Source organism: Allobaculum sp. Allo2, assembly GCF_022701175.1.
Lineage (GTDB): Bacteria > Bacillota_I > Bacilli_A > Erysipelotrichales > Erysipelotrichaceae > Allobaculum > Allobaculum fili.
The window spans coordinates 113,174-166,431 of record NZ_CP078088.1 but is presented as its reverse complement, the minus strand read 5'-3'; the positions used below and the strand labels follow the sequence as shown (position 1 = coordinate 166,431).

Below are 53,258 nucleotides of genomic sequence, written 5' to 3'. Positions count from 1 at the left end.
GCTCGATTCGCTCGTTACCCATCAGCAGGCGGAAAACGATGACGATTTCGAAGAAATGACCCGCCGCCTCGACGAACTGCAGGATTCCATCAAGTACTACGAACTGCACTGATCAGAAAATCCAGATTCGAAAGAGAGGACAGAGTCATACGATTTACCCCTTGAATTGCCAGGCCGGAGCATACGCTCCGGCTTTTTGCGGCAAAAAGTGTGAAAAGGGAAGATACGAATGGAAGAAAGAACGACAGAGGCCAAAAGGCAAGAACGTATCTTCCGAAAAACATGATAAAAACATACAAAGCGAGCAAGAATAACGTTCAGATGGCGGAGACAGGCGTCTTTGTATGGCGATCAGAGGATCACGTATTATTATTTTTGTTGGTGAATTTGAACATCGAACACGGATCGGCTGTTCTGGTTCGATGTTTTTCATTTTCCGACAAGGGAAAAGGAGATAGTTTTTATGCAATCCATTAAAAATGGGTGTCTGAAGCTCGTTCGAAGCTACAACCGTACCAGCCTGATTCTTCGCATTCTGATTGGTCTGGTGATTGGCGTCATACTGGCTTTGCTGGTGCCAGGCTGGACCTGGATTGGCGAATTTGGAAATCTGTTTGTCGGCGCGCTGAAAGGCGTGGCGCCGATTCTGGTTTTTGTTCTTGTCGCAAGTGCGCTTGCGCAAAATTCTTCCCGCCTTGACCGCCGGTTTGGTACTGTCATCTGGCTGTACATGCTGACGACATTTTTAGCCGCTGTACTGGCGGTGCTGGCGTCCCGCCTGTTTCCGCAGACCATCGTTCTGCCCGAAGCGGCGAGCGCGTCCACGATTCCGCAGGGCCTCGATGAAGTCATGCATACCCTGCTGGCCAATATCGTTTCCAACCCGATCCAGTCGATCGCGGACGGCAACTATATCGGCATTCTGTTTTATGCGGTTCTCTTTGGTCTGGCGATGAAAGCCTGCGCTTCGGACAATACGAAGAAGTTCATGAACGACGTGGCGGAAGCCGTCAGCAAGATCGTTCGCTGGGTAATCAACCTGGCGCCCTTTGGCATCATGGGTCTGATTTACACGACTGTATCGACAAGCGGTCTGTCCATCTTTACCGATTACGGAAAGCTGCTGCTTCTGCTCGTCGGCACGATGCTGTTCATGGCGCTCGTCGTTTCCCCGTTTGTGGTGTTCTGCTATCTGCACGTCAATCCATATCCGCTCGTGTTCAAGTGCCTGAAAGAATCCGGCATTCCGGCATTCTTTACCCGCAGTTCGGCTGCGAATATTCCAGTCAACATGGAACTGTGCAAGAAGATGGGTCTCGATAAGGATTTCTATTCCGTATCGATTCCGCTGGGCAGCACGATCAACATGGACGGCGCTGCGATCACGATTACGATCATGACACTCGCTGCCGCCAATACGCTGGGCATTCAGGTTTCCTTCCCGGCTGCGGTTCTGCTTTCGATGATGGCTGCGCTCGGTGCATGCGGCGCTTCGGGTATTGCCGGCGGATCTCTTCTGCTGATCCCGATGGCCTGCTCCCTGTTTGGCATTTCTCAGGATGTGGCCATGCAGGTCGTAGCGGTCGGCTTCATTATCGGTGTCGTTCAGGATTCGGTAGAAACCTGCCTGAACTCCGCCGGCGATGCCGTCTTTACCGCGACAGCGGAATTCATTCAGTGGAAAAAGAAGGAAAACCGCTTCCGGAATTCCTTCGCAAGAAAAAAGCTTCCAGGTAATTCGAAGCTTTATGCAGAAAATTTCAGATAAAAACTGGCTGAGTCGGACGGATCCGCTCAGCCAGTTTTCATTAAATGGCGGAATTTGAAGCGCAGCGTATTTTCGGGAGATTCGTATTTTGGAACGCGTATAGAGCGTTTACTGGGTGTTTACAAATCGCTTAGGCACAAAGCCGCGTTTCATCACCCGTCTGCCAGGCTCCGTTCCAGAAGCCCATTTCAAAACGGGAACAGGTCTGGAAAATATTCTCGAGGGCATCGAGCCGCTCTTTGGAAAGCTCTCTGGTCAGATCGTCGAGCAGCGCGCAGAGGTCATCGTTTTCTTTGGCGTAATCGGCCGAGTCGTATTGCGCAAACCAGCTGCCGTACAGCGGATCGTTTAAGGCTTCGGGCTTTTCCTTGACGATTTCGTGCGCGATGTATTCGTAGCTGAGGGCGCAGGCGAGAATCGAAATTAAAATTTCTTCCTGTTTGCCTTCGAGACAGACTTTGAGCATGTAGGAGGTATAGCCAAGATTTTCCAGCGAAGGAACGGCACGCTCCAGATCCTGTTTCGAAATGCCGAGCGCTTCAAACGCGCCGCGGTGAACGTCGAGCTCGAAATTGTTGATCCGCTTCAGATAATGTTCGCAAACGGCGCGAAAGGCGGGGTCGGTGCCCTTAACCATACCCAGAAGGAAGCAGCGTCCATACTCTTTCAAATACAGATAGTCCTGCATCATGTAGCCGGTATAGCGATCGTGCGAGAGCGTCCCATTGGCCAGCTTTTGCAGAAACGGATGGCGGAGGTAATGGTTCCAGTACGGAATGGAATCGTTTAAAAGACGCGCGCTGAAGGAATCTTTCTTATGACGAAGCGCTTCAATCACTGGGCGGCTCCTTTCTTTACCATTTTGGATTTGCCAAGGCGCTCCAGCGTTTTGAGCGGCAGGGCGAGCATGACCAGCGTGCAAAGAAGGAACAGCGGGACCTTGCTGGTGAGGTGGTACGTCATGCTGTAAGCCCAGGGACCCCAGCCCGACCAGGCGTTCTGGGAAAAGAAGACAACACCGCTGGCCGCATGGCCCATGAACTTGATCGCAAACGCGAGCAGAAGGCCGGGAAGAATGCCCAGCTTCGTTTTCGCCGAAAACAGTCCTGCATAGCCCAGGCAGGAAAAGCACACCAGGTGTTCCACAAAAATCTGTGCCCAATGGACCGGCTGCCAGGTAGGAAGCAGTGCGATGGAAAGCAGACCGGTAATCCATCCGGAAAGAATGGCCAGCTTTGGATCAAAGCAGATGGCCAGAACCAGCAGCGGCACGGGCGAACACAGCGTGATCACCGCGCCGGTCGGCAGCGGAATGAAAATGGATTCCAGAATCAGGGTCAGCGCGATGCAGATCGCGCAGATCGAAATCGAAGACGTGGTCAGCTTTACGTCCTTAACCAGCCAGAGGCTGATTCCAAAATAGGCGATGAGACTGACGACAATAAGAATCTGCGTAAGCATCGTACCTAGACCTCCGGATCGTTTTCAGGAAGATCAAAAAATCTTCGTGACCTTTAAAGGCATGGTTCATCGGTCCGGGACCGCTGCCCAGATTCAGGCCGTCGTCCAGTGCCCGGGTAATGTACGCTTTGGCTCTTCGTACGGACTGAGGCAGATTAAACCCTTTGGCCAGATTGGCTGCGATGGCGCTCGAAAGGGTACAGCCGGTGCCGTGCGTGTTTTCCGTCTGGACGCGTTCGCCTTCAAACCAGATCAGATTGCTTCCGTCGTAAAGCACGTCGTTGGCGTCTTCGACGCGATGACCGCCTTTGACAAGAACGGCGGTATGGAAGGTGCTGCCCAGATTGCGGGCGGCTTTTTCCATGTCGTCCCGGTTCTGAATGGAGAAGCCGCAGAGAACTTCGGCTTCGGGGATGTTTGGCGTGATCAGGGTGGCGTCCTGGATCAGATGCGTTTTAAGCGCCTCGATGGCGTCTGGATCAATGAGCAGACTGCCGCTGGTGGAAACCATGACGGGATCGACGACGGTTTTTACATCCGGAATTTCCTGAAGGGATAAAGCGACCGCTTCAATGGCAGGTGCACTGCCGACCATGCCGATTTTGACGGCGTCGGGTCGAATATCGTGAACGACCATTTCAATCTGTCTCGCGGATAAATTCGGGAGTGACGGGGAAGATATTGCTGACGCCGGTTGTGTTCTGGGCCGTCAGAGACGTCATGGCCGCCATGGCGAAAACGCCATTGCACGTCATAGTCTTCAGATCGGCCTGAATGCCGGCGCCTCCGCTCGGATCGGATCCGGCGATGGATAATGCAGTATACATATTCGTATTCCTCTTTCTTTTGAGTTCTTTCATGCATTTTCTTTTGTTACGCGGCGCAAGGTGGTGCCCCCAATTCGTCGCGGCTGGATTTGGATTCGATCGAGAATTCGATCGTTACCAGCATTTTTCTTTGCTGCTTCGTCAATGTCATTAAGTTAAGATTTCTCAGACCACATCAGCGTTAAGCAGTGATGTGGTCTTTTTCTACTCTTCAAGTCAAATCTCGAATGATTCGAGTTTTTCACTTTTTCTAAAAATCTATTGACAAATTTCTGCCGCCGCGCGGCTGCTTCGCAGCCGATGGGGAGAACTTAAAGGAGTTTTCCCTATGACTGCTATCGCCAAAGAATGTTCTTTCTTCAGAAACACCTTCCTCAATATCATCAGCTCAGAAACGGCGAACCCTGCCAATTTTACTTCTCAGTCCGCCTTCACCCGTAAGCGGCAGATTGACCTGCATGAGCTTGTCCTTCTTCCGTTTCAGCTGACAGAGGAATCCCTCGCTGCTTCCTTTCCCTGGATCCTGTTTAAGGGCGGATCATCTGTTTCAGCCTCTGCTGTGTCTCAGGCCCGTTCCAAAATCAACTCTTCACTTTATAAAAACGTCTTCAATCGGTTTAACAAGGCAACTTCCAGCTCTGATGTTAAAACCTTCAAGGGTTATCGCCTCCTCGCTGTAGATGGAAGCGAGATTCAAGTTCTTCCTGAACAGGACAATGACATCACCTATGGCGCTTCTAAAAAGGCAAGAAGAGGCACTTTGTTCATTTGAATGCCGAATTCGACGCCCTCAACTCCGTCTTTACTGACGCGCTGCTTCAACCCGGCTCTGAGAAGAATGAAGATTCAGCTCTTCTTGAACTCGCTCAGCGTTCTTCATTTCAGAAAGCCATCTTCATCGCTGATCGGGGATACGAAGCTCTTATGTCTTTCTATCGCCTGCAGAAGGAACATGTCCCTTTTGTCATACGTATCAAAGACGAGACATCATCTACAAGCATTCTCAAGTACTATAAGACTCCCGAGTCAGAAGAGTATGACATTCCTTTCAATGTGATTCTGACCAGTAAAAACAACAGGCATGTCAAAGACCATTGGGATGTCTATAAGTACATCTCTTCGTACAGGAAGCAGCCTGAATTTGACGGTCAAACGACTGAACTCCCTTTAAATATCAGGGTTGTGAGGTTCAAAGCTGCCTGCGAAGGGAATGAATCATTCATTACCGTCTGCACCAATCTGTCGGAAGCTGAGTTTGGGACCGAGGACATCAAGCAGATCTACCGTCTGCGCTGGCAGGTTGAAGTCGGCTTCAGGGGACTGAAACGAAACACCGATCTTGAATGGACTCATTCAAGGAAGCTTGATCTGGTCCAGGCAGAGATCTATGCCAAAATGACTCTCTACAATCTTTGTTCCCGTTTGCGCAACAAGGTAGAAAGATCTCGTCAGCACCAGAAGCGCATCGCTCAGGCCAAAAAGCACAAGCAGAAGGCAGATTTCGGATTCATCATCAAAACGATTCAACAGTGGCTGTTCAAAAAGCCAGAATCAGCTTGAGTACACTGGAAGATCTTCTTCTGGCCAGGATATCTCCGATCAGAGAAGGAAGAGCTGATACCAGAAAGAAGAAGTGACAGATTTGAAAACCGAAAAGTCATCAGGATGATTTTTTCAACAGGTAGAAAATCATCCTTTTCGTCATGCCTGAGACGCAAAATATAAGAAATGACAACGCTCATGAACAGGGTATACGATTTTTATCCCTCCTTAACTTAATGACATTGGCTGCTTCGTACAGCTTTTCCTGCGAATCTTTGTTTTTTACTGTGAATCTTTGTTTTGTCTGGCCGGACTTTGCCTGGCCTTATTTGGCTTTGCTCGCTTTGTTCAGACGCTTGCTTAGGCGTTCACGCAGATCTCCTGGGCTTTCTTTAAAAACGAGGGGACCGATGTGTGATCGTCCAGATGCGCGAAGACGCCAGAAGAAGACGCAAAGCCGGCAATGCCGGTATCCTTCAGGACGTCCACGTTGTTTTTGGCAAGCCCCCAATGGCTACTGCAGGAATCGAAATGGCTTTGGTAATTTCACGCAGCGCCTGCGGTGTTAAAGGCTTCGTATCCGTTTTGGTCTGGGTCGGATAAATCGCCCCGGCTCCGATGTAATCGGCTCCATCGCGTTCTGCCTGTCGGGCCAGTACAACCGAAGGCGCGGTCACACCGATGATGAAATCCTCTCCAGCAATGGAGCGGGCCGCTTTGCAGGACCCGTCTTTCTGGCCGAGATGCACGCCGTCGGCATGAATTTTTAAAGCCAGCTCCAGATCATCGTTGATGATCAGCGGAATGCCGGATTCCTGGCATACGGCCAGGACCTGACGCGCTTCTTCTTCAAGCGCTGCACCGTTCAGCCGTTTTTCGCGCAGCTGAATCATCGTTGCGCCCTGAGCAATGGCTTCGCGTACGAGATCTGCCATCGTTTTGGACGGATTGTCCTGTACAAAGCGAAGATCGGTCAGGGCATACAGCTTCAGCTGCTTCCATAGGTCTTTTCCAATACTTTTCCTCTCTTTCTATGTTCTTTTCCGGGAATGTGACTTCCCATCTTTCAGGCAAGTTTCGCAGATTGAGATGGCTTCCAAAGCGAATCCGATGAGCGGATCGGACTTGGATCGGATGGGATGGGGATCGGTCTGCGGTCATCGTTTTACGAGAGACTCATCGCATCCAGAAAACGGATCAGAAAATGCCCGCTGCCTTCCGCAGTCTGCAGGTTTTGTTCGGCAATCTGGGCCCAGGCTTTAAACCAGCCTAAAGCACACGCCGCAGCCTGTTCGGGCTGGTCGGACCATACGCCAAGAGCGGCTGCTAAAAGGCGGTTAACATGCACCCGGTTCCGGATCGAGCGGCCATCCACGCTGAACCGCCCCGGGCGGCATACATACGGCGATCGGGTGTGAAGAGCCGGTCTTCCTTACCGGTACAGATCAGCAGACACGAATGGGCACTGGCGCAGTCGAGCAGCGCTTCGAGAAAGCGTCTGGAATCCCCGATGGCCTGCACCTCTTTGCTCTGTACATCGATGCTTCCGCTGCCGCCCATATGGCAGAGGCTGGCCAGTTCGGAAAGATTGCCTTTGATCAGCCAGGGATGGATTTCTGTAAGAAGCTCGAGTGCTTTTGCCTGACGGAAGGGCGATACGCCGATGCCGGTCAGATCGAGAACGATTGGAATGTTTGCATCCTTTGCGGCTTTTCCGCTTTTTCGAAGGACGTTCCATTTGTTTTCGGAAGGCATTCCAATCGATAAGGAGAGCGCCTGGCTGCTTCTGGTAATCTCCGCACATTCCTGCAGATCTTCGCTTAAAATCGGCGAAGCGCCGACAGCACTCAGTCCATCGGCTACTTTGGCTGCGCTCACAGCAGGGGTGATGCAGTGAACCCGGGGATGCCGTTTTCGCAAAGCTTCCAGCAGACGGGGATCCGCTGTGCAGAAACGCGTTTCGTTTTGGAAATCCATAAAGTTTTCCCCTTTCTCTCTGCGGCCTTGTACCCGTTCACAAAAAACAGGAAAATCCAAAGCGGATTTTCCTGCAAAAGTCGATAGATCAGCTTCCTACGGCGGCATAATCCGCATCAGGTTCCAGGGTCGAAGCCAAACTTCCTCTCAGCTTTTTCAAAGCTCCCCTGCTGTTTGATGGAACGGGTATTAATTCCTTTCTAAAACCTGTTTTCTAAGCCGTCAAGAAACGGTGACCGGTCGTTTTAATTTCCGTTCGAAAGCACGGAAGTACGCCGATTTTCGTCAGGCGTTTTCCTGCTTCAAAAGGGAAGGCATGACGGTTCTGGACATGGCTTCCAGAACAAACGCGGAAATGAGCGAGCCCGCGACCGTAGAAATGAGGAAGGGAATAATGTAGGCGTAAAAGCCACTTCCCCGGCGGATACGCCCAGAAAGGCAATAGCCAGCGGATAGGCGCACAGACCGCCCAGAATGCCGGTACCAAAGACTTCCGCCAGAACGGTCAGCCACAGATTATGGCTGTACTTCCAGGCCAGTCCGCAAAACAGAGCGCCGATCATGCTTCCGGGAAACGCCATAATGCTTCCCAGACCGAGCATGTTGCGCAGAAGGCTGGCCACAAACGCGACGCCGGTTCCGTACCACGGTCCAAGAAGAACCGCGCAGATGATGTTGACCATATGCTGGACAGGCGCACAGCGGCTTCCGAAAATCGGGAAGGAAAACAGGCTTCCCACAACCGCAACTGCACATAGGAGCGCCGCAAAAGTAAGTTTTCGAATCGAATTGTTTTTCATTTCAAATCCTCTCTTTCTGAATACAAAACAGACGGTCGGAATCTTCGGATTCCCTCTCAGACCAGAATGATGGCCTCCCTCGCAGCAGTTCATGTCAGGCGCTCCCCTGTCCATGCCGGTTTCCCGGAGCAGATCACAACCTTTCTCATTTCCACCCATTTCAACAAAAACAGGAAAACCCAGAACGGATTTTCCTGCAAAAGTCAACGGTCGACTGGTCAGCTTCCTACGGCGGCATAATCCGCATCAGGTTCCAGGGTCGAAGCCGGACTTCCTCTCAGCTCTTTTGAGCTCCCCTGCTGTTTTGTTGAAATGGTACAAGCTTTTTCTAAAACACACAGCCGAGTCTGTCAATTCCTGAGGCAGACCAGAAGGCAATTCCTTCCGGCTTCGTCAGGAAAGCGTACAAAGAAGCCAGAAGAAAAACGATCCCCGAAGGAATCGCGAAAATCGAAATGGAGAACAAGAAATCCATTTCTGAAAGCAGAAACTGGAAAGCAATCAGCGATCGTCTCTGCGTCTGGCCATGCCGATATAGCGCATAACCTGAGCGAGAGAAACGAAAACGCTGGCGACATATGTGCTGGCTGCCGCAACCAGAACTTTTTGGCTCCTCATAATCGCTCTTTGTGAAAGCCGGATCGGTCTTGAGCGTGTTCAGCGCTCTCGAACTGGCGTTAAATTCGACCGGCAGGGTGACCAGACCAAAAAGCAGGGAAAGGGAGAACAGGATAATGCCCGCCCACATCAGACCGGTCACATCAAGAAGCAGACCGAGAATGAACAGAGGAATCGCCGCAGAAGAGCCGATGTTGACGATCGGAACGAGTGCGGAACGAATCCGGTTGGGCAGATAATGTCGGGCATCCTGAATGGCGTGTCCCGCTTCATGGCAGGCGACGCCGACCGCTGCAGCCGAATAATTGTCATACGTCGAATCCGAAAGGGAAAGGACTTTGGTGACCGGATTGTAGTTGTCGGTCAGATTGCCCGCAATGCGGACAATGCGGACATTGCTTAAACCGTTATGGTCGAGAACATAACGGGCCGCCTGAGCGCCGGACATGGTGGAGGGAACCCGGGAATATTTTCTGAATGTGGACTGCACCCATAATGAAGCCAGCAGCGCCAGCAGCATGGCGGCCAGAACCCACAGATAGCCCGGATCAATGCCGTACCATCCGCGGTAGCCGTAAGAATAAGGATAGAACATAGATGACTTCCTTTCCGGCTCCGGGCAAAGCCAGAGCCTTTATGACAACTCTACAACATCTAGGAATAAACAAGAACGGACGGACCTGAAAGAATGTCCGCCCGTTTAAGGCATTCAAAAGAAAACGGAAGCAAATGCCGGAAAAGCCAAAACCTCAGAGCCGGCAGAAACGATCTGCCGCTTTCCGCCGTATGGCCTAGTGAATGAACAGAGAGCCGATCTGATAGACCAGTGTGGTAACGACCCAGGCGACCGCGAACTGGAAGCCGGCGCTTTTGAGCATGAAAAGCGTGGACCTGGATTCCTTGCGGATCGTCGAAAGGGCAGCGACGCACGGAATATAGAGCAGGCAGAACAGCATCATGCAATAGGCGTTGAGCGGGCCAAAGCCGATGGAGAGCAGTTCCTGATGAAGCACCTGCATGCCGCCAAAACTGGTGACGTTGGCAATGCCAAACAGAACCGCAATGGAGCTGACGACAACTTCCTTGGCGGAAAGACCGGCGATCAGAGCGACCGCGATCTGCCAGAAGCCAAGGCCGCACGGAATCAGAATCCAGGACAGGCCGTGGCCGAGGATGGCCGCAAAAGAAGTCGCGATGTCATCGGTATAGCCGCTCATGGAGAAATGCATCAGCAGCCACAAAGCGATCGAAGCGATGAAGATCGTCGTGCCGGCTTTCGTCAGGAAGTCTTTGACTTTTCCCAGACATAAATGAATACTGTATGGAAACTCGGCATTTTATATGCAGGCAGTTCGATCAGCAGCGGATACTCGTTTTGTTCGCCGTCCATCTTGTGAAGAATCCAGGCCAGAAGCAGGGCCATGCCGATGCCGATCAGATACAGCGAGTAGGCCGCCCACATGGCGTGATCCGGAAAGAACATGCCGGAAAACAAAATGTAAATCGGAAGCTTGGCGGAACAGCTCATGAACGGCGTCAGCAGCATGACCCGTTTACGATCCCGTTCACTTTCGAGCGCACGGCTGGCCATGATAGCCGGAACCGTACAGCCAAACCCAAGAACCATCGGGATAAAGGCACGGCCGGAAAGACCGATCTTTTCCATGATCTCGTTCATGACATAGGCGACGCGTGCCATATAGCCGGAGTCTTCCAGAAAGGCCATAGCCAGAAAAAGAATCGTGATATTGGGCAGGAAGGTCAGAATGCCGCCGACACCCGAAATGATGCCGTCGCAGATCAGATTGATAAGCCAGTCGGAGGCGTGAACGCCCGTTAACAGGCTTCCGATCCACTGGGTAAACAAATCAATGCCTTCCTGAAGATAACCGGAAAGATAATCGCCCAGTGTGAAGGTGAGCGCAAAGACAAGGGCCATCATCAGCAGGAACAGGACGACGCCCCAGAATGGACGCGTTACAAAATCGTCCACTTTCGAAGAAAACTGATCCGAGCGATCTTTGCCCAGAAGCACCTCGTTTTTGATTTCCGCGATGCGATCGTATTTTTGATTGACGATCGAATTGGCTTCCTGACCATCCACAATGGAGGAAAGATCCAGCGGATATTCCGCCTTGATCTGCGGATCATCCATCAGCAGGGAAATGGCGGTCCACCGTTTTCTGGGCGTATCTGCGGGAAGCAGGCTTTCGATCCTGGCGATCTTGCTTTCAATGTCATCCGAATAAATCATGACGTGATCCCGCTGGCGTTCGCAGTCGATTTCCAGCGGCATATGGTTTGGCGCATGATTGTCTTCGTTCTGGTGCAGTGCGGCATGCAGCAGCGTCTTTAAGCCGCGCTTTTTCTGGCGATGACCGGAATCACCGGGATGCCCAACAGCTCCTGCAGGCGGTGCAGGTCCAGATCAATGCCGCGCTTTTCGACAATATCCATCATGTTTAAAGCGAGAACGAGCGGCTTATCCATTTCGAGCAGCTGCAAAGTCAGATACAGGGAACGCTCCAGTGAACTGGCATCCGCTACATCGACTACGACGCTGACTTCATCCGACAGAATGAACTGTCTCGATACCTGTTCTTCCATCGTGAAAGAATTCAGAGAATAGGTTCCGGGCAGATCGACCAGACGGATCTGCTTGCCATGAGATGAAATTGCGCCTTCCATGCGCTCAACCGTAACACCCGGCCAGTTGGCTACTTTCAGATTGGCGCCGGTATAGGCGTTGAACAAAGTCGTTTTTCCACAGTTAGGATTTCCAATGAATCCAATCGTTAAATCGTTATTGATCATAGCTCACCTGAATGTTCTCGGTGATCGTCGGACCCAGTGCAAAGCGGGTACCACGCAGGTCAATGATCATCGTTCCTTTTCCTTTACGCTGTAAAACCGTGATTCGGGTACCTGGAATCATTCCCAGCGCCTGAAGACGCAAAGCGGTTTTGGAGTCGAGATGAAATTCTTCAACGGTAACCGACTGGTCTGCATGAACGGAATTTAAAGTCTTCATAATTCACTTCCTTTTTGACGTTCTCATTATAGCGTGAAAAAGTAAGTCGGGGATAACTGTGCCCCTTTCCAGAAAAAAGAAATGAATTCAAAGATACGGCAAAAGAAAGAGAGCGCTTTGAATAAGCGCTCTCTTAGACTCTTTCGTTTAACGAGAAATTTTAAGAATCGAGATATTCAGGACTATTTTTTTCAGGAGCTGGTGCCTTAGCGTAGATCAGGTCGCCTTCGTTATGTTCCCAGTTCCATCCGTTGTTAGCCAGGAAGTCTTTTTCCTTGTCAGCCAGAGTGTAGTGGTGACGGCCGGCACGTGTTTCGTTCGGGTTGTACAGACGATGGATTACGTGTTCGTTTTCAGCAGCAGTAGCCCACTTTTCGCCTTCGTTCTTCCAACCGCTCTTTTCGAGGAATTCGATTTCTTTCGGGTTCTTAGTGTAGTGGTGTTCGCCGGAGTTCTCGTCGTACATACGTGTCATCTTGGTTGCGCCAGGGAGATCGCCCTTCGGAGCAATCCAGGCTTCGCCTTCAGCGTTCCATCCGTTTGCAGACAGGAAGTCGTATTCTTTCTTGTTGGCTGTGAACAGGTGTTCACCGTTGTTCGGGTTGTAAGCACGGTACATAACCTGATCGAGGTCAGCATAAGCGTCTTTCAGATCCTTAACGGCTTTGTCTACTTCATCCTGAGTAGCGTCTTCTTTGTCGAGGACAGCCTTAGCTGCTTTGTAAGCTTCGGTGAATGCGCCATAAGTTTCAGGGTTCAGCGAATCGTCGCCTTCTGGTGTAGTTTCAGCGAGATCTTTGTTGGCTTTCACTGCGTTTTCAAGTTCAGTCTTATCAACTTCGTCGCCTTCGTCATCTTTAACCAGAGCAGCTTTTGCGTTGTTGATTGCAGCGGTAGCAGCATCAACTTCTGCCTGTGTAGCATCTGCTTTGTCAACAATAGCCTGACCAGCAGTTACTGCATCCGTGTAAGCTTTCCAGCTGTCTGCGGTGTAGTCAGTTGCTTCGCCTTCTGGTTTAGCGGCAATGGCAGCTTTCAGAGCGTCTTTGTTAACGGTAACTGGAGTTTCGTCTTTCTTTTCCAGACCAGCTACTGCAGTTTCGAGAGCTGTTTTAGCTGCATCGATTTCATCCTGCAGAGCATCTTCATCAGCATTTACATCTTCAGCGTTTTTCAGAGCATCAGCGTATGCAGCCCAGCCAGCTTTATAGTCTTCTTCTTTGGTAACTTCGGCTTTTGCATCAGTGATGGCTTTGTCCAGAGCCGTGCGATCACCTACGAAGTCGAGATAATGAACAGCATCAACCAGATCGGACCATGCAGCGTTGATTTCAGTAGTAGTCGCATCAGCTTTACCAGCTACTTCTTCAGCTTTAGCAAGTTTCGTATCAAGGTTGTCTTTTACTGTTTTTACAACATTGGCATAAGAAGCAGCTTCTTTAGCTGCCTTAGCATATTTGATAGCATCATTCAGCAGAGCTTTGGTATCCACTCTTGTTTCGCCGCTTGTCTGAGCACCAGAATCGGTTTCACCAGCTGCAAGAGCAGTGATTGGAGTCATGGCCATAGAAATGGAGGCAGCAACAACAAGGAATTTGCCTAAACTTCTGTGTTTCATTTCTTATTTTCTCCTTTGCATAGTGCAGAACCATCGGGAAGTCAGCCTTTTGGATCCTGCAGAGTTTCGCCGTCTGACTCACGCCAGACAGAGAATTGCGCATACAATTTAACACCACGAGAAAATCATTCCAGATAGTCGGTCTTCCAGACAGAGAGTGATGCATCCAGAAGCGCGGGCAAGCGCCAGAGGAACCTGAAGAACAGAAAGCGGAAGAATGAGTCTGAAGAATTCTTTCGGGCAGAGAAGACATCAGCCAGATCCACGCCAGTCATCGCATCAGGCAGTTCCTGAAATCTGCATTCGGGCAGAACAGATCAGAGGAAGAGAACACCAGTTCCTGAATAAAAGAGAGGACTAAAAAGAATGCGGTGTTGAACCGACGTTAAAACTGTAAATCCTGCAGTTCTTTTTTCTTTGCATTAAATGAGCGTCATCTTGAAATAACTGGCCTTTGTGGAAAGCGCTTAACCGGCGCCTCAAAATAAAAGGCCATTCGAACGCATCATGAAACCACGATATTCAACATGGCAGCTATGTAAAGAAAGCAGGCATACATCGGAAATGCCTGCTCCCATTCTATACGGGTTTTGAAGCAAGTGAAATACATTCTTAAAAAGAAATGAATGTTTTTGCGGTTTTTCTCTTTACAAAGGAGGAAAATGTATGTCTTTACATAATGTTTTCCCTTTAGGGACAGTTCAAGTGTGATTTTTGACTCTCAGGAAAGAATGCGGGAAAAGAAAATGAAAATTTCTTTTTCGAGGAAGCGAAACTTTCGCGTAAAGCGGAAGTCCGAAGTGTCGGCCATCGAAAATCGCGTACTGAAGAAAACGGTAAATTCGAACGAATCTCGCAAGGAAAAACCAAAGAAAAATGCCTGCAGGATACGGCCCTGCAGGCATGAAATTCAGAAGATTTTTAAGGTTTCCCTTCCATCCCGTATCTTTTCAACTGGAGCTGATCTGCTCTGATCGATCGGATTGGGATTTCCGGTATGGCGATTAAAGATGGGTTACGCGTTCCTTGATTTCCTGGGTACGGCCCTGGTTCCAGAACTGGGTGCCGATGTATCCGCAGGTACGACGGGCAACGTTCATCTTGGACTGATCGGTATTGCCGCAGTTCGGGCACTTCCAGATCAGCTTGTGGCTTTCGTCCTCAACGATTTCGATTTCGCCGGAATAGCCGCATTCCTGGCAGTAGTCGGATTTGGTGTTGAGCTCGGCATACATGATGTTGTCATAAATATGCTGGATGAGCGCCATAACCGCCTGCAGGTTGTTCTGCATGTTCGGTACTTCGACGTAGGAGATGGCTCCGCCTGGAGACAGTTTCTGGAACTGCGCCTCGAAGGTCAGCTTGTCGAAGGCATCGATCGGTTCGGTAACGTGAACGTGATAGGAGTTGGTGATGTAGCTCTTGTCGGTTACGTGCGGGATGATGCCGAAACGGTCCTGCAGCTTCTTGGCGAAGCGGTAGGTCGTCGATTCCATCGGGGTGCCGTACAGAGAGAAGTCGATGTTGGTTTCAGCTCTCCATTTCGCGCAGGCAGCATTGAGGTATTCCATGATGCGCTTGCCGAATTTTGTGCCGACTGGATCGGTGTGGGAAACGCCGGTCATGTACCATACGGCTTCGGAAAGTCCGGCATAGCCAAGGGAGATCGTGGAGTAGCCGCCGAAGAGCAGCTTATTGATGGTCTCGCCTTTTTCAGACGGGCCAGCGCGCCGTTCTGCCAGAGGATCGGAGCCACGTCGCTTGGCGTATCGAGCAGACGGTTGTGACGGATCATCAGGGCGCGGAAGCAGAGATCGAGACGTTCGTCAAAGATGCGCCAGAATTCTTCGTAGTCGCCTTTGGAAGAGCAGGCAACGTCAACGAGGTTGATGGTGACAACGCCCTGGTTGAAACGGCCGTAGTACTGCGGTTTGCCTTCTTCGTTTACATACGGTGTAAGGAAGGAACGGCATCCCATAGCCGGGTAGCAGTGGCCTTCGCCGTTTACGTCGATTTTGAGCTTGAGCATCATCTTTTCGGAGATGTAGTCCGGTACCATGCGTTTCGCGGTGCATTTAGCGGCGAGCTGCGTCAGGTAGTAGTACTTGCTGTCCGGATGGATGTTGTCTTCTTCGAGAACGTAGATCAGTTTCGGGAAAGCCGGAGTGATGTAGTGGCCGGTTTCGTTTTTAACACCGAGAATTCTCTGCTTGAGAACCGCTTCGATGATGGAAGCCAGGTCCGCTTTGGTCTGCGGATCTTCCACTTCATTGAGGTACATGAAGACGGTGATGAACGGAGCCTGACCATTTGTAGTCATCAGGGTGATGACCTGATACTGGATGGTCTGTACGCCCTTTTCGATTTCCTTCTGGACGCGCATTTCTGCGATTTCGTTTACGGTTTCGTCATCCGAAGGCAGGTTCATGGCGTTCAGTTCGTCGCGTACTTCCGCACGGGCTTTCGCACGGGAAACGGCTACGAACGGAGCCAGGTGAGAGAGGGTGATCGACTGACCGCCGTACTGGGAGCTGGCCACCTGCGCGATGATCTGTGTTGCAATGTTGCACGCGGTGGAGAAGCTGTGCGGTTTTTCGATCATGGTTTCGGAAATAACGGTTCCGTTCTGAAGCATGTCCTCCAGGTTGACCAGGCAGCAGTTGTGCATGTGCTGGGCAAAGTAGTCGGAATCATGGAAATGAATCAGTCCATTGTCGTGGGCTTCCATGATGTCGTGGGGGAGCAGGAAGCGGCGAGTGATATCCTTGGATACTTCACCGGCCATATAGTCACGCTGAACAGAGTTTACTAATGGGTTTTATAGCGATAGGTAAGGCTTTGATGCGATCTCTGCCTTTTCCCCGCTTCACACCGTGCATGCGGCTTTCACCGCACACGGCGCTCCATCGATGCGTTCCGTTTTCCTTCGGTTTCGGCTTTTCTCTCTGGAAAAACCGCCGCCCGGAAAGCGAGTCTGAATAAAATGTTTTGAAATCCGGCTTGAAAAGTCGGAAGAAGGTGCATCGACTTGAGGTCATCGCTCGCTCTTCCATTACAGAAGAGGTCATCGCTGCGGCCTCGGCTTTTGGGCAGCAGTTTGGCGGCTTATTGTTCTTCGCCCGCCTCCCGGAGGCTGCTGCTTTTCTGTGTTCCCCGTTTTCTATCCGTGCATACAGACTTAGGTTTTTGCTATGGACCTGCCGGCTCGATCAGACCCGCCGCCTCCATTGAGGCTTCGTCTGATACGGACGTTCATACAAACAATTCTTACTTGTCCGCACCGGCGCGCGTATCGCGCCTGCGCATTTCTGCGCCGGAAAACTGTAGATCCGTACATTCGCAAATTCGTCAGCACCGTCTGGTGCATTCTGACCATATCTGTTTTATGGACTTCCGGCCTATGGGCTGCGCTCCGCGAGGCGGAGGTTTCGCTCTGCAAAAGCAGGCTGCGGCAGCTGTCGGCCGACTTTACCGGGCTTCATACCCCGGATTTCAAACCTGGCGGCGCAGGATCTGTTCACTTCCTGGCCTTTTGAAATCCGGCGCATGCCGGAGACTTAAAGAGAATTTCTGCGGGCTGTTGGGGCCGGCAGAAATTCTTCAAAAACGGAGTTCATCACAATGTTCGAAATGTATCTGTTCGAACGTCTTTTTGTGATGTCTGATCTTTTCAATCAGAAACGCATCGCACTGTTTGAATTTTCCTGTTTTACTTCTTCGTTATTTCTCTCCAGCAGAGACATGATCTGCTGGTCGGTCGAGTTGGTTTTGCGTACGAGAGCACGCTCGTAGCGGTAAGTGATGTAGTTCTTGGCAACGGCGTAGAAACCATGGCTCATCAGAGCGGCTTCAACCATGTCCTGGATTTCCTCCACGCCGGCAGCGCGGTGGAGATTCTCACACTTTTCAGCAACCAGAGCGCTGACCTCAAGAATTTCTTCTTCGGTCATCTGTCCGTGAGTCGTTGCTTTGTTGGCTTTGCGGATGGCGTTTTCGATTTTCGAAACGTTGAAGATGACTTCTTCGCCGCTTCTCTTAATTACTTTCATTGGCTGTGTTTTCTCCTTTCTGAAAATTTGAAATAAATTCAATGAACGCTTCCTCTGGGGAAGACGTTTTATACAACTGGTGTTTCTAAAAAGTTCAAAAGCCTCACGATTCGGCCGGAGTGCCGATCTCGCGGGGTTCACGGACAAGTATAAGCACGAAAAATCGCAAGAGAAAGCGGCAAGTCTTCATTTTCTTAAAAAGATAAACGATCCCACAATTTGGAATGACACGCCAAAATTGCCTTAAAATTCACAAAAATGGCGTTCTGCTGGCGCAAAACGCCGGCTTTTTGCCGTTTTCGGGCTTCGCTATACCTTTGGTGAATAAGCGAAAGATAAAGGGGCAAAAGCAGTAATGCGGCAAGCTTAATGGCATATTAAAAATATAGCTAAATCAAGCCCCTATAATATATGGTAAAAAGCCAGCGAAATATGGGAAAAGAACGGCTGAGCGCAGGGCTTCCGAAAACGGAAACCATCGCTCAGCCGTGTCTGTCTAAGAATTGAATAACCTGAAATTTACCCGATTTGACGCCTCTAAAGCTCAGTTCTGGAGTAAAGAGCCTGTCCGACAATTCGAACGGGAATATCCATGACTTCCTGCATGGAATAGACACGGGGTTCAACTTCGTCGTTGGCGGGCTGGAGAATCCAGTAGTTGTTTTTCTTGATCAGCTTCTTAACCGTTACTTCCTCCTCTCCGATCAGAAAAACGCCGATTGCCCCCGACGGAAGGTCAACGCATTTGCGGATGTAAAGAAGGTCGCCCTCATGAATGTGAGCGCCTTTCATGGAATCGCCGCGAACCCGCAGAAAATAGTCGCCGCGATTGTAATCCTCTTCTGAAACTTTGACGTAATCGACAATATTTTCATCGGCCAGAAGCCCGTAGCCGGCTTTGACCTCGCCAAGAATCGGGCGCGTATACGCATAGCGGGCTACGCTTGTCATCTCGTCAAAATCAATGTGAAGCATCTCGCTCAGCTTCTCGAGCGCTTCGGGCGTAATTTTCCGGATCTTTCCGCTGCACCAGCGGGAAACGGTGGAGCGGGTTACGCCGCAGTAGTCGGCAATATAGTCATTTGTTACATTGTTCTGGTTTTTAAATTCAGTAAGGATCTGTGGAATATTCGGTTTCATGTCTATAGTATAGCATTGTTCGCGCAAGATAGGCGCAAAGGTGAAATATATTTCTAAGTTTCATGGTGCGTAAAAGCGCAAAAAGTGCGTAAGCAAGTTGAAAAGATGCCTGTTTATTTCTATACTGAGCCTATGAAACGAGTCATTGTTCACAGCGATATAAATCACTGCTATGCCCAGATTGAAGAAATGCTTCGCCCTCAACTGCGCAACGTACCGATGGCTGTGGGAGGCAGCGAGGAAAAACGAAACGGGATCATCCTGGCCAAAAACGATCTGGCCAAGGCCAAAGGCATCAGGACGGGGAATCTCTGCGGGAAGCCAGACGGAAGTGTCCGGATCTGCTGATTATTCATCCAGACTATGACGCATATATTTACTATACGGAGAAGATTAAAGATATTTACCGTAGATATACGGACCGGGTGGAGTCCTTCGGTCTGGACGAGGCCTGGATCGATCTGACGCATTCGCAGCGTCTTTTGGAGACGGCATCGATCTGGCACGACGGATTCAGGATGAGGTCTTTGAGACGTACGGCATTACCGTCAGCATGGGCGTTTCCTTCAACAAGATTTTCGCCAAACTGGCCAGCGACCTGCTCAAGCACAAGGGGTTTGTGGTCGTTACGGAAGACGATTTTAAGGAATTCATATGGCCGCTTCCGGCGGAAGATCTGCTCATGGTCGGATCGCGCACACGCAAAAAGCTGAACGAGATGCGCATCTTTACCATCGGCGATCTGGCCAAGGCGTCTCCCGAGCGGCTCACTCGCCGATTTGGCGTAATGGGCGGTCTGCTCTGGAACTATGCCAACGGGTTCGATCAGAGCGAAGTGCATCTGAACGGCTACAAGCGGCCGGTCAAGTCGGTCGGCAATTCCAAGACGGTGGTTCATGACATTACATCCATAGCGCAGCTGCAGGAAGTGTTCCGGGTTCTGAGCGAATCCATCGCGGCCAGACTGCGCAACGATCACATGAAATGCAATCGCATCAGCATTTCTCTTCGTTCCACGGAACTGAAAACGAAAGGCTGTCAGAAAAAGCTCGTACGCCTGACGGATCTGGCCAGCGACATTCTCGAGGCGGCCATGCAGCTGACGGCGTCTTTGAAACTGGAAGAAATCTGTCTGCGGTCGGTCGGCATTTCGGTAAGCGGTCTGTGTCAGGATGCCGGGTTTGATCAGGGCGACCTGTTCATGGATCTGGAACAGATCGACCGTCAGCGCAAAATGGAACAGGTTCTTTACGACATTCGGGTTCGCTACGGCTACGATGCCTGCCGCATGGCTTCGAGTCAGGTCGATGCGAAGCTGACGGACTTTGATCCGCTCGGTCTCCTTCATAATGTGCATCCCATTGCCCCGCTGGACGGGCCGATTGAAGTATGAAGTACTACAAATACTACGTCGATGTGGTGACGCTGATTCTTCAGGACGGCGCATTGCGGCCGCTGTTTGTCTGCTGGGACGGTCATCGCTATAAAGTCGACAAAGTGCTGTCGGTCAGGAAATGTATTCCAAAGCCGGCGGATGCGGCATCTGCTATCTCTGCAAAATGCAGGGACAGATGCGCAAGCTGTACTGGGAAAGAAACCGATGGTTTCTCGAATCGGAAATTTTTGTGCCGGGCCATCAGGAGGCGCCGCTCACGGCAGACAAAGCGTCCGGTTCCGGTCGTACCGGTTCCGGCCGATAGCGATGCAGCCCGACGGCATAGCGCGCTGGGATCGATCTGGAAAGACTTTCGAAGAGCGAAAGAAGAACCAGAACGCTTTCGAAGAGAAGACTGGAAAGAACAAAGAACGAAAAAACGAGAATTTCGGAAAAGAACGGCGACAACGAGACGAGATGGAAAAAGACGGCAGACCGCCTGGATCACCTGGATCAGGCAAGAACTGCCGTCTTTTGCATTTTTCTTGGGGGATGGATTTCGGACTGCGGGATCAGTCTGGACTGTCTTTTCCATCGCTGTCTGCTTCGGGGTGGACAGAAGGGGAAACCAGAATTTCGCGCGAAGCCGAAGGCGTGAGCTCTTCGGAAAGAATAAACGTTCTTGATGGATCGATTACCGGTTCGAGTTCGTCGAACGGCGCTTCTTCTGGAACGGCGATATCCTGCGGTTCCGTTTCAAAGCCGGACGGTCGCAGAAACGCGGCCATTTCCTGTTCGTCCCAGGTGCGGGCGGCGCGAAAGACATCGCGCACGATCTGCATTCTGGGCGAAGGGACGCCTTCTTCATAAATTAAAAGTGCGTCCGCAAGCAGGTGACTGTTGAGAAGAACGTGAAAAACAAACGGATCCTGCGTGGGCTGCAGTTTTCCTCTGGCGCCCAGAACGATCGGGCGCTCAATCATGGAAAGGGAGGGAGCCAGTCCATCTGGGTCGTTCAGGAGTTTTTCCAGCCGGTCGATCCAGACGGCTTTCAGACAGTTTTCGCCTTTGAGAATGCTCAGCGCGTGAAAGGCCATCTGATACTGACGGATGAGAAGCGCTTTGCACTGTCGGGGGCTCAGTCCCCGGCTTCGAAAATCCGAAGCGTGCCGGCGTGCGAACGATTCGGTTAACGGATGCGCCGCCAGCCGTGCGGCCTGACGGACGCTTTTCGCACTCCAGCGGGCGTCGCTGGCTTCGAGCTTTTTCATGAACGCGGCTTCGGAAAGCGCGCAGCGCCGGCAGATCGTTTCACGCAGCGTGTCGAGTTCCTTCTGATCCAGATGGGAGGAGGCCGCAAAGCGATAGAAGCGTGCGGGATGGCGAAGCGGACCTTCGGTGCTGGAAAGCCGCCTTGCGATGTCTTCTTTGCGCATGAGTCCTCCTTTCCATGAATCGTCTGACGCAGACTATCGATATTTGAATGGAATCGTATGCGGGCAGATCTCTGAAAAACTATAATCGACAGGCAAAGTTCTGCTCCATATTTTTGCCGCAAATTTCCGGAGAAAACCGAAAGCAGCTCGCGCTTTCCGGAAAGCCGTCTGGCCGGTTCGAACGGGGCGGCCCGGGAAAAATAAATCGATTTCGAGGTTAAGCGCTTGCCCGATTCGGATACAAAAAGGGACGATAATTATTGCTTTGAAAAGCGATAATATTTTTGGATTACCGGCCAAAATGGTATAAAGTATCGAAGAAACGATAAGAACCCGCCTGTTCAGCCCTTCGTTTGCGAAGGGTGGAAAGCCGAAATGATGAACCCGTCCGAGAATTTGCAGATCTCTGTGAATCTTTGAGCGACTCATACGGCGCAGGCGGTTTTTATTGGGATATGATTCTGATAAAAGAGGAGGAGCTTTGTAACCATGGCTAAGAAAATTATCCAGGTTGAAGAGAAGGTTCCAGGCAGACTGCTTTTCCCGCTTTCCCTCCAGCATCTGTTTGCGATGTTTGGAGCGACTGTACTGGTTCCGTTTATCTTCAACATCAACCCGGCCATCGTTCTGTTCATGAATGGCGTGGGTACCCTGATGTACATTGCGATCACCAAGGGAAAAGCGCCGGCTTACCTTGGCAGTTCGTTCGCGTTTTTAGGACCGGCACAGATCATCATCGCCAAGTGGGGCTATTCCTACGCCCTTGGCGGATTTGTTGCGGTCGGCTTTCTCGGATGCATCATCGCGTTCATTATCAAGAAGTTTGGAACGAAATGGATTGATATTGTACTTCCCCGGCGGCGATGGGTCCAGTTGTTGCTCTGATCGGTCTTGAACTGGCCGGCAGTGCAGCCAGCACCGCGGGTCTGGTCGGCGATGCCGTCAGCGCCCATAACATTATTATTTTCCTGGTAACCCTCGGCGTGGCCATCATCGGCAACGTCTGCTTCCGTAAATTTTTCTCGATTATCCCGATTCTGATTGCGGTTGTCTGCGGCTATCTCACAGCAGTATGCCTGGGCGATGTGGATTTCTCTCCGGTTATGCAGGCCAGCCTGTTCCAGATGCCGAATTTTCAGTTCCCGAAATTTGAATGGGGCGCGATTCTGACGATGCTGCCCGTACTGCTCGTTATCACTTCCGAGCACGTTGGTCATCAGATCGTCACCAGCCAGATTGTCGGCCGCGACCTGATCAAGGATCCGGGTCTCGATCGTACGATTTTCGCGGATAACTTCTCGACCATGATTTCCGGTCTCGTTGGGTCGGTTCCAACAACGACCTACGGCGAAAACATCGGCGTTATGGCGCTGACCGGCGTCTACTCCGTCTACGTTATTGGCGGTGCCGCGGTTCTCTCCATTCTCTGCGCCTTTATCGGTCCGCTCTGCGCACTGATTCAGTCCATTCCTTCCGCAGTGATCGGCGGCATTTCCTTCCTGCTTTACGGTATGATCGGCGTTTCCGGTCTGCGTATTCTCATCGATGAGAAAGTGGATTACTCCAACACCGTAAACATGATTCTGACCGCTGTTGTCTTCGTAGTCGGCCTGTCCGGCGTAACAATCACGCTTGGCGATGTCAGCCTGTCCGGCATGGTTCTGGCTGCAATGACCGGCATTCTGCTGTCGCTTCTGTTCTTCATCTTCGACAAGTGCCACCTGCTCAACGAAAGCTCCCGCGAGCCGCAGGATGAAATGAAGGTTCTTGACGAAGTCATCGCAGAAGAAGACGCGCACAAAGCCGAAGCTGCAAAATAGTCCGCCTCATTTCAATTGAATAGAAAACGGCCCAAAGCCGTAAAAGAACGCCCCGCATGGATTTGCGGGGTTTTCTTCTGGGCAAATGGATGAAAAGAAATCACTACGGATGGAAAAATAAAGCCATGAATACTCGAGAGATTACCAATCTGACGATTGAAGAAAAATTTGAAGTGACCATTTCGCTGATTTTTCTTGGCGTTGGTCTGTTCTGTCTGTTCTTTCCGCAGATCAGCGCGGATTCCATCATGATCAGCGCCGCCATTCTGACGAGTGCATCTGCCGTTCTGCTTCTGTATCAGGCGATTCGCTACCATCGCACGATGGATCTGCTCAAGGCGCTGGCCGCCGGCATTCTGGCCGGGGTGTTCTGGAGCTGGAGGGCAGAAGGCGTGCGGATCGTCTGTCTCGTCTTTGCGATTTACATATTCGCGATCAGCGTGATCGTCGCGCTTGAAGGCGTCTTGGATCTGCGCGAAAAGTCGAAAACCGGATGGAGCTTTATTCTGTTCGGTCTCGGTGACTTTCTGATCTGCCTGTTCGCGCTGCTGCTGTATACGCGCGATCCGTCTTTAGTGCAGCGTCTGAGCGGCGTCTATCTGGTCTGGCAGGCGATTCAGATGTTTGTCGAACTGTACGTCTTTCATCATCACAAAGGTTCGCGTGCCTGGTCCTTTCGCCGCTGGAGTTCGCTGCCGGTTTATCTGGTCGCCGTCGGTCCAAGCCTTGTTCTGCGCTATGCGCGAAAAAGAATCTGAGTAAAAGGCGTTCACTTCGGTAGCCAATAAAAACGACGACCCCGTCAACCTGCGCGTCTTTATCCATTCCGGTCTGAAAGGCGACAAGCAGTTTGGTCATATGACCTTTTCCTACAAAGGCGTCATGTTTTCGTATGGCAACTACGATCAGGAAGACGAAAAGCTGTTTCGTACGTTTGGTCCGGGCATTCTGTTTACCGCACCGGCGGATATTTACGTCAACAACAGCTGCGTCTATGAAAATTCGATTCTGTTTGAATACGGTCTGCACTTAACCTCAGAACAGGAGGAGCATCTCGTTTCGCTTTTAAAGGACGTCTTCAAGCCGGCCTATCGCTGGTACAGTCCGCTCTTTCAGGGGCCGGTGACAAAAGAGCGCTTCAAGACGTACGAATCCGATTATGCCAGCCGCCTGGAATGGAGAACCGGCGCGAAGTTTTACAAGTTTCGCACCGGCATCTGGAAAACCTACTGGGTTTTAGGCCGCAACTGTTCGCTGTTTGCCTCCGATCTGCTGCATCAGATCGACTCGTCCATCGTCATTCCGCGCGGCATCAACACCCCGGGCGAATATTTTGAATACTTTGAAGAAGCCATTCAGGACCCCGACAGCAACGTCATCTGCCAGTCCTGGCATTCCGCTTCCGATCCCGACACGCTTTATCCGACAGCCCTGTAAAGACAGGGCTGTTTTTTAATCGGCAATTCGGCGATGGGGGCATCCTTGAGGGCGTGGACGCTTATTTTCCGGCTTTTGGACCTTTCTCTTTCTGCTTTCGTCTTCGGCGGGCGATCAGCCGCTCAAAGCTGCCGCTTTCAATGAATTCCGCCAGCGTGTACTGATCGAGCATTGTTACCGTGCAGGCCAGCCCCTGCGCCGCTTTTCGATAGCGTTCCTGCAAATGGGCGGGAAGAACCATATAGGCCAGACGCAAAGAGGACGACAGCGATTTGGAAAAGGTGTTGATGTAGATGACTTTTTCCTGCGCATCCTGCGCATACAGCGTCTGCAGCGCCGGTCCGTTCTGGAAAAATTCAGAGTTGAAGTCATCTTCAATCAGATAGCCGCTCTTTTCGGCAATCCAGCTGAGGTAGCGCTTGCGCCTCGATGCACTGGCGACGATGCCGTCGGGATAGCTCGAAAGGGCGATACCTGCAAAAACTGGGCAGAGGAGTTTTGCAGGGCGTCGGGCTGAATGCCGTTTTCATCCAGCGGCAGAGGATGGAGCGTTGCGGACATGGAGGCGTAAATATTTCGCATGGCGGGATAGCCGGGCGCTTCAAAGGCCACGTGAAATTCGCCTGCGAACATACGGGCCAGCAGAACGTACAGATCCTGCGCGCCCGAGGCGATGACGATCTGATCGGGATGCACCTGCAGATGGCGGCTGTTGTGCAGATAGAGCGCGATGACGTTGCGCAGTCTGGCACTGCCCCAGGCGGGAGATGTCTGCATCAGATAGTCCTGATCGCGGCTCATGACCAGGCGCATCGTTTTAAACCAGAGCGAGGAAGGAAAATCCGGATCGCTCTTTTTCATCCGGCGCCAGCAGATGCATCTGAAAGTTTTCCGGGCGGTTTCGACGGTTCCCTTCCGAAACGAAGACGCCTTTGCGCTCCCGGGTTTCCACGTAGCCTTCCTGTTCGAGCAGATCGAGTGCCTGTTCGACGGTAGAAAGGGAGACGTCCAGATCCATTGCCATCGTCCGTTTGGACGGAAGACGGGTGTGTTCGGGGAAATGGCCGGACTCAATATCCTGGCGAAGATGGAAGTACAGGCTCTGAGCGAGCGGTTTTTTGAGGGGTAGCTAATCATCTGGTCTGCTCCTTTATTCTTTTTCTGAACCTTTTGATCAGTTCAGATCTGAGTATACTAAACGCATGACCGGCCAATCCATGAGAATATGCATACAGAAGCAATCGTCGACGCATGGATCCTGTACGGCATGTAAAAGATCCCTTTGTCTGTTTTGCAGCACAACCGTGCCGCAAAACAGACAAAGGGATCCGTTCGATCGCTTTAACGCAGATCTATGATCCATCCCAAAGGACTGTGCAAAATGCAGACAGTCCCCATAAGAAAGAAGGTCTTTTCCATGCATCTTTCCACCCCCGCAAAATCCAGTACGGCCCGTCCGTTTTCCGTTCTCTGGCTGACTACCTGTGCCATGTTCATGGCGCTGACCATTATGCTCTCAAGCTTTGGTGTTCCCGTTCCGGGCGGCAAGCTGTACCTTTGCGACATCGCGATTACGACCGCGGCCATCCTGCTTGACCCCTTGGGGCCATGCTGGTGGGAGGCATCGGTTCCTTTTAGGCGATGCCATCTTCTATCCCGCTCCGATGTTTGTTTCACTGGTCGTTCACGGCCTGCAGGCGTTCGTGATCAGCTGGTGCGCCCACAACCTGTTTAAGAACAAACCGTTTTACGGCGCTTTAGTCGGCGTGATTCTGGGCTGCATCATTCTGGTCGGCGGCTATACGCTGGGCAAAATCTACGTGTATTCCAACTTTGAAACGGCCATGCTGAAAATGCCGTATGAAATTGCGCAGGGCGTTCTCGGCGCAAGCTGCGGTCTGCTGCTGACGTACGGCATGGGCCTGCGCAAAATCTTCATGCATATGGCCTCCCGCTCACACGCTTCCCGGATCTGATCGAAAGAGGGGACAGCGTGTACATTGGCGATGTGTATTCGCTATATAAAACGGAATATAAAACGGAAAATTGTCCGTTTTGAAATACTGTTATTCCCGGAGCCTCCTTGAGGCTCTTTTTCACCCAGAACGAGCAGGCAGCGCAAAAAAGAGCTCGCTTTTCAGGAACTCTTTTCTGTAATGCATTATAAAGCCGCGGCTTTCTGCTTTCTAAAGGATCAATGGATCTGTTTTGTCCCTTAGAAAGAAAAGGGGACGAAGCCATCGGATTTGAGGAGTTTTTTCTTAAAGGGAATTTCTTCCATGCTGTACCAGGCGATGTCTTCCTGCTTCCAGCCGAAACGGTTCAGAGCCTCGTATTCATCGTGGCTGGTCGTAAAATGATGTGCACCGCTTTTTGCATTCGGGTTGTAGACGCGATAAAGCGGTGTAGACGATCCGGCAGCGGAATAGAAAGCGATGCCTTCATCGTTCCAGCCCAGTTTGACCAGCCGTTCTTTTTCCTGAACATCCGTTGTGTAGTGATGATCTCCGGCATTTGGATTATACAGTCTGTAGATCGCGTACGGACTTTCTTCCGGGGCAAGCCAGTGTGAGGTTTCTTCTTTCCAGCCGATTTTTCCAAGATAGTCTTTTTCCTTTTCGTCGCTGGTAAAGAAATGTTCGCCGCTGTTTGGATTATACAGACGGAAAACGGTATCGGTCGGGGCCGTAACATAGACGTACTGCTTTACATCAAGCGCAATATCCCGAACGACCAGTTTCTTGCCTGGAAAAGCCGCTTCCAGTTTTTCATATCTTCTTCCGTATATTTCACATCGACATACACGTTGGTCGACCCTGGAGCGACCGCCTGCCAGTTGCCGGCCCCATCCATGGTAAAAACTTCGGGGTGATCGGGGATGACTTGCAGGCAACCTTCTACTTCTACGCCTTCAACCGGCTCAAGGGAAAACTCGATTTTCCCGTTTTCTTTCCAGTTTACAGTTTCGATGGATTCCAGATCGATGCTTTCCAACTGAGGAGTGATATCGATCTCTTCTTGTTCCCCTGCTGCCAGAACGGGTGTACCGCTTGCTCCAGCAGCAAGAAGCAGGGCTAAAGTACCTTGAAACAAAACGTTCTTCTTCATGTTGATTCCTTTCTAATTTCCATAGAAGACAATACCGTCATTCTGCCATCCGGTGGAGACAAGATAATCTTTTTCTTCTTCAGAAATAGTATATAAATGAGAACCTGTAGTCGCATTAGGATTGTATAAGCGATAGACTGGATAACCAGTTAAATCTGTTCCCCAAGCAATTCCTTCATAAAGCCAGCCTGAGTTTTCCAGGAAGGTACGCTCATTTTCGTTCATCGTGAACAGATGATCTCCGGCATTAGGATTATAAAGCTGATATACGTTATAGCCGGCATCATTTCCAAACCATGCACAGTTTTCATATATCCAGCCAGCACTCATAAGCGAATATACTTCTTTTCCTTTGGCTGTATAGTAATGCTCTCCACTATTGGGGTTATATAGACGGAATACAGACTGAGTACGCATATTCCAAGATGAAATTGTTGAATATTTTTCATCATTGATACGAACTCCAAAATTTCCTGTATCTGATCCATATCCATGTACGCCTACAACCTGGTTTGACTGATTATAGATCGGGCTTCCGCTTTGGCCGCCCGTTGAATCAAGATCATAGTAAATGAAATCCTGTGTAAGAGATTTAATGCTTCCTGAGATTGTCCACATATTATGGGAACGAGTGACCGTTTTTACATCAGAAGGATATTCTGAGATGGAAATCTGGGTACTTGTCGAGAGGCTTTTACTTAGTGAAAGAGTACCGGTCTTATACCCAATAGGCTTTTCCAGTTTGATAATTCCAATATCATCCGATGTTTCCTCGTTTGATGTCCAATTGTTTGGGACAATGAGTCTAGATGCAACAGCGGATCCATAAGGGGTTTTTAGTTCTGTTTGACCAGGATAGACAGTTACTTCTTTTGCCCAGCCTCTTTCCAAATCGTAAAGACAATGAGCACTCGTCAGGACGGTATCTTCATCGATTAAGCAGCCAGAGCCCCTATAGTTTTTTCTTCGCCCCCTTCTTCAAAAACCATGTTCAAAAATACAATGGATTTGAACGGGGCTACTTCTGTGTTTTCTACGAGAACACGATCGTCATTGCCAATAATGTTCTCTGCGTTTTCCAAAGTGCCTTGTGTTTTGGAAAGAGTTGTACCTTCGGATACGGGACCAGAACCATGCTCAGTATTATGGATATCCCAGGCTTTTGAATCATTTGAAGCTTCTTCTTGAGCGGCATAAGCGTTGATGGGCATAGCCAGTATTAATGCAGCACACATCAGGGAAGAAGCAAATTTCTTTCTCATATAATAATTTTCAGTACCTAACAAAGGAGACTAGTTCACTAGGGTTACCTGTGTCTCGAAAATAGTTCTCTCTATGCCAGCATGAAATCGTTCAATTCATTGGCTAATATCACGACAGGGTGACTATATAGAAAGAAAGACTGAGCTTATTTAATGATTTTATTTTCTACCTTGTTATCCCTCCTGTTCTTTTTTGTAACAAAAGGGATTTGTCCATTTGATCCAGTAATAGGAATCGACACTTCAGTTGCTGATTGTCGATTTCTGGGGGTTTTACGGCATATACACAAAATGAATGGATGCTAATACATTCGAGGAGAGGTATAGCCTTTGATTAGAATAAGCTGCCAGTTTCTTTGCTAATAGAATCCTTTCTTGGTTATAGTTTATGGCTGATGTATCCGCCTATCAAGATTAGAATTTAATTTTTAGACAGTTTAATATTTTTATACATTCATTTTGAAATTTTTAAAAGAAAACTACACCCCGTAAGGTGGACACGAAAGTGTGCCAGCCTATTTCTTTTACAGGCTATAACTACCAGTATTGATAGTTTTCCTTTGCATCTGCTCCATACTCTCTGCGTATACTGAGACTGTATGAACTATTCAGCCATCGTTTTAGCCGCCGGCAAGGGCAGCCGCAGCGGCCTTTCCTATAACAAAGTTCTCTATTCGTATCAGAACGAGCCCATTCTTATGCGCAGTCTGCGTCTTTTTCAGTCGGATCCCGATTGCCGGCAGATTGTTGTCGTATGCGCCCAGAGCGAGAAAGAAGAATTTGAGACACGCTTTAAATCGACAGGGTGTGAATTCGCGATCGGCGGAAAAGAGCGGCAGGATTCCGTTCTGGCCGGTCTGAAGAAGGTTCGTGAACCGTATGTGATGATCCATGACGGCGCCAGACCGTTTTGCACGCGAGCCCTGCTTGAACGGATTAAAACCGCGCTTCGCTATGCCCAGGGCGTCATTCCGGGGTGGCTGTGACGGATACGATCAAGCAGGTGGATGAAAACGGCATGGTCATCGCAACGCCCGTCCGCTCCACGCTGCGCGCGGTGCAGACCCCGCAGGCCTTTGCGACCGAACAGATTCAAACGGCGCTGGAAATCGTGCGCGAAAAGCACTGGCAGGTCACCGACGATGCGCAGGCGATGGAACTGGCTTTGCAGATTCCCTCATATGGCGTGGAAGGCGATCCGGAAAACTTTAAAGTGACTTCCCGCCAGGATCTCGAACGGCTCGAAGAGCGTGAGAAATTTCGAATGGATGAAGCCGGCTGAAGCGCAGATCTGCAGAAATACCGAAATGCAGAAACGGGCTAGATCAGCCCAAGCTTCACGGTCTGGCGCGCTATCGCTTCGTTCAGCCGGTACGCATTTATAACAGAAACACAAAAAGAACCGTTTTTCAGACGGCCAGAGCCTGGATTTGAGGCTAAGGCGGTCAAAGGAAAAACGGTTCTTTTGTTTTTGAACAGCTAAAAAGAGAACTGGGCGATCCTAAAATTCTTCTCTGGAAAGAAGCCGTCCGGAAAGCCAGAAGGACAGACACAGAAGGCCAATACAGAGAAGGGTGGCGATTACGCCCAGAACCAGGGCGTGTGACAGGATTTTCTGAACAGCCTGGGGATGTTCCGTCAGATAATCCATGAGCCAGATGGAAGCCAGCGCAAGAAGAGCGACGGCGATCATCAGCGCCTGAGAAGCGGCCTGTTTAAACCGGATATAAAAAGGAATCAGAATCGCGGCAAGCAGAAGGCAGATGACGGAGGCAAGCCAGACGAGAAGAAGCAGTTCGTTCATCGACAGATCCCGCTGAAGACAGGCAATGCCAAAGCACACCGCCATGGTCATGGCCCAGCAGGCCAGCACAAACAGATACTTCTCGATCAGATAGTCCTTGCGGGAAAAGGGAAGCGTAAAGAGAAAGCGGGCGGATTTGCCGGAGACGCCTTCCAGTACGCGGCGCGTGGAGAGGATGGTCAGAAACAGCGGGAAGTAAAGAATCAGAAAAGAGGACTGGCCCGAAAACAGAAAGCATACGATCAGAAACGCCATCATGAGCAGAAACCGCTTCTGCGATTTGAACCAGATCCAGTCGGATGTCCATAAGCCTTTCATAAAATTATTCCTTTCTTCCATCGGCCGCGATCAGCAGCAAATCGTCAATGCTACCTTTGGCCGCGGGATACTGCGGATAGTTGTCCTGATAAAACTGTCGATCGCTCACAAGCACGCGAACGGTATTTCCAAATGGGGCATGGGCGAAGACTGCGCTCTTGTCGAGGGCTTCATACTGCGCTTGATCCAGAGTGAGTATGCCCCATTCTTCCTGAAGCTCGTCGACGTTTTCGTGCAGGCACAGGCGGCCGTCGTGAATCATCCACAGATCGTCGCAGAGCGTTTCGAGATCGGAAGCAATATGCGAGCTGATCAGAATGGAGCGGCCGTCTTCCATCATGTACTCCTGCAGCAGGCCAAAAATTTCCTGTCGGGCTGCGATATCGAGGCCTGCAGTCGGCTCATCGAGAAGCAGAAAGCGGGGATGGTGGCTGAGGGCGGCGATGACTTTGCTCATGGCGCGCATGCCGTTGGAAAACGCGGAAAGCGGCTTGTGTTCGGGCAGACGCATTTTCGAGATCAGTGCCTTCCAGTACGGCCAATCAAACGTGGGATAGTACGCGGCCAGAATGCGGGCAATGTCGCTCAGACAGAGCGTTTCGGGAAAGCCGCTGTCCGCAAGCACGACGCCGATCTGCTGCTTTACGGAAACCGGAAGCGTTCCGGTGTTTGGATCGAGCAGGGAGATTGTTCCCTGTTCGGGCTTTTTCAGACCGAGAAGCAGGCGGAAGAGAGTCGTTTTGCCGGACCCGTTCAGGCCGACCAGAGCGGTCATGGATCCTTCTTTTAAATAGAAATCGTCGATCTGCAGCGTGAACGACGGAAAACGGCAGAGCGCATTTTGAATCTGAATCATGAGAGGTCTCCTTCCAGAAGCAGATGAACGATTTCGAGAATCTGTTCTTTGGAAAAATTCATTCGCAAAGCTTTTTGAATGGCGGCTTCAAAGGCGTCTTCTACCTGCTTCTGCATTTCTTCCTGGATCACGTTTCCCGAGATTTTCTCGACGAACGTGCCTTTGCCCTGAACCGTTTTGACAAAGCCTTCCGTTTCGAGAAGGTCGTACGCCTTTTTCACGGTCAGCGCGGAGATGTGGTATTCGCGGGCGATGGCCCGAATGGAAGGAAGCAGTTCGAGCGGTGCTAATTTCTGCTCCTTGATCTGCAGACGGATCTGATCGGCGATCTGTTCGTAGATCGGCGTCATGGAAGAGGGAAGTATTTGCAAAAGCATAAGCCGTGTCCTTTCCGGAATCCCTGTCCGGTCTGGATTCCTTGCGTAAACAGTATAGAACAGTTAAACAGTTGAAGTAAACACAATATAACAGCACAAACACATTTTCGAGTACAAACACATTTTCGAGACGTTCGAGTCGGCGCTCTCGGCCCTCAGCTCCTTTCTGCGTTTTGGGAGAAAGGGGCTTGTCCTTTCTGCTGGAGGCAAAAGCAGAATCAGACATCTTCTTTGCTACATATTCCGGAATCTTGCAGGGCGGTAAGAGAAGTACCCCAGACATTAAGGAAATGTTCAGACGTCGTTTTTGATCGGTTTCGATTCCTTTTCTACAATACGGGTATGACGCCACTCAAATACGATTCGCCAACTTCCCTTACTCAAGGTCTGTCTGCCGCGCAGGCATCTAAGGCCAAACCGAACACGATGGAAAACCGCCATCAGGAAAGTACGGGCGAACTGATGCTTTCTCAGTTTTTATCTTTTTAATATCGTCAACTACATTCTCGCGGGCCTGATTATTCTGACGGGCAGCTATCGCAACCTGCTGTTCATGGTTGTGGTGATTTCCAATACGCTGATCGGTCTGATTCAGAAAATCCGCTCGCGCCGCACGCTCAATAAGCTCGCGCTCATTCATCAACAGACGTATTCCGTTTTGCGCGATGGGAAATGGGAGCCGCTTCCGGTGGATCAGATCGTGCAGAACGATATCCTCCGTCTTTCGAGCGGCGCGCAGATTCCGTGCGACTGCCGCATTCGCGAAGGGTTCTGCCAGGTGAACGAATCGCTGCTCACCGGCGAATCCGACGCGCTCGATCGAAGCGCCGGTCAGGATTTGTACGGCGGCTGCTTCCTGGTCAGCGGCAGCGTGCTTGTGCAGGCTATCGCGGTCGGCGACGATCAGTACATGGCCTCGATTTTGCACGATGCGCGCAAGGATAAGGAAAGAGTGTCCCAGCTGCAGGAAATGCTGGATATGCTGATCAAGTTCTGCACGCTCATGCTCGTTCCTGCCGGCGTTCTTCTCTTTCTCAAACTGTTTTTCTACACCCGGCTGCCGCTCAATTCGGCCATTCTGAATACGTGCGCGTCGGTCATCGGCATGATCCCGGAAGGGCTGATGATTTTAACGTCGACCGCTCTGGCGGCGGCTTCGGTCAAGATGGCCAGACAGGCCGTGCTCATTCACGATCTGTATTCGGTCGAAAGTCTGGCGCGCGTCGATACGCTCTGCCTCGATAAAACCGGAACGATTACCAGCGGCAACATGCACGTGCAGGCGTTTCTTCCTCAGGGAGAGGAAACGCAGGAACAGCTGAAACAGGATCTGGCGGATCTGTTTGGATCGCTTGGCGATGACAATGTGACGGCCAAGGCGCTGCGGACGGCTTTGCAGGACTGGCATTCCCGCCAGAAAGCGGCCCGGACGTTTCCGTTTTCGTCCACAGCCAAATGTTCCGGCGCTGTCTTTGGCGATCAGACGTACCTGATTGGCGCCTACACCTTTCTGTTTGCTCATCCCGATCCGGCCGTGCTCGATCAGATCGAAGACTATGCCGCCAGAGGGCTGCGCGTTCTCGCCTTTGCCAAAGGACCCGAACTGTCTGCTCTAAAAAAGGGGACTATACCCTTTGCGGTCTGATTTTAATCGAAGACGAACTTCGCCCGGATGCCCCGCAGATTCTCGATTACTTCCGTACGCAGGATGTGTCGATTAAAGTCATTTCCGGCGACATGGCGCAGACCGTGCAGGCGATTGCCGGCCGGGCTGGCGTAAAGGGAAAGACGATCGACATGCAAAACGTCTCAGACGATCAGATTGAAGACGTGGTCTCTGCTTATTCGATTTTCGGCCGCGTCAGTCCGGTGCAGAAAAATTGATGGTCGAAGCCTTGCAGAAGCAGGGGCATACCGTCGGCATGACGGGCGATGGCGTCAATGACGTCATGGCGCTCAAGCAGGCGGACTGTTCCATCGCCATGGGCAGCGGCGCGCAGGCCGCGCTGGCGGTTTCTTCCTTTGTGCTGCTCAACAACCAGTTTTCGGTTTTGCCGCGCATCGTGCTCGAAGGCCGTCGCGTCGTCAATAACATTCAGCGCACGGCGTCGCTGTTTCTGGTCAAGACGATTTTCTCCTTTATTCTGTGCGTGCTGACGGTGCTGTGGATGCGTTCCTATCCGTTCATCCCGATTCAGCTGACGCTCGTTTCCTCTTTAGGCACAGGCATTCCGGCGTTCATTCTTACTTTTGAAAACGATACGAAACGCATACAGGGCAACTTCCTGGTCAGCGTGCTTTCGCGCGCCACGCCCGGCGCGCTGAGCGTCTGCCTGTCGATTGCGACGGCCTACATTTTATATGTCACGCAATGGATTCCTATGGATCAGGCGGCGTACCAGACGATCTGCACCATTCTCGCTTCGGTCAACGCGATCGGCGTTCTTTACTGGATCTGCCGTCCGCTTTCGCTCGTGCGTCTGCTGGTGATTACGCTGTGTGCAGCCGGCTATGCTGGGGTCATGGTTTTCGTGCCGTCTCTGTTTTCGCTGGCCGCACTGAATCCGATGCAGCTGATTGCGGCCGGCGCCATCGCCCTTGGCGAGCTGTTTGTGCTTTCGCTTTTGCAGAAAGCCGACTGGAACCATCTGTACGCCCGGTTTCTGCCTTCCTTTCTGAAGGAAGAAAAGCAGATTCTGGCCCGGGAATACGCGTGTGAAGAAGACAGGGATTGCTAAACAGAAAACGCACTGAAAACAGGCCAATTATGAATTGCCATTGTAACAAAAGCCTCTCTTCTTCCCTCTATAAGACAGAATTTGTATAAGGTTGACGTTAAGGAAGGCTGGTTTCTTTTTTTCTATCACAACAAATGATTTGAAATCGGGAGAAAAACAATCCGCCTGATTCAGTTTCACTGAGTAATGGATCTGGAAATATTTATCCCAGAAATTAACTGGATCACCAGAAATGTAAAAATAGAGACGTCCATAATGGTAATTAACAGCACCAAAACTGTTAACTTGTATTTCACCATTTATGTACATCTCTATTTCACTACGAACAGTGGCCAATGGCGTAATTATCGAAATCGATACTGAAAAAATCGAAAAAGAAGAGAAATACGACGGATATTATTGCGTTGCTACTGCCCTGGAGTGGGAAGAATCCGAAATTCTCAAGGTATGTTCGCAGCGCTGGAAAATTGAAGACTGCTTTCGAATTATGAAGACGTATTTCGATGCACGCCCTGTGTATCTTCAAAAGACGAGAGAGTTAAAGTCCGCTTCCTGATCTGTTACATGGCATTAATGGTTTTTCGAATTCTAGAGAAGAAGCTGGATAATAAATTTACCTGTTGCGAAATCATATCTTCATTACGATCATTCAACTATTACGACCTGTCTGGCCAAGGATACAGTTATGCGTATGAGCCAACAGAACTCACTCGAAGCCTGGCTGAATTAATCTCATTAGACCTGAACAAAACTTTCCCCACCACCAGACAAATGAAGAAAGTTATACGAGAAAGCAAAACAAAAAGTGCAGCTACAAAGCGGCATAAAACTGAAAGGCGGTATCGACTTTAGATAAAGTAGATACCGCCTTTTATCCAAAAGAACTGGCAAAGACCGGACTGTATCCAATAGGGAAAGGCTACGTGAATTAAAATATTCGCTACCGCCTCTATTTATATGTATTGTCGTTCCTATGTGTCAGCTAGTCAGTGACGCGGATGGACTGAATGACCTGATCTTCGACGGGTTTGTCGAGGAAATCGGTGCGGGTCATGGCGACTTTGTTTACGCCTTCCATGCCTTCGGTTACTTTACCGAACGCCGCATACTGTCCATCGAGATGCGGAGCATCGGCGTGCATGATGAAGAACTGGCTGCCGGCCGAGTCTGGACTGGCGGCACGGGCCATGGAGAGAACGCCGCGGGTGTGCTTGATGTCGTTTTGCGGGAAACCGTTGGCTTTGAATTCGCCGTGAATGGAATAGCCGGGGCCGCCGGTTCCGTTGCCTTTCGGGTCGCCGCCCTGAATCATGAAGCCCGGAATGACGCGGTGGAAAATCAGGCCGTCATAAAAGCCTTCGTTGGCGAGCTTTTCGAAGTTTTCGACGGTTTTCGGCGCTTTGTCCGGATAGAGCTCGCCCTTGATGATGTCGCCATTTTTCATGGTGATGGTAAAGTGTTTTGCCATAAGTACCTCCCAAGCCTTCGGCTGTGTCGGTTTTATTTTATACGGAAAATCGTTCAGGAGAAGAACGAGCCGCTTTTCCTTTTAAAAGAAAAAGAAAGTCCTGTCCTGCTTAAAAGAAAAAGAAAGTCCTGTCCTGCGCGGAGTACCGGTCAAATGGATGAGACTGAGATGCGTTTTGGCAGGCTTTGACGGATCGTTTACAATATTAGGATAAAAGCCGCGCGCTGCGGCAAGGAGGCCCTTATGACTGAAAATCGAGTACTGCTTTGCGCCCTGAGCGATCCCATAAATAATCCCCAGTTTTCGCAAAGCTTTGTGCGGGCGCTGCAGGACGCTGGCATCGAAGCCGAACTGGCCCGTTCGGCCATGGAGCCTCTTTCGGCGCAGGAAAAAGCGGAAGAGTTTAATCAGGCGCTGCGCTCCATGCGCTATTCCTGGATTTTTGATCTTTCCGGCGGCAATCTCGCCAATACCGTACTGCCCTGGCTGGATTACGACGCCTATCGTAAATCGGATGCCTACTATGCCGCATTTTCGGACGGTACCTGCATCGTCAACGCCCTGTCGACGTGCGCGCATAAAAAGCGCTGCTCTTTGGGCTGTGGCAGCAGGAAAACATGAAGCAGGCGGTGGACATTATTGAAAGCGGCCGGGCCAGCTTTGATCTGATGGAGCTCAGTCAGGATTATTTCCCGCGCCACGCGCGCATTTACGGAGGCAACATGCGCTGCCTGCTCAAGCTGGCGGGAACCGGAAGAATGCCCGCTCTGGAAGATTCCTATCTGCTTCTCGAATCGTCTTCCGCGGATTTGTACAGCTTCGAATCGATGTGTGCGCAGATGGCGCAGACCGGACTGTTCACCGATTTGCGCGGCGTCATTTTCGGCCGCTTTAACCGTCTGGAAAAACAGTTTGAAAATACGGAAGACGCCTGGAAGGCAATGGGTGAAATTCTTCAGGCGTACTGCGATCAGCCGCTTTCCTTTTTGGAGCGCCGAGTTTAGGCCATCTGCCCAACGGGCAAGGCATCTGGATCAGCGCCGGCTGGAAAGAAGAGCCGGCCAGAGCAGAAGAGGCTTCTCTCGAAGAACGCTCTGAAGACGAGACGACGGAGGCAGAAACCGCATCTGAAGGCATGATGGAGCAAGCTGAGCCGGCAGGCGAAGACACGCCGGCAGAAAAACAGCCGCAGACAAGTGAGAGCGCCCAGCCGATTGAAACCGTTTCTTCGATCGAAGAGATCGAGACCGTTGAAGAACTTCCCAAAGAACGTATGGATTCGGAAGAAGAAAGTTCGGAAGAAGAAAGTTCGGAAGAAGAAAGTATGGAAAAGACACAGACGCGTCTTGAGCAGCAGGCGAAAGAAAGCGCGGATCGTCTTTCCCCGGATCGCCCGCGCAAATCCGGCCGCTTTGGCACGTTCCTGCGCAGTTTCTTTGCCGCTCGCCCTGTACAAGAAGAGCCCGAAGAAATCGAACCGGAAAAAGGGGAATGGGAAGAGATCAGCGCCGAACAGGCCAGCGAACGCGTGACATCTGACCAGGATGCGGAGCCGCTACAGGCAGAGGAAGCTGAACCTGCAGAGCCGGAAAACACAGATTCGAAGATCGACTGAAATTCGGACGAAATTGAAAATATAGCGACTGGCGAAAACGTCCTGCGATTCAAATCCCGTAAAACCCAGGGAGCGCATTCCCGTTTTCCAAAACGGCATGGCCAGATCTGCAGCCAGAGATTTGGTCGTCTTGCAGGGGTACCGAAAGAGACAGGAGGAGTATTTATGAAACATTCTTTTCCAAATTCACAATTTAAATCGTCCGGGAAAAAGGACTGCCTTCTGTTTCTTTTCGTACGCTGATCGGCCCAATTGTGGCGCTGTCCGCCCTCTCGCTTATTTATGGGCTGGCCTATACCCAGCTTTTTCTGGGTACGCTTGCACTTTCCGGGATGATGGCGACGCTGCTGCGAATTCTTCTGCTTACGGGATATGGCATCGGTCTGTATGGCGTATGCGTCTGGATCTGGGGGAAAAAGAAGGCGCATATTCCGGGCGAAGTCTTGGCCGGGCCGGACTCGGTTCGCTTTTTGTGGCGTGGCTCGTTTCGTTTGTTCTGGAACCGCTCAGCTATGCCGCTTCGCCGATCGTGGAAGGCTTCGGCAACGTCCTGGGCATTCTGGCCATCTTCTTTGTGCTGCCTGGCTTGATCGTCTTTTTCAGGCGGTGTATACGGGAGCAAAAAGCTGGAGCGATCTGTTTTCGACGATGGCAACGCTGTTTCAGAAGGCGCCTGCGAAACGGATCAGCGTCTGGCTGGCCCTGTTTCTGCTTCTGTGGCTTGCCGATCTGTTTTTAGGCGGACCGCTCTGCACCGTATCGACCGGGGCGTTCGCCCGTCTGTTTGCGACGCTCGTTTCGCTTGGCGAGCCGGGCTGCTCGCTCCTGCTTCTTCTCTTTGCCCAGAACGGATCTCTGCCCCCGGCTTTATGGATCGGCTATGGTGTGCAGTTTGTCGCGGTGGTGATTTTGTCGGCGTACGTTCTGGCGTGGCAGGGAAAACTGAGCGAGTCAGACACTGGAGCGGATAGTTCGAAAAACGGGAAACCGCGGTGTTCGCGCAAAGGGGATCGCAAATGAGTACGGGTCTGGAGCTGCTCCGGCTCAGTCCGACGCAGAAAAGCTTTCTGGAGCGAAAGAAGATCGGCAGTCTGGAAGAACTTTTACAGACGTATCCGATTCGCTATATCCCGATTCTGCCCATCGAACAGTGGCAGGAAGGAGAAGAAGTTCTGTTTTGCGGCGAGATTTTGCGCAGTGAAAATCCGCATATGACCGGCATGAAAAAGGGCGTTGTCCGCTTTTTCGTTTCGGCCTGGGGACAGCAAATCGATGTCTCCGTTTTTTTCAGGGCTACTATCCCCAGTTTCCGCCCGGCAAGACGATTACCGTCTGCGGCACGTGGACCAGAGAGCATAAAGTGCGGGCGACGTGGACCAGCTTTCAAAGTCTGGAAGAGGGCCTGCAGCTGTATCCTGTCTATTCGCTTCCCGTAAAAACGCGGCGCGATACGATGATCCGGCTGATGAAAAAGGCTTTGCCGTATGCGGATCAGATTGACGACCGCATCCCGCAGCGTCTGCGCGAAAAGTACCGTCTGCCGTCCTTAAAACTGGCGCTGGCCATGGTGCACCGGCCAAAAGATGAAGCCGAGCTGGCGCAGGGCGTACGGGCTTTGAAGTACGAAGAGTTTCTGTGCTTTCACGCGGCCAGACTGGCCCAGGCTGAACGGCCGAAAAAACGGGCCGCATTTTTGATCATTCGCTCATACAGGAAAAAATCGACGCCCTGCCCTTTGTTCTCAGCAAAGATCAGAGCACCGTTCTAAACGAAATTCTTTCGGATCTGGGACGGGACCGGGTCATGTACCGTCTGGTGCAGGGCGATGTCGGCTGCGGAAAAACCGTGGTTGCCGCGCTCAGCCTGTACGCATGTGCGCTTTCCGGCAAGCAGGCGGCGCTGCTGGCGCCGACGGAACTGCTTGCCCGCCAGCATCTGTCCACCCTGCAGTCGATGGGCATTGAAGCCGGACTGTACTGCGGCTCTCTGAAAGTCCGGGAAAAGAAAAAGATTCTCAAGGATCTGAAAGACGGGAAAATTTCCGTCGTGGTCGGCACGCACGCGCTCTTTCAGGAAGGGGTCGAATTTGAATCCCTGGGTCTTGTCATTGCGGATGAGCAGCATCGCTTCGGCGTCCGGCAGCGCCGGGCTCTTATCGAAAAAGGCGTCGAAGCCGACGTGCTTCTGTTAAGCGCGACGCCGATTCCGCGTACCGCGGCCCACTTTTGTACGGCGATATCGATCTTTCGACAATTAAGACCAAGCCGCCCGGCCGCAAGCCGGTGCTCACACGCGCCTTTACAGTTCATCCATGAAACCGGTACTTGGCCGTATTCTGGAAGGCATCGAAAAGGAAGGCCGGCAGGTTTACGTGGTGACGCCGGCTGTCGAAGACTGCGAAGAAATGGATCTGCACAGCGCAGAGTCGATTTACGAAGGCATGTCTTCGGTTCTGAAAGACCGCTGCACGATCGGTCTGCTTCATGGAAAGATGAAAGCCGAACAGAAAGAAGGCGTCATGGCTGCCTTTGCGGCTGGCGAAATTCAGATTCTTGTCTCCACGACAGTTATTGAAGTCGGCATCGACGTGTCCAACGCGACGATGATGGTCATTTACGATGCGCATCGCTTCGGCCTTTCCACTTTGCATCAGCTGCGCGGCCGCTGCGCGAGAGGCACGCTGCAGGGGGAATGTTATCTGCTGAGTTCGTCCAAAACGCCGCAGGCCAGAGAACGGCTTTCCGCTCTGGAGCGCATCGATGACGGGTTCGAACTGGCCAGACTCGATCTGCAGCTGCGCGGTCCGGGCGACTTGTTAGGAACCCGCCAGTCGGGACTGCCGGCGTTCATTCTGGGCGATGCCAGCACGGATCTGAAAATGATGGAAATCTGCGCGCGCGACGCGCAGGAAATTCTTGATCATCCTGAAGATATGCAAAATCACAACATGCTTCGCGCGATCGAAAAAGCCAACGCGAAAAGCGCCTATCTCGACTGATCCAGACAAGACCGCTTCAAGCCAGACAAAAGGTGCCGTGATCCAGCGCCTTTCCTGCAAGGCAGGAAAGCCGGATCGCGGCACCTTTTCTGATTTTTCAATAAAGCGAGACTTCAAAATAAGTGAAGTCAAAATAAAGTCTGTAAGCGAAGTCTGGACTGCAGGCGAACCTTAAAAGGAAAGCTTTTCGACGAGTGCTTCAAAATCCGGCTTTTCCAGTTCGCCCTGCGAAATGGACAGAACGTCCTTTTCGGGGCTGCCGGCATAGCGCGGAACGACATGCACGTGGAAATGGTCGATCGTCTGACCGGCGGCTTCGCGGCAGTTGGCGAAAATGTTGACGCCGTCGGCACCGAGAACTTCGATCTGACGGTTGCCGACCTGACGGGCAACGGAAAAGACTTTGGCGAGCAGCGCATCGTCGGCTTCGAGAAGCGAGGGCACATGCGTTTTGGGGATGACGAGGGCGTGGCCGAGAGCAGCCGGATTGATGTCAAGAATCACGCGGACATCTTCATCCTCATATAAAGTAGAAGAGGGGATCTCTCCTTGAGAAATGGAACAGAACAGGCAATCCATAAACGAGACAAAGCTCCTTTCCTGACCGCGAAAACGTGCGGCATATCACTGAACAAGTGAAAAGCCAGGCTAAGGGGAGGCCTGACTCTTCATAAGGGGACTAACTGTATGAATATCGCGGATATTCGATACATAACGACAAAGCCGTGGGCAGCTCTGCCGTTCAAATTGTAGCACATTGGCCCACTGTTCAAACCAGAAATGTATGATTCCCCCATCACAAACGGTTCAGAAACCGTGTTTTGCCCGCCGCGGTGGGGGCCAAAGCCCTCGGGAAATCCGTTTCCCACACAGCAAATCCCATAAAATATGAATGTAGTACAGAAAGGAAACCGTTTCGTGAAAAATGAGGATCCTGCCTGGAGAACGGGCTCATCCCGGGAGTATGGGATGCAGTTCCTGTACGATGGGTAAGCGGTTTTTCGTGTGTACGGCTGTATTTTTGCCGGATGGCGGAACGGTTGCTATAATTTCAGACGAGGATTTTTACCATGATCAATATGACATTTTCCCAGGCTGCCTCGCTTTGCGGCGGCCGTTTATTCCATACAGACGGGACAGCTTCCTTCACCGGCGCCGCATCGGATTCGCGTGCCGTAAAGGAAGGCATGCTTTTGTGCCGCTGATCGGCGCCCGCAGCGACGGCCACGCGTTTGCCAAAGACGTGAAAAAGGCCGGCGCAGCCGGAATGCTGTGGAAAAAGGCCATCCTGGAAAGCCCGAAGATCTGCCGCTCATTGAGGTGGATGATGTCGTCGAAGCCTTTGGAAAAATTGCCCGCGGCTGGCTGATGGAAGTCGATCCGATGGTGGTCGGCGTAACCGGAAGCAACGGAAAAACTTCGACCAAGGATTTCTGCGCCTCCCTTTTGGAACGACGAAGAAAACATGGAAAACGCAGGGCAACCGCAATACGGAAATCGGTCTGCCGCTGACGATCTGTGAAATGCCGATCGATACGGAAGTGCTGATTCTGGAAATGGGCATGGAAAACAAAGGCGAAATCGCCTATTTGTGCACCATCGCGCCGCTCGATATCGCAATTATCGCGTCCATTGGTTCGGCCCATATGGAAAATCTGGGCTCCATTGAAAACATCGCCGCGGCCAAATGCGAAATCCTGAGTTCGCTCAAACCGTTTGGTACGCTGGTCTATAACGCCGCTTCGCCTGAACTCGTTAAAGTCCTCGCTGATCAGCCGCTCGATCCGACCTGGCAGCTGGTCGCCTTTGGAGAGGGCACAGACTTTGCGCCTGAAAATCTGCAGATGACCCGGCACGGCTTTTCCTTTACGCTGCCAAGCCTTGGCAGCGATACCTATGTCGTTCGCTGTGCCAATCCGGTTCAGGCGGACAACGCGACAGCCGCCCTTCTGGCGGCAAGAGCCGGCGAGATTCGAAAGGATCTCTGGTCCAAGGCTATTGAAGAAACTGAGCTGACGCCTATGCGCGGACAGATTCGTCCGTTCGGACAGGCTTCGCTCTTTGACGATACGTATAAATCCAACCCGGAATCCGCAAGAGCCGCGCTCGATGCGCTGATGCAGATTCCCGCCAAAGTCCACGTCGCCGTACTGAGCGACATGCTCGATCTGGGCAGTACGGAGCAGGAACTCCACCGCCAGATCGGCGAATACGCAAGCCAGCTGGGCGTGGACCGGCTTTACACCTGGGGTCCGCTTTCCAAAGCCGTACACGACGGCTTTGACGGATACAAGGTTCATTTTGAAAACAAGATCGACATGATCCGGGCCGTTCGCAAACTGGATCAGCTTGATGCGGCCATTCTGGTCAAAGGCAGCCGAAGCATGCACATGGAAGATGTAATTCAGGGCTGTCTGGAAGGAGAAAACATGAAAAAGATTCGTCTTGGCATTCTTTTTGGAGGACAGAGCAGTGAGTACTCCGTTTCTCTTCATTCCGCGGCTTCCTTTTGCGCTCTCTGAATACAGAACGTTATGAAACGACGCTGATCGGCATTTCCCGCGACGGAAAGTTTTATCGCTACCTGGGCGACGCGTCCGCCATCGAACACGATGAATGGATGGCGCAGGCCCGTCCAATCGCCTGGGTAAACAAAGGCATTTATGACTTTGAGACGAAGGAGACGATCGATCTCGATGTCTGCTTCCCGGTTCTCCACGGCAAAAATGGAGAAGACGGCGCCATCGCCGGCATGCTGCAGATGTTTGATCTGCCCTGCGTCGGCTGCGACATTCTGGGCGCTGCCATCTGCATGGACAAGGAAGTCATGCACCGCCTGTGCGATCAGGCCGGCATTCCGGCTGCAGAATACATCTGCATTAACGAACGCGATCCGCTGCCTTCCTTTGACGAAGTGCGTGCACAGATCGAACTGCCGTGGATCATTAAGCCGTGCAACGCCGGCAGCTCCTATGGCGTAGCGTTCGTGGAAAACGAAGACCAGTACGAAAAGGCAGTAAAAGACGCCTTCAAATACGACGGCCGCGGCAAGATTCTCGTGGAAAAAGCCATTCAGGGCTTTGAAATCGGCTGCGCGGTCATGGGCGATCAGACGCTGTTCGCCGGCGAGATCGATGAAATCGAAATGAAGAGCAAAGTCTTCGATTTCGAAGGCAAGTACGCTATGAAAGATTCCGCCATTTACTGCCCGGCCCGCATTTCGCACGAAAAAGCCGAACAGGCCAGAGAGCTTGCGAAAAAGTGTTCCGTACCCTGTGCTGCCGCGATATGGCGCGCGTGGATATGTTTATTGAAGACACGGGCCGCATTCTGCTCAATGAAGTCAACACCATTCCTGGATTCACCGATACCAGCCGCTATCCGACCATGATGGCCAAAGCCGGACGTCCTTTCACTCAGCTGATCGATGAACTTGTCGATCTGGCGATGGTAAAGAAGCGCGAGGCATAAGGGGCATGAACGAATTCAACCAGACTCTGAATCCAAACGCGGAAACTGCCGCTGCCGATGTACAAGGAAATCCGGAAAACGAAACGCCGGCGTTTGAAGATGCGCGCGCGATCGCCTATGTGAACCATTTTGACTCGCAGGCGTATACAGACATGATCGCGCCGCTGCGCACCTGGGCGGAAATCCGTCTCGATCAGATTGGTCATAACATGGAAGAAGTCCGCCGTCTGTGCGGCAAGACCGACATCATCGGCATTCTCAAAGCCGACGCCTATGGCCATGGCGCCGTTGCCTGCGGTAAGGCGCTCCAGCGAGCGGGCGTGGAGTTTTCGCCGTCGCCTGCATTGACGAAGCCATTGAACTGCGCAAAGCCGGCATCAGCGATCCAATCCTGATTCTTGGCTATACGCCCAATTCCCGCTTTGACGAACTGATCGAATACGATCTGATTCAGTCCGCGCTCTCCAAGGATTTCGCGCACGCGCTTTCCGACTACGGACAGGCGTACGGCACGAAAATGCGCGTACACGTCAAAGCCGATACGGGCATGAACCGCACCGGCCTGCTTTACGAAGCCAATGCCCGGCACTTTAACGACTTCGTAGAAGTCTTTGAACTACCCGGTCTGCAGATTGAAGGCATTTTCTCGCATTTTCCCGTCAGCGATGATCTCGCCTTCGACAGCCGCGAGTTTACCCGTTCGCAGATGAAGCTGTTTGACGAACTGATTTTCCGCCTGCAGGAAAAAGGGTACGATACCGGCGCCAGGCACATTCAGAACTCCTATGGCATTCTCAACTACATGGATGCCGGCTACGACTACTGCCGCCCGGGTCTGCTGTACATGGGCATAACCAGCGATGACGAAGTGCCGATCGCTTCGCAGCCGGACTTTGTTCCGATTCTTTCGCTGAAGACGAAAGTGTCCATGGTCAAGACGATCCCGGATCAGGCGACCGTTTCCTACGGCCGTCACTACACGGCGCACGGGCCGCGTCAGATCGCGTCGCTGGCCATCGGCTACGCGGACGGTCTGTCGAGAGCCTGTTCGAACAAGGGCCTGATGGTGTCCATTCGCGGGCATCTCGTTCCGATTGTCGGCAACATCTGCATGGACCAGTGCATGGTCGATATCACCGGATTTGACGACATCGAAGCCGGCGATACAGCGGTACTGATCGGCCAGGACGGGGATAACGTGCTCAAGGTCGATGAAATCAGCCGCAAGGCCGGAACGATCAACAACGAAACGCTTTCCATTCTGACCCGCCGCGTCAATCGCATCTACTTCGACGAAGACGGAAACCTCGCGTAAAAAGTTAAAAAGAATGGAATGGAATCCAGAAGACGGGATGGACCAGAACAAATGGAATCCAGCCTGAAGCGCAGATGGATTCCAGACTGCACGAAAGAATACTGTATTGAATCCAGACAACAGACCGCCGCTGCGGAAAACGATTCGGTTTCCCGCTTGCGGCGGCTTTTGTGCTTTGATTCGCTTTTCTGCTAAACTGTAAACGGTTTTGGCTTCTTTTTGCCAGACTGAAAACTCTACGTGAAAAACGCGTCGCTTTTCGGACGCGATTACATCCCAATACACACCTATACAGCCGCAGCCTGCCGATTTGACGCCAGGACTTCCGGCTTTGAAAGGAGAGGTCTGTCTTGAAATCAAAATGCGAATATCCGGCGATTGATATCGCAAAATATATTGGCGCTCTGCTGGTGGTCGCTATTCATACGTTCCCGTTTGCGGACATCTCAGAGTCTTTCAACCTGTTTTTTATCGCCACGATCTGCCGCCTGGCAGTCCCGATGTTTTTGTCTGCAGCAGCTTTTTTCTCTTTCAGAAAATCGATCGTACCCCCGGTCATGAAGGGCAGAACCGTCAGGCGCTGATGCATACGCTCAAGCGTCTGGGCATTCTCTATCTCATCTGGACGGTCATTTATTTGCCGTATACGATCTGGAACTACGCGTCCGTCGGCTTTTCCTTCTCGGCCCTGCTTGGCTGGATCCGAGACTTCTTTTTAAACGGTTCCTATTATCATCTGTGGTTTTTGCCGGCGCTGATGCTTGGACTGGCCATTGTGTACTGGCTCTACACGCGCAAGGGCATGCGGGATACGCTCATGATCTGTCTGGCGCTCTATCTGTTTGGCTGGCTGGTCAACTGCTTTGGCCCCATGTGGGAAGGCCTGCCGGTTGTCTCGGTCATTTATGGATTTATCCTGAAGCTTCTCGGTACGGTACGCGATGGTATCTTCTTTGCGCCGATCTTTGTCCTGATCGGACTGGGCGCTTCGAAGCTGCGCCGCATGCGGCTGCAGGCGAGTGCGACAGGCTTTGCGATCTCGTTTGTATGCCTGATACTGGAAGTAACCCTCTATGCCTGGATGGGCGTTCTGACAGATAAAAGCTGCATGTACCTGACGCTGGTACCGGCGATGTATTTTCTGATGCAGATGCTCATCGGCTATCGCCTTCCGTCCAAGCCGGTGTATAAGACGATGCGCAAGGAAGCGACCGGCATTTACGTCAGCCACATTCTGTTTGCCCGCATTCTTCTGCTGCTGATGCCCAATGTGCATCTGGCGGTTTACCTGGGCACGCTGGCCTGCTCGCAGGGTCTGGCGACGCTGATCGTAAGAGGACAGAAAAAGGCAGAGTGGCTGAAATGGCTGGTTTAAATTATGATTAGAATTCATCAGGTAAAATGTGAGGATCCAAAAGAAATTGAATCCCGGCTTCTGAAAAACTGAATATGCCAAAAAGGATCTTTTGAGCTGGTCCGTACATCGCAAAAGCGTGGACGCCAGAGGACAGAGGGTCCTTTTTCCTTTGTGATCGATGCCGAAGTGCGGCACGAAAAGAAATACCTCAAAAACCGCGATGTGACGATCGCACCCGACGAAACGTTCCGTTTTGAAGCGACGGGTACTGAGCCGCTGGCCGGACGGCCGGTCGTTGCGGGCTTTGGGCCGGCGGGTCTCTTCGCAGCGCTGCTTCTGGCGCAGTACGGGTACAAGCCGATTATTATTGAACGCGGCGCGCCGATTGAAGAGCGGCAGAAGGATGTCGAACGCTTCTGGAAAGAAGGCGTTCTCGATCCGGAAAGCAACGTGCAGTTTGGCATGGGCGGCGCCGGCGCCTTTTCCGACGGCAAGCTGACGACCCGCTCCAAGGATCTGCGCACGCGAAAAATCTTTGACGAACTCGTCCGCTTGGGCGCAAACAAAAATATCCTGTACGAGCAGCATCCTCATGTCGGTACCGACGGCTTTGTTTCGATTTTAAAAACGCCCGGGCGGAAATTGAATCGCTGGGCGGAACGTTCCTGTTCCATACCCGGCTGGCCGGCCTTGGCCTGGAAACATCGGGGCCGGATGGTCACGATAACCTGCAGTCCATTACCCTGAAGGGATCCGGTATTGAAAACGCCCGCGCAATTTTAAAGGAGAAGGGTCTGGAGAATCTGATTGTGTCTTCGGATTTGAACGACTCGAACGAAAAAGAGGACTTCCTGCAGATTCGCTGCATGGCGCTGATTGCGGCGATCGGCCATTCGGCTGGCGATACGCTGCGGATGCTGGCGAAAAGCCATGTGCAGATGGAAAACAAGCCGTTTGCGATCGGCGTGCGCATCGAACACGATCAGAAATTTATTGATCAGGCCATGCTGAAAGATCACGCGACGGATCCGCTGCTCATTCCGGCCCGCTATCAGGTAACCGCCAAAACTTCGACGGGAAAAGGCGTCTACAGCTTCTGCATGTGTCCGGGCGGCTACGTAATTGCGGCATCGAGCACGCCGGAAACGGTTGTTGTCAACGGAATGAGCTATCATGATCGAGGCGGCAAAAATGCCAACGCGGCTCTTCTTGTACAAGTCGATGAAACCGACACCGGATCGGATCTGTTCGCCGGTCTCGACTATCAGGAACAGCTCGAAAAGGCGGCCTGGAAACTGTCGAACAGCTACCGGGCGCCGGTTCAGCTCGCTTCCGATTTTGTACAGGGAAACGTCTCGGACCATTTTGAAGGCGTGCTGCCCACGTATCCCTTAGGGACCGTGTTTACGGATTTTCAGACGCTGCTTCCGGCACCGATCGCTTCCTCTTTAAAAGAAGCGCTGCTGTCCTTTGAAGAAAAATTCCGGGATTTCTGGACGGTGCACTGTTAACGGGTGTGGAAACCCGTTCAAGCAGTGCCATTCGCGTATTCCGGGATAAGGAAAGCCTGCTTTCAAGCGTATACGGTCTGTATCCCTGCGGGGAAGGCGCCGGCTATTCCGGCGGCATTATGACCTCCGCGCTCGATGGTCTGCGCTGTGCCATGGCCCTGATGGAGCGTTTTGACAATTCTTCAAAATCCCCTATACAATGAGAAAAACCATGACTTTGCTGCTGCCCGAACGATCCATTCGACGCTATCTGGATCTGGATATCCGCCAGCTGAAAAAGACGGAATCCGGATTTTGTTCGTCGACATCGACAATACAATTTCCGCATACGGCGATACGAAAATTTCCAACGAAGCCGCGGCATTTCTGCGCCGCGTGCGCCACTCTGGCATTGAACCCGTGCTGCTGACCAACAACACGAAAAAGCACGTCGAAGACGTGCTGGGCGGCCGGCCCGCGGGCGAACTGCTGACGTTCTGCCTGAAACCGCTGCCCCATAAAGTGCATCGCTTTTTAAAAAGCGGAGCGTCAGGGCCAGTCAGGCCGCCATTGTCGGCGATCAGCTGTATACCGATATGCTTTGCGGGCGAATTTCGGGCATGCATACCATTTTATGCGGCAGACTGTCCGAGACGGAACGCAAGGATACTTCGATCATGCGGGCCCTCGAAAATGCTGCCTACACGTATTACGAAAAGAAACACAAAATAGATCGGAGGGACGGATATGTCCGAATACTGTAAAGGGTGCGGCGTAAAGCTCCAGAATGAAGACCCCAAAGCCTTAGGCTATACGCCATCCCTGGACGCCGATTACTGCCAGCGCTGCTACCGCCTTCGCCACTACGGCGATGTGACGATTAACATGCAGCAGGGCATCGCGGCGGAAGAGACCCTGAAAAAGTCAATGAACTCGACGGCATCGTATTCTGGACCGTCGATCTGTTCAATCTCGAAAGCAATCTGATCAGCCGCCTCAACCAGCGGATTCCCGGCAAGCCCGTGGTCATGGTTCTGACCAAGCGGGACGTGCTGCCCGTTACGCTGAGCGACGAAAAGATTAAAAGCTACGTTTCGCGCCGCCTGAAAGAAGAAAACATTCAGGTGGAAGACATTCTGATTGCCGGCTACATGACCAAAGGCTCAGAAAAAGCGAAGAAATTCTCGAAACGATTTCCCAGACGGCCGACCGCCTGGGCGAAAAGAAAAACGTTATCTTCATGGGACTCGCCAACTCCGGCAAGTCCACTCTGGTCAACCGCCTGCTCCACAGCAGGGAACTGACCATTTCCCGCAACCCGGGAACCACCCTCGACGTGATTTCCCGTCCCTGGCGCGATCGAATTCTGTACGATACGCCGGGTCTGGAAAATCCAAAGTCGTATCTGGCGTGGCTGCCGGCGGACATGCTCAAAAGCGTGATCCCCGTCAAGCCGATCAAGCCCTACATCTGCCAGATTTTTGAAGATCAGTCCTTTGCAGCCGGCGGACTGGCGCGCATGGACGTGGTCTGCTCGAAAAAGGCCAGCATTGTCGGCTACTTCTCCCCGGGCGTGCCTATTCACCGCGGCAAGAAAAGCGATGCCGACCGTCTGTGGAACGAGCATCTGATGGAGATGCTTTCGCCGGCCATCGATCACTCGATGGAAACGATGCAGGCATGGCATGCGCCAAAGCTCAAACCCGGTCAGAAAATGGATGTAGTCATCCAGGGACTGGGATGGTTCTGCGTATCGGGGACATTTCCTCGATCACGGTTTACGCCCACAAGGGCATTCAGATTACATTTCGAAAGGCGATGATTTAAATGTTAAGCGCACAGAACAAAAAGAAACTCAGAACGCTGGCGATGAATCTCCCCAGCATGATCCAGATTGGAAAAGGAAACCTTTCAGAAGCGCTCTTTGAAAGCCTTTCTAACGATCTGGAAGCCCACGAACTCGTCAAGGTGACGATGCAGAAGACGGCCGCGATTTCGGTCCGCGAGGCGGCGATTGAATGCGCCAGCCAGACCGGAAGCGATATCGTACAGATTATCGGCCGCACCTTTACGCTTTACCGCAGAAATCCGGATAAGAAGACGGGGATTCTCTGATGAAAAAAGTTGCTCTGTTAGGCGGATCGTTTGATCCCGTACACAATGGCCATATTGCCATGGCCAATGCAGCATTAGAGCAGCTTGGCGCGGATGAAGTCTGGTTCGTTCCCGCGCGGATTTCCCCTTTAAAAGACCGGGTACTCACCGATCCGGTCCATCGACTCAACATGCTTCGGCTGGCCTGCCAGCAGAACGAACACTTTCGCATCAGCGACGTGGAGTTCAAGCGCAACGGCACCAGCTATACGATCGATACGATCCGAACGCTGAAAAAGCAGTTTGACGATATTGAATTTTACTGGCTGATCGGCGCCGATCAGGCCGCTCAGTTTGAAGAATGGAAAGACTGGCAGCAGCTGCTTAAGGAAGCGCACTTTGTGGTCGCCGACCGCCAGCAGCAGCTCGACTTGCTGAAAAAGGACTACGGAATGATCCGTCTGTCCATGGAACCGGTCGACGTATCTTCTTCGCAGATTCGTACGGGATTTCGTCTGAATCTCATGCCCGAGAGCGTACGTCAGTACTGCCTCGATCACGAACTGTATCTGCCGGCCTGGATCCAGCCGCAGATGGATCCGGCGCGCTTTGCCCATTCCTGCAGCGTCGCCAGACTTTGCCGGGAGCTTGCCAGAGCCCATCATCTCGATGAGCACAAGGCGTGGCTGATCGGACTCTTTCATGACATCGCCAAGGATCTTCCTAAGGAAGAACAGGCCAAATGGGTCAAGGCAGCGTTTCCGCCCTCCGCCCTGCAGGAACACCACGCCATCTGGCACGGCTATGCCGGCAGTGAAATTGTGTGGCGCATTTACGGCCTGTACGATCCGGTGATTCGCAACGCAATTTCCAATCATGTCAAAGGCACGAGCTATGATCCTTACGCGATGATCGTGTTTGTCAGCGACAAGCTCGACTACGCTGCGCGGCTACGATTCCAGCGCCCTCTATCATGCCTGCCTGCATGATCTGTATAATGGTTTCCTGCTGGTCAAAGCAGAAAACAAAGCCTATCTCGAAAAGGAGAGACAAAAAATGGACGTACTTGATCTTGTACTCAAGGCAATCAGCGAGAAAAAAGGAACCGATATCGAAGTGTACGATACCCGCACCATGACACCGTTCATGGATACGATGGTCATCGCTTCGGCCGGCAACCTCAAACAGAATCTTGCCATTGCTCAGAATATTAAGGACCGGCTGTTCGAAGCCGGCTGGAAAGGCGAAGTCCGCATGGAAGGCGGCCAGGAATCCAAATGGATTCTGGTGGACCTCAAGGATATCGTCATCCACCTCTTTACCGGCGAGGAAAGAAAGCTGTATTCGCTTGATCGCCTGTATGAGGAATGCCCTGTTACCCGTTACGAATAACGACACCTGGCCGCCTTGCCTGCAGGGCGGCTTTTGTAAAGACACATTTACCATGAAGCAAAGTTCGATCCGGCTTTGCAGACAGGGGAGGCGCTGATGCGTTTGAAGCATTCGATGCGTTTGATGGGTACGATGGATTTGACGCATTCGATGCGCTCAATGCCTGTCCTGACTCCCTGTTTCCTGCAGAATCGGATCTTAAACAGAAGGCGGTACGACTATGGCAATTTATGAAACACTTGGCCGATACTATGACGCCCTCGTCAAGGACGATCAGGCGGCCGACCAGTGGGTGGACTGGATCGAATCGTTCCATCCCGGCAAAACGGTTCTGGAACCAGCCTGCGGCAGCGGGGAAATTACCGAGCGACTGGCCAAGCAGCACGATGTGACGGCGCTCGATCTTTCCCAGAACATGATCGATGCCGCAAAAGCCAAACCCGGCAGCGAAAATATCACCTTTTACAGGGCGATATGCGCGATCTGTCCGGCCTGTCCAGGTTTGATATGATCGGCTGCTTTTGCGATTCGTTCAACTATCTTGAAGACAAGGACGAAGTGCGCGCGTTTTTAAAAGAAGTGCGGGCGCATCTGAACGAGGGCGGTCTGTTTCTTTTGACAGCCATTCGCTCTGCCGTCTCGATGAGTTTGCCGAAGAATACGAAGAAGCCGGCGAATTTGATGACGGCGTGCAGG

The 53,258-nt window shown here is 51.7% G+C and carries 71 protein-coding genes, 8 pseudogenes and 2 riboswitches (3 of these 81 only partly in view); of the genes and pseudogenes, 48 read left to right on the top strand and 31 right to left on the bottom strand.

Translation table 11 applies throughout. The features are described from left to right. Together KWG61_RS01105 and sstT are read left to right on the top strand one after the other, a co-directional pair. On the top strand, nt 1-112 hold the 3' end of the coding sequence (locus KWG61_RS01105; RefSeq protein ID WP_242744687.1) for a hypothetical protein. 641 nt of this gene lie to the left of the window's left edge; only the last 112 of its 753 coding nucleotides appear in the window; its start codon lies off the left edge, out of view; it ends in the stop codon at nt 110-112. A 351-nt stretch (nt 113-463) separates the two neighbouring features. Further along, on the top strand, nt 464-1,768 hold the full coding sequence (sstT, locus tag KWG61_RS01100; RefSeq protein WP_242744686.1) for a serine/threonine transporter SstT: 1,305 nt from the start codon (nt 464-466) through the stop codon (nt 1,766-1,768). A gap of 130 nt (nt 1,769-1,898) precedes the next feature. Here sstT and tenA read toward each other — a convergent pair whose 3' ends face one another. The 4 genes from tenA to KWG61_RS16845 are packed head-to-tail and all read right to left on the bottom strand — an operon-like array spanning nt 1,899 to nt 4,056. Next, nucleotides 1,899-2,606 (bottom strand): thiaminase II, encoded by a 708-nt coding sequence (gene tenA, locus KWG61_RS01095; RefSeq protein ID WP_230266868.1) that lies wholly within the window; start codon nt 2,604-2,606, stop codon nt 1,899-1,901. After that, nucleotides 2,603-3,229, bottom strand: a complete 627-nt coding sequence (locus KWG61_RS01090; protein ID WP_230266867.1) for an energy-coupled thiamine transporter ThiT — start codon at nt 3,227-3,229, stop codon at nt 2,603-2,605. The genes tenA and KWG61_RS01090 overlap by 4 nt, the downstream gene beginning before the upstream one ends. Then, nucleotides 3,162-3,866 (bottom strand): bifunctional hydroxymethylpyrimidine kinase/phosphomethylpyrimidine kinase, encoded by a 705-nt coding sequence (gene thiD, locus KWG61_RS01085; protein ID WP_367614235.1) that lies wholly within the window; start codon nt 3,864-3,866, stop codon nt 3,162-3,164. The genes KWG61_RS01090 and thiD overlap by 68 nt, the downstream gene beginning before the upstream one ends. Nucleotide 3,867: 1 nt before the next feature. After that, the gene (locus tag KWG61_RS16845; protein WP_367614234.1) at nt 3,868-4,056 is read right to left on the bottom strand and encodes a bifunctional hydroxymethylpyrimidine kinase/phosphomethylpyrimidine kinase; all 189 of its coding nucleotides are present in this window, start codon (nt 4,054-4,056) and stop codon (nt 3,868-3,870) included. 328 nt (nt 4,057-4,384) lie between these two features. On the opposite strand from KWG61_RS16845, the gene KWG61_RS01080 reads away from it, so the two are divergent. Both KWG61_RS01080 and KWG61_RS01075 read left to right on the top strand, forming a co-directional pair. Continuing rightward, nucleotides 4,385-4,828 (top strand): hypothetical protein, encoded by a 444-nt coding sequence (locus KWG61_RS01080; RefSeq protein ID WP_242743450.1) that lies wholly within the window; start codon nt 4,385-4,387, stop codon nt 4,826-4,828. Continuing rightward, nucleotides 4,825-5,616 (top strand): transposase, encoded by a 792-nt coding sequence (locus KWG61_RS01075; protein ID WP_242743451.1) that lies wholly within the window; start codon nt 4,825-4,827, stop codon nt 5,614-5,616. Before KWG61_RS01080 ends, KWG61_RS01075 begins: the two co-directional genes overlap by 4 nt. A 342-nt stretch (nt 5,617-5,958) precedes the next feature. Here KWG61_RS01075 and KWG61_RS15690 read toward each other — a convergent pair whose 3' ends face one another. The 14 genes and pseudogenes from KWG61_RS15690 to KWG61_RS01010 all read right to left on the bottom strand — a co-directional run bounded on the left by KWG61_RS15690 (nt 5,959) and on the right by KWG61_RS01010 (nt 18,831). Continuing rightward, on the bottom strand, nt 5,959-6,087 hold the full coding sequence (locus tag KWG61_RS15690; protein WP_256460731.1) for a hypothetical protein: 129 nt from the start codon (nt 6,085-6,087) through the stop codon (nt 5,959-5,961). Further along, the gene (thiE, locus tag KWG61_RS01070) at nt 6,075-6,575 is read right to left on the bottom strand and encodes a thiamine phosphate synthase (protein ID WP_256460822.1); all 501 of its coding nucleotides are present in this window, start codon (nt 6,573-6,575) and stop codon (nt 6,075-6,077) included. Before thiE ends, KWG61_RS15690 begins: the two co-directional genes overlap by 13 nt. A 188-nt stretch (nt 6,576-6,763) precedes the next feature. Next, entirely contained in the window at nt 6,764-6,946 is a 183-nt protein-coding gene (locus tag KWG61_RS01065) for a hypothetical protein (RefSeq protein ID WP_242744684.1), read from the bottom strand. Then, nucleotides 6,925-7,575, bottom strand: coding sequence for a hydroxyethylthiazole kinase (locus KWG61_RS01060; protein ID WP_242744683.1), 651 nt, complete (start codon nt 7,573-7,575; stop codon nt 6,925-6,927). The genes KWG61_RS01065 and KWG61_RS01060 overlap by 22 nt, the downstream gene beginning before the upstream one ends. Before the next feature lie 76 nt (nt 7,576-7,651). Next, nucleotides 7,652-7,754: riboswitch (TPP riboswitch) on the bottom strand. A gap of 123 nt (nt 7,755-7,877) precedes the next feature. Beyond that, on the bottom strand, nt 7,878-8,375 hold the full coding sequence (gene thiW, locus KWG61_RS01055) for an energy coupling factor transporter S component ThiW (RefSeq protein ID WP_242744682.1): 498 nt from the start codon (nt 8,373-8,375) through the stop codon (nt 7,878-7,880). Nucleotides 8,376-8,581: 206 nt separating this feature from the next. After that, nucleotides 8,582-8,683: riboswitch (TPP riboswitch) on the bottom strand. Between the two features lie 193 nt (nt 8,684-8,876). Beyond that, nucleotides 8,877-9,513: pseudogene (locus KWG61_RS01050) on the bottom strand (zinc metallopeptidase). Between the two features lie 271 nt (nt 9,514-9,784). After that, nucleotides 9,785-10,234 carry a nucleoside recognition domain-containing protein gene (locus KWG61_RS01045; RefSeq protein ID WP_242744680.1) on the bottom strand — a complete coding sequence of 150 codons (450 nt, stop codon included), beginning with the start codon at nt 10,232-10,234 and terminating at the stop codon, nt 9,785-9,787. 38 nt (nt 10,235-10,272) lie between these two features. Next, complete coding sequence (locus KWG61_RS01040; protein ID WP_242744679.1) at nt 10,273-11,289, bottom strand: ferrous iron transporter B; 1,017 nt, start codon at nt 11,287-11,289, stop codon at nt 10,273-10,275. A gap of 56 nt (nt 11,290-11,345) precedes the next feature. After that, nucleotides 11,346-11,807 (bottom strand): FeoB small GTPase domain-containing protein, encoded by a 462-nt coding sequence (locus KWG61_RS01035; RefSeq protein WP_242744678.1) that lies wholly within the window; start codon nt 11,805-11,807, stop codon nt 11,346-11,348. Further along, a complete protein-coding gene (locus KWG61_RS01030; RefSeq protein WP_230267122.1) occupies nt 11,797-12,024 on the bottom strand; it encodes a FeoA family protein in 228 nt (75 codons plus the stop codon). The genes KWG61_RS01035 and KWG61_RS01030 overlap by 11 nt, the downstream gene beginning before the upstream one ends. A gap of 160 nt (nt 12,025-12,184) precedes the next feature. Beyond that, complete coding sequence (locus KWG61_RS01025) at nt 12,185-13,642, bottom strand: hypothetical protein (protein ID WP_242744677.1); 1,458 nt, start codon at nt 13,640-13,642, stop codon at nt 12,185-12,187. 1,004 nt (nt 13,643-14,646) lie between these two features. Then, nucleotides 14,647-16,460, bottom strand: a pseudogene (nrdD, locus tag KWG61_RS16840) (anaerobic ribonucleoside-triphosphate reductase); the annotation flags it as partial. A gap of 856 nt (nt 16,461-17,316) precedes the next feature. After that, nucleotides 17,317-17,691 (bottom strand): ATP cone domain-containing protein, encoded by a 375-nt coding sequence (locus tag KWG61_RS01015; RefSeq protein WP_230267125.1) that lies wholly within the window; start codon nt 17,689-17,691, stop codon nt 17,317-17,319. A 537-nt stretch (nt 17,692-18,228) separates the two neighbouring features. After that, nucleotides 18,229-18,831, bottom strand: a complete 603-nt coding sequence (locus tag KWG61_RS01010; protein WP_230267126.1) for a LexA family transcriptional regulator — start codon at nt 18,829-18,831, stop codon at nt 18,229-18,231. Between the two features lie 105 nt (nt 18,832-18,936). Between KWG61_RS01010 and KWG61_RS16835 the strand changes: the two are divergent. The 3 genes and pseudogenes from KWG61_RS16835 to KWG61_RS00985 all read left to right on the top strand — a co-directional run. After that, nucleotides 18,937-19,369: pseudogene (locus KWG61_RS16835) on the top strand (hypothetical protein); the annotation flags it as partial. 15 nt (nt 19,370-19,384) lie between these two features. Further along, the gene (locus KWG61_RS00990; RefSeq protein ID WP_242744675.1) at nt 19,385-20,224 is read left to right on the top strand and encodes a hypothetical protein; all 840 of its coding nucleotides are present in this window, start codon (nt 19,385-19,387) and stop codon (nt 20,222-20,224) included. Nucleotides 20,225-20,345: 121 nt separating this feature from the next. Beyond that, nucleotides 20,346-20,531 (top strand): hypothetical protein, encoded by a 186-nt coding sequence (locus KWG61_RS00985; protein WP_242744674.1) that lies wholly within the window; start codon nt 20,346-20,348, stop codon nt 20,529-20,531. Between the two features lie 247 nt (nt 20,532-20,778). On the opposite strand, the gene KWG61_RS00980 is transcribed toward KWG61_RS00985, so the two are convergent. Beyond that, on the bottom strand, nt 20,779-21,642 hold the full coding sequence (locus tag KWG61_RS00980; protein ID WP_230267129.1) for a hypothetical protein: 864 nt from the start codon (nt 21,640-21,642) through the stop codon (nt 20,779-20,781). A 489-nt stretch (nt 21,643-22,131) separates the two neighbouring features. Between KWG61_RS00980 and uraA the strand changes: the two are divergent. The 3 genes and pseudogenes from uraA (at nt 22,132) to KWG61_RS00965 (ending at nt 24,899) form a co-directional block, all read left to right on the top strand. Next, nucleotides 22,132-23,462 (top strand): annotated as a pseudogene (gene uraA, locus KWG61_RS00975) (uracil permease). 125 nt (nt 23,463-23,587) lie between these two features. Next, the gene (locus tag KWG61_RS00970; RefSeq protein WP_242744673.1) at nt 23,588-24,220 is read left to right on the top strand and encodes a DUF308 domain-containing protein; all 633 of its coding nucleotides are present in this window, start codon (nt 23,588-23,590) and stop codon (nt 24,218-24,220) included. A 100-nt stretch (nt 24,221-24,320) separates the two neighbouring features. Continuing rightward, complete coding sequence (locus KWG61_RS00965; RefSeq protein ID WP_242744672.1) at nt 24,321-24,899, top strand: hypothetical protein; 579 nt, start codon at nt 24,321-24,323, stop codon at nt 24,897-24,899. A gap of 61 nt (nt 24,900-24,960) precedes the next feature. On the opposite strand, the gene KWG61_RS00960 is transcribed toward KWG61_RS00965, so the two are convergent. From KWG61_RS00960 to KWG61_RS00950, 3 genes are all read right to left on the bottom strand, one after another. Next, complete coding sequence (locus KWG61_RS00960; protein WP_242744671.1) at nt 24,961-25,155, bottom strand: hypothetical protein; 195 nt, start codon at nt 25,153-25,155, stop codon at nt 24,961-24,963. 122 nt (nt 25,156-25,277) lie between these two features. Next, the gene (locus KWG61_RS00955) at nt 25,278-25,760 is read right to left on the bottom strand and encodes an aminotransferase class I/II-fold pyridoxal phosphate-dependent enzyme (protein ID WP_242744670.1); all 483 of its coding nucleotides are present in this window, start codon (nt 25,758-25,760) and stop codon (nt 25,278-25,280) included. Continuing rightward, on the bottom strand, nt 25,717-25,998 hold the full coding sequence (locus KWG61_RS00950) for a GntR family transcriptional regulator (protein ID WP_256460820.1): 282 nt from the start codon (nt 25,996-25,998) through the stop codon (nt 25,717-25,719). The genes KWG61_RS00955 and KWG61_RS00950 overlap by 44 nt, the downstream gene beginning before the upstream one ends. A 565-nt stretch (nt 25,999-26,563) precedes the next feature. Between KWG61_RS00950 and KWG61_RS00945 the strand changes: the two genes are divergently transcribed. Continuing rightward, nucleotides 26,564-26,875: an ECF transporter S component gene (locus tag KWG61_RS00945; protein ID WP_242744669.1), complete on the top strand. Its 312-nt coding sequence runs from the start codon at nt 26,564-26,566 to the stop codon at nt 26,873-26,875. Nucleotides 26,876-27,114: 239 nt separating this feature from the next. Here KWG61_RS00945 and KWG61_RS16830 read toward each other — a convergent pair whose 3' ends face one another. From KWG61_RS16830 to KWG61_RS00925, 4 genes are read right to left on the bottom strand one after another with little or no spacing between them, the layout of a single operon-like run. After that, nucleotides 27,115-27,561: a hypothetical protein gene (locus KWG61_RS16830; protein ID WP_367614299.1), complete on the bottom strand. Its 447-nt coding sequence runs from the start codon at nt 27,559-27,561 to the stop codon at nt 27,115-27,117. A gap of 44 nt (nt 27,562-27,605) precedes the next feature. After that, nucleotides 27,606-28,007: a hypothetical protein gene (locus KWG61_RS00935; RefSeq protein ID WP_242744667.1), complete on the bottom strand. Its 402-nt coding sequence runs from the start codon at nt 28,005-28,007 to the stop codon at nt 27,606-27,608. A gap of 12 nt (nt 28,008-28,019) precedes the next feature. Then, nucleotides 28,020-28,925: a trypsin-like serine protease gene (locus tag KWG61_RS00930; protein WP_242745481.1), complete on the bottom strand. Its 906-nt coding sequence runs from the start codon at nt 28,923-28,925 to the stop codon at nt 28,020-28,022. 17 nt (nt 28,926-28,942) lie between these two features. After that, nucleotides 28,943-29,269: a hypothetical protein gene (locus KWG61_RS00925; RefSeq protein ID WP_242744666.1), complete on the bottom strand. Its 327-nt coding sequence runs from the start codon at nt 29,267-29,269 to the stop codon at nt 28,943-28,945. Nucleotides 29,270-29,868: 599 nt separating this feature from the next. Between KWG61_RS00925 and ispD the strand changes: the two are divergent. Further along, nucleotides 29,869-30,551, top strand: a pseudogene (gene ispD, locus KWG61_RS16825) (2-C-methyl-D-erythritol 4-phosphate cytidylyltransferase). 219 nt (nt 30,552-30,770) lie between these two features. Here ispD and KWG61_RS00910 read toward each other — a convergent pair. The 3 genes from KWG61_RS00910 to KWG61_RS00900 are packed head-to-tail and all read right to left on the bottom strand — an operon-like array spanning nt 30,771 to nt 32,624. Continuing rightward, the gene (locus tag KWG61_RS00910; RefSeq protein ID WP_230267137.1) at nt 30,771-31,391 is read right to left on the bottom strand and encodes an ABC-2 transporter permease; all 621 of its coding nucleotides are present in this window, start codon (nt 31,389-31,391) and stop codon (nt 30,771-30,773) included. A 4-nt stretch (nt 31,392-31,395) separates the two neighbouring features. Then, a complete protein-coding gene (locus KWG61_RS00905; protein WP_230267138.1) occupies nt 31,396-32,247 on the bottom strand; it encodes an ATP-binding cassette domain-containing protein in 852 nt (283 codons plus the stop codon). Continuing rightward, nucleotides 32,244-32,624, bottom strand: coding sequence for a GntR family transcriptional regulator (locus tag KWG61_RS00900; protein ID WP_230267139.1), 381 nt, complete (start codon nt 32,622-32,624; stop codon nt 32,244-32,246). Before KWG61_RS00900 ends, KWG61_RS00905 begins: the two co-directional genes overlap by 4 nt. Before the next feature lie 342 nt (nt 32,625-32,966). Between KWG61_RS00900 and KWG61_RS00895 the strand changes: the two genes are divergently transcribed. From KWG61_RS00895 to KWG61_RS00875, 5 genes are all read left to right on the top strand, one after another. Beyond that, complete coding sequence (locus KWG61_RS00895) at nt 32,967-33,113, top strand: hypothetical protein (protein ID WP_242744663.1); 147 nt, start codon at nt 32,967-32,969, stop codon at nt 33,111-33,113. 64 nt (nt 33,114-33,177) lie between these two features. Next, nucleotides 33,178-34,269, top strand: coding sequence for an HAD-IC family P-type ATPase (locus tag KWG61_RS00890; RefSeq protein WP_242744662.1), 1,092 nt, complete (start codon nt 33,178-33,180; stop codon nt 34,267-34,269). A 65-nt stretch (nt 34,270-34,334) separates the two neighbouring features. Beyond that, entirely contained in the window at nt 34,335-34,508 is a 174-nt protein-coding gene (locus tag KWG61_RS00885) for a hypothetical protein (protein ID WP_242744661.1), read from the top strand. Continuing rightward, nucleotides 34,508-35,362: an HAD-IC family P-type ATPase gene (locus tag KWG61_RS00880; RefSeq protein ID WP_242744660.1), complete on the top strand. Its 855-nt coding sequence runs from the start codon at nt 34,508-34,510 to the stop codon at nt 35,360-35,362. The genes KWG61_RS00885 and KWG61_RS00880 overlap by 1 nt, the downstream gene beginning before the upstream one ends. A gap of 301 nt (nt 35,363-35,663) precedes the next feature. Then, nucleotides 35,664-35,918 carry a hypothetical protein gene (locus tag KWG61_RS00875; protein ID WP_242744659.1) on the top strand — a complete coding sequence of 85 codons (255 nt, stop codon included), beginning with the start codon at nt 35,664-35,666 and terminating at the stop codon, nt 35,916-35,918. A 426-nt stretch (nt 35,919-36,344) separates the two neighbouring features. Here the strand turns inward: KWG61_RS00875 and KWG61_RS00870 are convergent, their stop codons facing one another. Further along, the gene (locus KWG61_RS00870; RefSeq protein ID WP_230267142.1) at nt 36,345-36,830 is read right to left on the bottom strand and encodes a peptidylprolyl isomerase; all 486 of its coding nucleotides are present in this window, start codon (nt 36,828-36,830) and stop codon (nt 36,345-36,347) included. Nucleotides 36,831-37,073: 243 nt separating this feature from the next. Here KWG61_RS00870 and KWG61_RS00865 point away from each other — a divergent pair, with 243 nt between their 5' ends. The 9 genes and pseudogenes from KWG61_RS00865 to KWG61_RS00825 all read left to right on the top strand — a co-directional run bounded on the left by KWG61_RS00865 (nt 37,074) and on the right by KWG61_RS00825 (nt 41,443). Continuing rightward, entirely contained in the window at nt 37,074-37,451 is a 378-nt protein-coding gene (locus tag KWG61_RS00865; RefSeq protein ID WP_242744658.1) for an LD-carboxypeptidase, read from the top strand. Then, nucleotides 37,448-37,834, top strand: a complete 387-nt coding sequence (locus tag KWG61_RS00860) for a hypothetical protein (RefSeq protein WP_242744657.1) — start codon at nt 37,448-37,450, stop codon at nt 37,832-37,834. The genes KWG61_RS00865 and KWG61_RS00860 overlap by 4 nt, the downstream gene beginning before the upstream one ends. A 131-nt stretch (nt 37,835-37,965) precedes the next feature. Next, the gene (locus tag KWG61_RS00855) at nt 37,966-38,445 is read left to right on the top strand and encodes a hypothetical protein (protein ID WP_242744656.1); all 480 of its coding nucleotides are present in this window, start codon (nt 37,966-37,968) and stop codon (nt 38,443-38,445) included. A 254-nt stretch (nt 38,446-38,699) separates the two neighbouring features. After that, on the top strand, nt 38,700-39,035 hold the full coding sequence (locus KWG61_RS00850) for a hypothetical protein (RefSeq protein WP_242744655.1): 336 nt from the start codon (nt 38,700-38,702) through the stop codon (nt 39,033-39,035). Between the two features lie 58 nt (nt 39,036-39,093). After that, nucleotides 39,094-39,465: a hypothetical protein gene (locus KWG61_RS00845; protein ID WP_242744654.1), complete on the top strand. Its 372-nt coding sequence runs from the start codon at nt 39,094-39,096 to the stop codon at nt 39,463-39,465. Next, the gene (locus KWG61_RS00840; protein WP_242744653.1) at nt 39,462-39,881 is read left to right on the top strand and encodes a hypothetical protein; all 420 of its coding nucleotides are present in this window, start codon (nt 39,462-39,464) and stop codon (nt 39,879-39,881) included. Before KWG61_RS00845 ends, KWG61_RS00840 begins: the two co-directional genes overlap by 4 nt. 17 nt (nt 39,882-39,898) lie before the next feature. Beyond that, on the top strand, nt 39,899-40,213 hold the full coding sequence (locus tag KWG61_RS00835; protein WP_242744652.1) for a hypothetical protein: 315 nt from the start codon (nt 39,899-39,901) through the stop codon (nt 40,211-40,213). Continuing rightward, a pseudogene (locus tag KWG61_RS16820) lies at nt 40,135-40,602 on the top strand (DEAD/DEAH box helicase); the annotation flags it as partial. The gene KWG61_RS00835 and the pseudogene KWG61_RS16820, both read left to right, overlap by 79 nt. A 154-nt stretch (nt 40,603-40,756) precedes the next feature. After that, nucleotides 40,757-41,443, top strand: coding sequence for a helicase-related protein (locus KWG61_RS00825; RefSeq protein ID WP_242744650.1), 687 nt, complete (start codon nt 40,757-40,759; stop codon nt 41,441-41,443). Between the two features lie 171 nt (nt 41,444-41,614). Here KWG61_RS00825 and KWG61_RS00820 read toward each other — a convergent pair whose 3' ends face one another. Next, nucleotides 41,615-42,022 carry an HIT family protein gene (locus tag KWG61_RS00820; RefSeq protein ID WP_230267146.1) on the bottom strand — a complete coding sequence of 136 codons (408 nt, stop codon included), beginning with the start codon at nt 42,020-42,022 and terminating at the stop codon, nt 41,615-41,617. 491 nt (nt 42,023-42,513) lie between these two features. Here KWG61_RS00820 and KWG61_RS15680 point away from each other — a divergent pair, with 491 nt between their 5' ends. Beyond that, entirely contained in the window at nt 42,514-42,648 is a 135-nt protein-coding gene (locus tag KWG61_RS15680) for a hypothetical protein (protein ID WP_256460729.1), read from the top strand. After that, complete coding sequence (locus KWG61_RS00815; RefSeq protein ID WP_242744649.1) at nt 42,639-42,812, top strand: hypothetical protein; 174 nt, start codon at nt 42,639-42,641, stop codon at nt 42,810-42,812. The genes KWG61_RS15680 and KWG61_RS00815 overlap by 10 nt, the downstream gene beginning before the upstream one ends. Continuing rightward, complete coding sequence (locus KWG61_RS00810; RefSeq protein WP_242744648.1) at nt 42,764-42,955, top strand: Mur ligase family protein; 192 nt, start codon at nt 42,764-42,766, stop codon at nt 42,953-42,955. The genes KWG61_RS00815 and KWG61_RS00810 overlap by 49 nt, the downstream gene beginning before the upstream one ends. Continuing rightward, nucleotides 42,877-43,965 (top strand): Mur ligase family protein, encoded by a 1,089-nt coding sequence (locus KWG61_RS00805; RefSeq protein WP_367614298.1) that lies wholly within the window; start codon nt 42,877-42,879, stop codon nt 43,963-43,965. Before KWG61_RS00810 ends, KWG61_RS00805 begins: the two co-directional genes overlap by 79 nt. Further along, a pseudogene (locus tag KWG61_RS00800) lies at nt 43,953-44,914 on the top strand (D-alanine--D-alanine ligase family protein). Before KWG61_RS00805 ends, KWG61_RS00800 begins: the two are co-directional and overlap by 13 nt. 5 nt (nt 44,915-44,919) lie before the next feature. Continuing rightward, a pseudogene (gene alr / locus KWG61_RS00795) lies at nt 44,920-46,229 on the top strand (alanine racemase). A 350-nt stretch (nt 46,230-46,579) separates the two neighbouring features. Next, on the top strand, nt 46,580-46,813 hold the full coding sequence (locus KWG61_RS00790) for a hypothetical protein (RefSeq protein WP_242744647.1): 234 nt from the start codon (nt 46,580-46,582) through the stop codon (nt 46,811-46,813). Further along, complete coding sequence (locus KWG61_RS00785) at nt 46,711-47,604, top strand: acyltransferase family protein (protein WP_367614297.1); 894 nt, start codon at nt 46,711-46,713, stop codon at nt 47,602-47,604. The genes KWG61_RS00790 and KWG61_RS00785 overlap by 103 nt, the downstream gene beginning before the upstream one ends. 153 nt (nt 47,605-47,757) lie before the next feature. Then, complete coding sequence (locus KWG61_RS00780) at nt 47,758-48,333, top strand: hypothetical protein (RefSeq protein WP_242744646.1); 576 nt, start codon at nt 47,758-47,760, stop codon at nt 48,331-48,333. Between the two features lie 62 nt (nt 48,334-48,395). Then, on the top strand, nt 48,396-49,097 hold the full coding sequence (locus KWG61_RS00775; RefSeq protein ID WP_242744645.1) for an NAD(P)/FAD-dependent oxidoreductase: 702 nt from the start codon (nt 48,396-48,398) through the stop codon (nt 49,095-49,097). Nucleotides 49,098-49,102: 5 nt separating this feature from the next. Then, the gene (locus KWG61_RS00770; RefSeq protein WP_242744644.1) at nt 49,103-49,300 is read left to right on the top strand and encodes a hypothetical protein; all 198 of its coding nucleotides are present in this window, start codon (nt 49,103-49,105) and stop codon (nt 49,298-49,300) included. Between the two features lie 345 nt (nt 49,301-49,645). Continuing rightward, nucleotides 49,646-49,840 carry an HAD hydrolase-like protein gene (locus KWG61_RS16815; protein ID WP_367614296.1) on the top strand — a complete coding sequence of 65 codons (195 nt, stop codon included), beginning with the start codon at nt 49,646-49,648 and terminating at the stop codon, nt 49,838-49,840. Then, nucleotides 49,824-50,063, top strand: coding sequence for a hypothetical protein (locus KWG61_RS00760; protein ID WP_242744642.1), 240 nt, complete (start codon nt 49,824-49,826; stop codon nt 50,061-50,063). The genes KWG61_RS16815 and KWG61_RS00760 overlap by 17 nt, the downstream gene beginning before the upstream one ends. 41 nt (nt 50,064-50,104) lie before the next feature. Beyond that, nucleotides 50,105-50,380, top strand: a complete 276-nt coding sequence (locus KWG61_RS00755) for a hypothetical protein (RefSeq protein ID WP_242744641.1) — start codon at nt 50,105-50,107, stop codon at nt 50,378-50,380. After that, nucleotides 50,317-50,898, top strand: a complete 582-nt coding sequence (locus KWG61_RS00750; protein WP_242744640.1) for a GTPase — start codon at nt 50,317-50,319, stop codon at nt 50,896-50,898. The genes KWG61_RS00755 and KWG61_RS00750 overlap by 64 nt, the downstream gene beginning before the upstream one ends. Nucleotides 50,899-50,903: 5 nt before the next feature. Next, entirely contained in the window at nt 50,904-51,191 is a 288-nt protein-coding gene (locus tag KWG61_RS00745) for a YhbY family RNA-binding protein (protein WP_230267152.1), read from the top strand. After that, entirely contained in the window at nt 51,191-52,159 is a 969-nt protein-coding gene (nadD, locus tag KWG61_RS00740) for a nicotinate (nicotinamide) nucleotide adenylyltransferase (protein ID WP_242744639.1), read from the top strand. Before KWG61_RS00745 ends, nadD begins: the two co-directional genes overlap by 1 nt. Beyond that, on the top strand, nt 52,089-52,562 hold the full coding sequence (gene rsfS / locus KWG61_RS00735; protein WP_242744638.1) for a ribosome silencing factor: 474 nt from the start codon (nt 52,089-52,091) through the stop codon (nt 52,560-52,562). Before nadD ends, rsfS begins: the two co-directional genes overlap by 71 nt. A 96-nt stretch (nt 52,563-52,658) precedes the next feature. Next, nucleotides 52,659-52,796 carry a CRISPR-associated DxTHG motif protein gene (locus tag KWG61_RS16810; RefSeq protein ID WP_367614232.1) on the top strand — a complete coding sequence of 46 codons (138 nt, stop codon included), beginning with the start codon at nt 52,659-52,661 and terminating at the stop codon, nt 52,794-52,796. Continuing rightward, a complete protein-coding gene (locus KWG61_RS00730) occupies nt 52,783-53,073 on the top strand; it encodes a bifunctional 2-polyprenyl-6-hydroxyphenol methylase/3-demethylubiquinol 3-O-methyltransferase UbiG (RefSeq protein WP_242744637.1) in 291 nt (96 codons plus the stop codon). The genes KWG61_RS16810 and KWG61_RS00730 overlap by 14 nt, the downstream gene beginning before the upstream one ends. Further along, nucleotides 53,070-53,258: the 5' portion of an L-histidine N(alpha)-methyltransferase gene (locus tag KWG61_RS00725; protein WP_242744636.1), read on the top strand. 12 nt of this gene lie beyond the right edge of the window; only the first 189 of its 201 coding nucleotides appear in the window; its start codon is at nt 53,070-53,072; the stop codon falls past the right edge of the window. The genes KWG61_RS00730 and KWG61_RS00725 overlap by 4 nt, the downstream gene beginning before the upstream one ends. Continuing rightward, on the top strand, nt 53,252-53,258 hold the start of the coding sequence (locus KWG61_RS00720) for a hypothetical protein (RefSeq protein ID WP_242744635.1). It continues 233 nt past the right edge of the window; only the first 7 of its 240 coding nucleotides appear in the window; its start codon is at nt 53,252-53,254; the stop codon falls past the right edge of the window. The genes KWG61_RS00725 and KWG61_RS00720 overlap by 19 nt, the downstream gene beginning before the upstream one ends.

Excerpts from the sequence above, each read along its gene's own strand:
- KWG61_RS00955 (WP_242744670.1), bottom strand. The coding sequence starts at position 25,760 with ATGAAAAAGAGCGATCCGGATTTTCCTTCCTCGCTCTGGTTTAAAACG.
- KWG61_RS00755 (WP_242744641.1), top strand. The coding sequence starts at position 50,105 with ATGGTTCTGACCAAGCGGGACGTGCTGCCCGTTACGCTGAGCGACGAA.
- KWG61_RS00900 (WP_230267139.1), bottom strand. The coding sequence starts at position 32,624 with ATGCTTTTGCAAATACTTCCCTCTTCCATGACGCCGATCTACGAACAG.
- KWG61_RS01030 (WP_230267122.1), bottom strand. The coding sequence starts at position 12,024 with ATGAAGACTTTAAATTCCGTTCATGCAGACCAGTCGGTTACCGTTGAA.
- KWG61_RS16845 (WP_367614234.1), bottom strand. The coding sequence starts at position 4,056 with ATGTATACTGCATTATCCATCGCCGGATCCGATCCGAGCGGAGGCGCC.
- KWG61_RS00750 (WP_242744640.1), top strand. The coding sequence starts at position 50,317 with ATGGGACTCGCCAACTCCGGCAAGTCCACTCTGGTCAACCGCCTGCTC.
- KWG61_RS00835 (WP_242744652.1), top strand. The coding sequence starts at position 39,899 with ATGATCCGGCTGATGAAAAAGGCTTTGCCGTATGCGGATCAGATTGAC.
- KWG61_RS00875 (WP_242744659.1), top strand. The coding sequence starts at position 35,664 with ATGTACATCTCTATTTCACTACGAACAGTGGCCAATGGCGTAATTATC.
- KWG61_RS00965 (WP_242744672.1), top strand. The coding sequence starts at position 24,321 with ATGACCTTTTCCTACAAAGGCGTCATGTTTTCGTATGGCAACTACGAT.
- KWG61_RS01025 (WP_242744677.1), bottom strand. The coding sequence starts at position 13,642 with ATGAAACACAGAAGTTTAGGCAAATTCCTTGTTGTTGCTGCCTCCATT.
- KWG61_RS00905 (WP_230267138.1), bottom strand. The coding sequence starts at position 32,247 with ATGATTCAGATTCAAAATGCGCTCTGCCGTTTTCCGTCGTTCACGCTG.
- sstT (WP_242744686.1), top strand. The coding sequence starts at position 464 with ATGCAATCCATTAAAAATGGGTGTCTGAAGCTCGTTCGAAGCTACAAC.
- KWG61_RS00845 (WP_242744654.1), top strand. The coding sequence starts at position 39,094 with ATGGCAACGCTGTTTCAGAAGGCGCCTGCGAAACGGATCAGCGTCTGG.
- KWG61_RS16810 (WP_367614232.1), top strand. The coding sequence starts at position 52,659 with ATGCGTTTGAAGCATTCGATGCGTTTGATGGGTACGATGGATTTGACG.
- KWG61_RS00730 (WP_242744637.1), top strand. The coding sequence starts at position 52,783 with ATGGCAATTTATGAAACACTTGGCCGATACTATGACGCCCTCGTCAAG.
- KWG61_RS00820 (WP_230267146.1), bottom strand. The coding sequence starts at position 42,022 with ATGGATTGCCTGTTCTGTTCCATTTCTCAAGGAGAGATCCCCTCTTCT.
- KWG61_RS01035 (WP_242744678.1), bottom strand. The coding sequence starts at position 11,807 with ATGATCAATAACGATTTAACGATTGGATTCATTGGAAATCCTAACTGT.
- KWG61_RS00910 (WP_230267137.1), bottom strand. The coding sequence starts at position 31,391 with ATGAAAGGCTTATGGACATCCGACTGGATCTGGTTCAAATCGCAGAAG.
- KWG61_RS00945 (WP_242744669.1), top strand. The coding sequence starts at position 26,564 with ATGTTTGTTTCACTGGTCGTTCACGGCCTGCAGGCGTTCGTGATCAGC.
- KWG61_RS00925 (WP_242744666.1), bottom strand. The coding sequence starts at position 29,269 with ATGAGAAAGAAATTTGCTTCTTCCCTGATGTGTGCTGCATTAATACTG.
- KWG61_RS01015 (WP_230267125.1), bottom strand. The coding sequence starts at position 17,691 with ATGAAAGTAATTAAGAGAAGCGGCGAAGAAGTCATCTTCAACGTTTCG.
- KWG61_RS00825 (WP_242744650.1), top strand. The coding sequence starts at position 40,757 with ATGAAACCGGTACTTGGCCGTATTCTGGAAGGCATCGAAAAGGAAGGC.
- KWG61_RS00745 (WP_230267152.1), top strand. The coding sequence starts at position 50,904 with ATGTTAAGCGCACAGAACAAAAAGAAACTCAGAACGCTGGCGATGAAT.
- KWG61_RS00880 (WP_242744660.1), top strand. The coding sequence starts at position 34,508 with ATGGTCGAAGCCTTGCAGAAGCAGGGGCATACCGTCGGCATGACGGGC.
- KWG61_RS00855 (WP_242744656.1), top strand. The coding sequence starts at position 37,966 with ATGATGGAGCAAGCTGAGCCGGCAGGCGAAGACACGCCGGCAGAAAAA.
- KWG61_RS00760 (WP_242744642.1), top strand. The coding sequence starts at position 49,824 with ATGTCCGAATACTGTAAAGGGTGCGGCGTAAAGCTCCAGAATGAAGAC.
- KWG61_RS00985 (WP_242744674.1), top strand. The coding sequence starts at position 20,346 with ATGTATTCCAAAGCCGGCGGATGCGGCATCTGCTATCTCTGCAAAATG.
- KWG61_RS00895 (WP_242744663.1), top strand. The coding sequence starts at position 32,967 with ATGACGCCACTCAAATACGATTCGCCAACTTCCCTTACTCAAGGTCTG.
- KWG61_RS00935 (WP_242744667.1), bottom strand. The coding sequence starts at position 28,007 with ATGAAGAAGAACGTTTTGTTTCAAGGTACTTTAGCCCTGCTTCTTGCT.
- KWG61_RS01080 (WP_242743450.1), top strand. The coding sequence starts at position 4,385 with ATGACTGCTATCGCCAAAGAATGTTCTTTCTTCAGAAACACCTTCCTC.
- KWG61_RS00870 (WP_230267142.1), bottom strand. The coding sequence starts at position 36,830 with ATGGCAAAACACTTTACCATCACCATGAAAAATGGCGACATCATCAAG.
- KWG61_RS15680 (WP_256460729.1), top strand. The coding sequence starts at position 42,514 with ATGATCAATATGACATTTTCCCAGGCTGCCTCGCTTTGCGGCGGCCGT.
- KWG61_RS01090 (WP_230266867.1), bottom strand. The coding sequence starts at position 3,229 with ATGCTTACGCAGATTCTTATTGTCGTCAGTCTCATCGCCTATTTTGGA.
- KWG61_RS00865 (WP_242744658.1), top strand. The coding sequence starts at position 37,074 with ATGACTGAAAATCGAGTACTGCTTTGCGCCCTGAGCGATCCCATAAAT.
- KWG61_RS00840 (WP_242744653.1), top strand. The coding sequence starts at position 39,462 with ATGAGTACGGGTCTGGAGCTGCTCCGGCTCAGTCCGACGCAGAAAAGC.
- KWG61_RS01060 (WP_242744683.1), bottom strand. The coding sequence starts at position 7,575 with ATGGATTTCCAAAACGAAACGCGTTTCTGCACAGCGGATCCCCGTCTG.
- KWG61_RS00860 (WP_242744657.1), top strand. The coding sequence starts at position 37,448 with ATGAAGCAGGCGGTGGACATTATTGAAAGCGGCCGGGCCAGCTTTGAT.
- KWG61_RS00890 (WP_242744662.1), top strand. The coding sequence starts at position 33,178 with ATGGTTGTGGTGATTTCCAATACGCTGATCGGTCTGATTCAGAAAATC.
- thiD (WP_367614235.1), bottom strand. The coding sequence starts at position 3,866 with ATGGTCGTTCACGATATTCGACCCGACGCCGTCAAAATCGGCATGGTC.
- nadD (WP_242744639.1), top strand. The coding sequence starts at position 51,191 with ATGAAAAAAGTTGCTCTGTTAGGCGGATCGTTTGATCCCGTACACAAT.
- thiW (WP_242744682.1), bottom strand. The coding sequence starts at position 8,375 with ATGAAAAACAATTCGATTCGAAAACTTACTTTTGCGGCGCTCCTATGT.
- KWG61_RS00980 (WP_230267129.1), bottom strand. The coding sequence starts at position 21,642 with ATGCGCAAAGAAGACATCGCAAGGCGGCTTTCCAGCACCGAAGGTCCG.
- KWG61_RS00990 (WP_242744675.1), top strand. The coding sequence starts at position 19,385 with ATGGGCGTTTCCTTCAACAAGATTTTCGCCAAACTGGCCAGCGACCTG.
- KWG61_RS00970 (WP_242744673.1), top strand. The coding sequence starts at position 23,588 with ATGAATACTCGAGAGATTACCAATCTGACGATTGAAGAAAAATTTGAA.
- KWG61_RS01010 (WP_230267126.1), bottom strand. The coding sequence starts at position 18,831 with ATGAAACCGAATATTCCACAGATCCTTACTGAATTTAAAAACCAGAAC.
- KWG61_RS01040 (WP_242744679.1), bottom strand. The coding sequence starts at position 11,289 with ATGCCGCTGGAAATCGACTGCGAACGCCAGCGGGATCACGTCATGATT.